This window comes from Novosphingobium sp. PY1 (assembly GCF_017312445.1).
In the GTDB taxonomy this organism is placed as follows: Bacteria; Pseudomonadota; Alphaproteobacteria; order Sphingomonadales; family Sphingomonadaceae; genus Novosphingobium.
The window spans coordinates 1-57,273 of the sequence record NZ_BLTI01000010.1; the positions used below are offsets into that span (position 1 = coordinate 1).

Annotated in this window: 51 protein-coding genes and 1 pseudogene (1 of these 52 only partly in view); 22 read left to right on the plus strand and 30 right to left on the minus strand. The window is 63.1% G+C overall.

All coding sequences use genetic code 11. From position 1 onward, the window contains the following. From J3474_RS22760 to J3474_RS17195, 8 genes and pseudogenes are all read right to left on the minus strand, one after another. Nucleotides 1–137, minus strand: a pseudogene (locus J3474_RS22760) (acyl-CoA dehydrogenase); the annotation flags it as partial. Nucleotides 138–166: 29 nt separating this feature from the next. Beyond that, a complete protein-coding gene (locus J3474_RS17165) occupies nt 167–712 on the minus strand; it encodes a VOC family protein (RefSeq protein ID WP_013832654.1) in 546 nt (181 codons plus the stop codon). An 11-nt stretch (nt 713–723) separates the two neighbouring features. Further along, nucleotides 724–2,166 carry a 2-oxo acid dehydrogenase subunit E2 gene (locus J3474_RS17170; protein WP_207094983.1) on the minus strand — a complete coding sequence of 481 codons (1,443 nt, stop codon included), beginning with the start codon at nt 2,164–2,166 and terminating at the stop codon, nt 724–726. A 13-nt stretch (nt 2,167–2,179) separates the two neighbouring features. Beyond that, entirely contained in the window at nt 2,180–3,193 is a 1,014-nt protein-coding gene (locus J3474_RS17175) for an alpha-ketoacid dehydrogenase subunit beta (RefSeq protein WP_013832652.1), read from the minus strand. A 17-nt stretch (nt 3,194–3,210) separates the two neighbouring features. After that, a complete protein-coding gene (locus J3474_RS17180; protein WP_013832651.1) occupies nt 3,211–4,200 on the minus strand; it encodes a thiamine pyrophosphate-dependent dehydrogenase E1 component subunit alpha in 990 nt (329 codons plus the stop codon). A gap of 49 nt (nt 4,201–4,249) precedes the next feature. Then, nucleotides 4,250–5,458, minus strand: coding sequence for an acyl-CoA dehydrogenase family protein (locus J3474_RS17185; RefSeq protein ID WP_207094984.1), 1,209 nt, complete (start codon nt 5,456–5,458; stop codon nt 4,250–4,252). Next, complete coding sequence (locus J3474_RS17190; protein WP_207094985.1) at nt 5,459–6,619, minus strand: thiolase family protein; 1,161 nt, start codon at nt 6,617–6,619, stop codon at nt 5,459–5,461. Beyond that, the gene (locus J3474_RS17195; protein ID WP_207095032.1) at nt 6,616–7,011 is read right to left on the minus strand and encodes a Zn-ribbon domain-containing OB-fold protein; all 396 of its coding nucleotides are present in this window, start codon (nt 7,009–7,011) and stop codon (nt 6,616–6,618) included. The genes J3474_RS17190 and J3474_RS17195 overlap by 4 nt, the downstream gene beginning before the upstream one ends. Before the next feature lie 135 nt (nt 7,012–7,146). Here J3474_RS17195 and J3474_RS17200 point away from each other — a divergent pair, with 135 nt between their 5' ends. Then, nucleotides 7,147–8,769 (plus strand): GMC family oxidoreductase, encoded by a 1,623-nt coding sequence (locus J3474_RS17200; RefSeq protein WP_207094986.1) that lies wholly within the window; start codon nt 7,147–7,149, stop codon nt 8,767–8,769. Nucleotides 8,770–8,794: 25 nt separating this feature from the next. Here J3474_RS17200 and J3474_RS17205 read toward each other — a convergent pair whose 3' ends face one another. Further along, complete coding sequence (locus J3474_RS17205) at nt 8,795–9,568, minus strand: helix-turn-helix transcriptional regulator (protein ID WP_013832646.1); 774 nt, start codon at nt 9,566–9,568, stop codon at nt 8,795–8,797. A gap of 151 nt (nt 9,569–9,719) precedes the next feature. On the opposite strand from J3474_RS17205, the gene J3474_RS17210 reads away from it, so the two are divergent. Next, nucleotides 9,720–10,829, plus strand: a complete 1,110-nt coding sequence (locus J3474_RS17210) for an acyl-CoA dehydrogenase family protein (RefSeq protein WP_207094987.1) — start codon at nt 9,720–9,722, stop codon at nt 10,827–10,829. Nucleotides 10,830–10,910: 81 nt separating this feature from the next. On the opposite strand, the gene J3474_RS17215 is transcribed toward J3474_RS17210, so the two are convergent. Together J3474_RS17215 and J3474_RS17220 are read right to left on the minus strand one after the other, a co-directional pair. Next, complete coding sequence (locus J3474_RS17215) at nt 10,911–11,705, minus strand: ThuA domain-containing protein (protein WP_207094988.1); 795 nt, start codon at nt 11,703–11,705, stop codon at nt 10,911–10,913. After that, the gene (locus tag J3474_RS17220; RefSeq protein WP_207094989.1) at nt 11,702–13,135 is read right to left on the minus strand and encodes an SRPBCC family protein; all 1,434 of its coding nucleotides are present in this window, start codon (nt 13,133–13,135) and stop codon (nt 11,702–11,704) included. The genes J3474_RS17215 and J3474_RS17220 overlap by 4 nt, the downstream gene beginning before the upstream one ends. Before the next feature lie 111 nt (nt 13,136–13,246). Between J3474_RS17220 and J3474_RS17225 the strand changes: the two genes are divergently transcribed. From J3474_RS17225 to J3474_RS17240, 4 genes are all read left to right on the plus strand, one after another. Continuing rightward, nucleotides 13,247–14,065, plus strand: a complete 819-nt coding sequence (locus tag J3474_RS17225; RefSeq protein WP_207094990.1) for an SDR family NAD(P)-dependent oxidoreductase — start codon at nt 13,247–13,249, stop codon at nt 14,063–14,065. After that, complete coding sequence (locus J3474_RS17230) at nt 14,062–14,880, plus strand: SDR family NAD(P)-dependent oxidoreductase (RefSeq protein WP_013832641.1); 819 nt, start codon at nt 14,062–14,064, stop codon at nt 14,878–14,880. The genes J3474_RS17225 and J3474_RS17230 overlap by 4 nt, the downstream gene beginning before the upstream one ends. A 61-nt stretch (nt 14,881–14,941) precedes the next feature. Further along, nucleotides 14,942–15,721: an SDR family oxidoreductase gene (locus J3474_RS17235; protein ID WP_207094991.1), complete on the plus strand. Its 780-nt coding sequence runs from the start codon at nt 14,942–14,944 to the stop codon at nt 15,719–15,721. 77 nt (nt 15,722–15,798) lie between these two features. Next, nucleotides 15,799–16,302, plus strand: coding sequence for a VOC family protein (locus J3474_RS17240; RefSeq protein WP_207094992.1), 504 nt, complete (start codon nt 15,799–15,801; stop codon nt 16,300–16,302). On the opposite strand, the gene J3474_RS17245 is transcribed toward J3474_RS17240, so the two are convergent. The 6 genes from J3474_RS17245 to J3474_RS17270 all read right to left on the minus strand — a co-directional run bounded on the left by J3474_RS17245 (nt 16,299) and on the right by J3474_RS17270 (nt 23,229). Beyond that, nucleotides 16,299–17,063, minus strand: coding sequence for a glucose 1-dehydrogenase (locus J3474_RS17245; protein ID WP_207094993.1), 765 nt, complete (start codon nt 17,061–17,063; stop codon nt 16,299–16,301). The genes J3474_RS17240 and J3474_RS17245 overlap by 4 nt on opposite strands. 2 nt (nt 17,064–17,065) lie before the next feature. Further along, the gene (locus J3474_RS17250; protein ID WP_207094994.1) at nt 17,066–17,485 is read right to left on the minus strand and encodes a nuclear transport factor 2 family protein; all 420 of its coding nucleotides are present in this window, start codon (nt 17,483–17,485) and stop codon (nt 17,066–17,068) included. A gap of 86 nt (nt 17,486–17,571) precedes the next feature. Further along, nucleotides 17,572–18,918 carry an SRPBCC family protein gene (locus tag J3474_RS17255; RefSeq protein ID WP_207094995.1) on the minus strand — a complete coding sequence of 449 codons (1,347 nt, stop codon included), beginning with the start codon at nt 18,916–18,918 and terminating at the stop codon, nt 17,572–17,574. A gap of 72 nt (nt 18,919–18,990) precedes the next feature. After that, entirely contained in the window at nt 18,991–19,548 is a 558-nt protein-coding gene (locus J3474_RS17260; protein ID WP_232512671.1) for a VOC family protein, read from the minus strand. Nucleotides 19,549–19,553: 5 nt separating this feature from the next. Then, complete coding sequence (locus tag J3474_RS17265; RefSeq protein ID WP_013832634.1) at nt 19,554–20,876, minus strand: SRPBCC family protein; 1,323 nt, start codon at nt 20,874–20,876, stop codon at nt 19,554–19,556. 148 nt (nt 20,877–21,024) lie between these two features. After that, nucleotides 21,025–23,229, minus strand: a complete 2,205-nt coding sequence (locus J3474_RS17270) for a TonB-dependent receptor (RefSeq protein WP_207094996.1) — start codon at nt 23,227–23,229, stop codon at nt 21,025–21,027. Nucleotides 23,230–23,425: 196 nt separating this feature from the next. On the opposite strand from J3474_RS17270, the gene J3474_RS17275 reads away from it, so the two are divergent. From J3474_RS17275 to J3474_RS17290, 4 genes are all read left to right on the plus strand, one after another. Then, nucleotides 23,426–24,097, plus strand: a complete 672-nt coding sequence (locus tag J3474_RS17275; protein ID WP_207094997.1) for a TetR/AcrR family transcriptional regulator — start codon at nt 23,426–23,428, stop codon at nt 24,095–24,097. A gap of 146 nt (nt 24,098–24,243) precedes the next feature. Then, on the plus strand, nt 24,244–25,590 hold the full coding sequence (locus J3474_RS17280; protein WP_013832631.1) for an SRPBCC family protein: 1,347 nt from the start codon (nt 24,244–24,246) through the stop codon (nt 25,588–25,590). Then, nucleotides 25,590–26,276 carry an SDR family oxidoreductase gene (locus tag J3474_RS17285; protein ID WP_013832630.1) on the plus strand — a complete coding sequence of 229 codons (687 nt, stop codon included), beginning with the start codon at nt 25,590–25,592 and terminating at the stop codon, nt 26,274–26,276. Before J3474_RS17280 ends, J3474_RS17285 begins: the two co-directional genes overlap by 1 nt. 14 nt (nt 26,277–26,290) lie before the next feature. After that, nucleotides 26,291–26,731 (plus strand): nuclear transport factor 2 family protein, encoded by a 441-nt coding sequence (locus J3474_RS17290; RefSeq protein ID WP_207094998.1) that lies wholly within the window; start codon nt 26,291–26,293, stop codon nt 26,729–26,731. 22 nt (nt 26,732–26,753) lie between these two features. On the opposite strand, the gene J3474_RS17295 is transcribed toward J3474_RS17290, so the two are convergent. The 3 genes from J3474_RS17295 to J3474_RS17305 are packed head-to-tail and all read right to left on the minus strand — an operon-like array spanning nt 26,754 to nt 29,115. Next, complete coding sequence (locus J3474_RS17295; protein WP_013832628.1) at nt 26,754–27,113, minus strand: EthD domain-containing protein; 360 nt, start codon at nt 27,111–27,113, stop codon at nt 26,754–26,756. Beyond that, nucleotides 27,110–27,901: a sugar phosphate isomerase/epimerase gene (locus tag J3474_RS17300; protein WP_207094999.1), complete on the minus strand. Its 792-nt coding sequence runs from the start codon at nt 27,899–27,901 to the stop codon at nt 27,110–27,112. The genes J3474_RS17295 and J3474_RS17300 overlap by 4 nt, the downstream gene beginning before the upstream one ends. Before the next feature lie 35 nt (nt 27,902–27,936). Beyond that, the gene (locus tag J3474_RS17305) at nt 27,937–29,115 is read right to left on the minus strand and encodes an aromatic ring-hydroxylating dioxygenase subunit alpha (protein ID WP_041558833.1); all 1,179 of its coding nucleotides are present in this window, start codon (nt 29,113–29,115) and stop codon (nt 27,937–27,939) included. Nucleotides 29,116–29,314: 199 nt separating this feature from the next. Here J3474_RS17305 and J3474_RS17310 point away from each other — a divergent pair, with 199 nt between their 5' ends. Further along, on the plus strand, nt 29,315–30,952 hold the full coding sequence (locus J3474_RS17310; RefSeq protein ID WP_207095000.1) for an AMP-binding protein: 1,638 nt from the start codon (nt 29,315–29,317) through the stop codon (nt 30,950–30,952). A 168-nt stretch (nt 30,953–31,120) separates the two neighbouring features. On the opposite strand, the gene J3474_RS17315 is transcribed toward J3474_RS17310, so the two are convergent. Together J3474_RS17315 and J3474_RS17320 are read right to left on the minus strand one after the other, a co-directional pair. Then, on the minus strand, nt 31,121–32,590 hold the full coding sequence (locus J3474_RS17315) for an FAD-dependent oxidoreductase (protein WP_207095001.1): 1,470 nt from the start codon (nt 32,588–32,590) through the stop codon (nt 31,121–31,123). Continuing rightward, nucleotides 32,587–33,396: an SDR family NAD(P)-dependent oxidoreductase gene (locus J3474_RS17320; protein ID WP_079731879.1), complete on the minus strand. Its 810-nt coding sequence runs from the start codon at nt 33,394–33,396 to the stop codon at nt 32,587–32,589. Before J3474_RS17320 ends, J3474_RS17315 begins: the two co-directional genes overlap by 4 nt. Before the next feature lie 162 nt (nt 33,397–33,558). On the opposite strand from J3474_RS17320, the gene J3474_RS17325 reads away from it, so the two are divergent. The 3 genes from J3474_RS17325 (at nt 33,559) to J3474_RS17335 (ending at nt 37,146) form a co-directional block, all read left to right on the plus strand. Beyond that, nucleotides 33,559–34,320, plus strand: coding sequence for an SDR family NAD(P)-dependent oxidoreductase (locus J3474_RS17325; protein ID WP_054948259.1), 762 nt, complete (start codon nt 33,559–33,561; stop codon nt 34,318–34,320). A 227-nt stretch (nt 34,321–34,547) separates the two neighbouring features. After that, a complete protein-coding gene (locus J3474_RS17330) occupies nt 34,548–35,948 on the plus strand; it encodes an SRPBCC family protein (RefSeq protein ID WP_207095002.1) in 1,401 nt (466 codons plus the stop codon). A gap of 13 nt (nt 35,949–35,961) precedes the next feature. After that, nucleotides 35,962–37,146 (plus strand): SRPBCC family protein, encoded by a 1,185-nt coding sequence (locus J3474_RS17335; protein WP_207095003.1) that lies wholly within the window; start codon nt 35,962–35,964, stop codon nt 37,144–37,146. 45 nt (nt 37,147–37,191) lie between these two features. Here J3474_RS17335 and J3474_RS17340 read toward each other — a convergent pair whose 3' ends face one another. Then, on the minus strand, nt 37,192–38,205 hold the full coding sequence (locus J3474_RS17340) for an NADP-dependent oxidoreductase (RefSeq protein WP_207095004.1): 1,014 nt from the start codon (nt 38,203–38,205) through the stop codon (nt 37,192–37,194). A gap of 151 nt (nt 38,206–38,356) precedes the next feature. Here J3474_RS17340 and J3474_RS17345 point away from each other — a divergent pair, with 151 nt between their 5' ends. Both J3474_RS17345 and J3474_RS17350 read left to right on the plus strand, forming a co-directional pair. After that, on the plus strand, nt 38,357–40,630 hold the full coding sequence (locus J3474_RS17345; protein WP_207095005.1) for a TonB-dependent receptor: 2,274 nt from the start codon (nt 38,357–38,359) through the stop codon (nt 40,628–40,630). Between the two features lie 110 nt (nt 40,631–40,740). Further along, entirely contained in the window at nt 40,741–41,505 is a 765-nt protein-coding gene (locus tag J3474_RS17350; RefSeq protein ID WP_207095006.1) for an SDR family NAD(P)-dependent oxidoreductase, read from the plus strand. Nucleotides 41,506–41,560: 55 nt separating this feature from the next. On the opposite strand, the gene J3474_RS17355 is transcribed toward J3474_RS17350, so the two are convergent. Continuing rightward, nucleotides 41,561–42,568, minus strand: coding sequence for an NADP-dependent oxidoreductase (locus J3474_RS17355; protein WP_013832616.1), 1,008 nt, complete (start codon nt 42,566–42,568; stop codon nt 41,561–41,563). Nucleotides 42,569–42,721: 153 nt separating this feature from the next. Between J3474_RS17355 and J3474_RS17360 the strand changes: the two genes are divergently transcribed. Further along, nucleotides 42,722–45,166 carry a TonB-dependent receptor gene (locus J3474_RS17360; RefSeq protein ID WP_207095007.1) on the plus strand — a complete coding sequence of 815 codons (2,445 nt, stop codon included), beginning with the start codon at nt 42,722–42,724 and terminating at the stop codon, nt 45,164–45,166. Between the two features lie 193 nt (nt 45,167–45,359). Next, the gene (locus tag J3474_RS17365) at nt 45,360–47,084 is read left to right on the plus strand and encodes a thiamine pyrophosphate-dependent enzyme (protein WP_207095008.1); all 1,725 of its coding nucleotides are present in this window, start codon (nt 45,360–45,362) and stop codon (nt 47,082–47,084) included. Between the two features lie 90 nt (nt 47,085–47,174). On the opposite strand, the gene J3474_RS17370 is transcribed toward J3474_RS17365, so the two are convergent. The 3 genes from J3474_RS17370 to J3474_RS17380 form a co-directional block, all read right to left on the minus strand. Further along, complete coding sequence (locus tag J3474_RS17370) at nt 47,175–47,603, minus strand: nuclear transport factor 2 family protein (protein ID WP_013832613.1); 429 nt, start codon at nt 47,601–47,603, stop codon at nt 47,175–47,177. Between the two features lie 98 nt (nt 47,604–47,701). Then, nucleotides 47,702–48,067, minus strand: a complete 366-nt coding sequence (locus J3474_RS17375) for a Rieske 2Fe-2S domain-containing protein (protein ID WP_013832612.1) — start codon at nt 48,065–48,067, stop codon at nt 47,702–47,704. Nucleotides 48,068–48,072: 5 nt separating this feature from the next. Beyond that, nucleotides 48,073–49,035 (minus strand): NADP-dependent oxidoreductase, encoded by a 963-nt coding sequence (locus J3474_RS17380; RefSeq protein WP_242528451.1) that lies wholly within the window; start codon nt 49,033–49,035, stop codon nt 48,073–48,075. A gap of 225 nt (nt 49,036–49,260) precedes the next feature. Between J3474_RS17380 and J3474_RS17385 the strand changes: the two genes are divergently transcribed. The 4 genes from J3474_RS17385 (at nt 49,261) to J3474_RS17400 (ending at nt 53,565) form a co-directional block, all read left to right on the plus strand. After that, the gene (locus tag J3474_RS17385) at nt 49,261–49,677 is read left to right on the plus strand and encodes a nuclear transport factor 2 family protein (protein ID WP_232512669.1); all 417 of its coding nucleotides are present in this window, start codon (nt 49,261–49,263) and stop codon (nt 49,675–49,677) included. Nucleotides 49,678–49,713: 36 nt separating this feature from the next. Next, nucleotides 49,714–50,682, plus strand: coding sequence for a zinc-binding alcohol dehydrogenase family protein (locus J3474_RS17390; RefSeq protein WP_207095010.1), 969 nt, complete (start codon nt 49,714–49,716; stop codon nt 50,680–50,682). A 208-nt stretch (nt 50,683–50,890) separates the two neighbouring features. Beyond that, nucleotides 50,891–52,135, plus strand: a complete 1,245-nt coding sequence (locus tag J3474_RS17395; protein ID WP_207095011.1) for a putative DNA modification/repair radical SAM protein — start codon at nt 50,891–50,893, stop codon at nt 52,133–52,135. Next, nucleotides 52,132–53,565 carry a UdgX family uracil-DNA binding protein gene (locus J3474_RS17400; RefSeq protein ID WP_207095012.1) on the plus strand — a complete coding sequence of 478 codons (1,434 nt, stop codon included), beginning with the start codon at nt 52,132–52,134 and terminating at the stop codon, nt 53,563–53,565. Before J3474_RS17395 ends, J3474_RS17400 begins: the two co-directional genes overlap by 4 nt. 27 nt (nt 53,566–53,592) lie before the next feature. Here the strand turns inward: J3474_RS17400 and pip are convergent, their stop codons facing one another. The 3 genes from pip to J3474_RS17415 all read right to left on the minus strand — a co-directional run. Beyond that, on the minus strand, nt 53,593–54,549 hold the full coding sequence (pip, locus tag J3474_RS17405) for a prolyl aminopeptidase (protein ID WP_207095013.1): 957 nt from the start codon (nt 54,547–54,549) through the stop codon (nt 53,593–53,595). A gap of 81 nt (nt 54,550–54,630) precedes the next feature. Beyond that, the gene (locus tag J3474_RS17410) at nt 54,631–55,980 is read right to left on the minus strand and encodes an MFS transporter (protein ID WP_207095014.1); all 1,350 of its coding nucleotides are present in this window, start codon (nt 55,978–55,980) and stop codon (nt 54,631–54,633) included. Nucleotides 55,981–56,052: 72 nt separating this feature from the next. Continuing rightward, nucleotides 56,053–57,273 carry the 3' portion of an aldehyde dehydrogenase gene (locus J3474_RS17415; protein WP_207095015.1) on the minus strand. The gene runs 177 nt beyond the window's last position, so only the last 1,221 of its 1,398 coding nucleotides appear in the window; its start codon lies beyond the right edge, outside the window — the gene reads right to left on this strand; the stop codon is at nt 56,053–56,055.

Sequence of the window (57,273 nt, forward strand, 5' to 3'; positions counted from 1 at the left end):
AGTACCCCGGCATCGCGGGCCTTCCCGCGCATCTCCATCACCAGTTCGTCGGTCGGCGCACCGTGGTGGTCGCGGCGCGGGTCCTTCTCGTAAGGTACCACAACTTCGCGCACAAAGGCTTCCACCCGCTCGGCCATGTCGAGGGCGTATCGGGAAATCTCGGTCATTACTGCAGCACCCTGATCGGATCGGAACCGTCCCAGTCCCGGGCGGCATCCTTCATCATCTGGAACAGGCCTTCCGTACCCGACATCGGTTGAAGATACTCGATCACGTGGCCCGGACCCTTGCCCGGATCGACATAGATCACTTCACCGTCCTCGCCGACCTTGCCTTCGACGATGACCTGCGCTCCCGCCTCGGCGCAAGCCCGGCGCGCTTCCTGGATGTCGTCGACGAAGACGCAGATATGGTGAAGCCGGTCGCGAACGGCATATTCGCCCGCGTAGAGCGAAGGCGCATCGCTATCCGTCTTGATCAGTTCGATCTGGATATCGCCCCAGTACCCGATCGCCATGGAGAAGACGGCATCGGTGGGCTCACCCTTGTACTTCATTTCGCCAAGGCGCACGTCATTGAGGACAAAGAACGGGCCGACGCCGACGGTCTCGATCCAGTATTTCATCGCCTCGTCCCAGTCTGTCGGGAAATAGGCGAGCTGGATCACTTCACCCAGCTTCTTCAGCGGTCCCGGAGTAGCGGAACTGGTCATTGTCTGTCCTTTCAGGCGAAGATGCCTTCCGGCTCCTCGATGAGGCTCTTGAGCGTCTGCAGGAACTGAGCCCCTGCCGCGCCGTCGATGGCGCGATGGTCGACCGAGAGCGTGAAGGAAATGCGGTTCTCAAATGCGACGCCGCCTGCCTCCGTCTCGACCGGCTGGCGCTTAGCGGCACCTACGGCGAGGATCGCGCCCTGCGGCGGATTGATGATCGCATCGAAGTTCTCGATCCCGAACATGCCCAGGTTGGAGACAGAGAAAGTCCCGCCTTCCATGTCCTCGATGCCAAGGCGACCCGCCTGCGCCTTGTCGATCAGGCGGCGGGTTTCGGCCGCGAGCTGGTCGATGCGCATGAGGTTCGCCTGGCGCACGACCGGAGTGACGAGGCCCTTGGGGCTCGCCACCGCCATCGAGACGTCAGCGTGCGGGAAACGGTAGATCTCGGTGCCATGCACCTGGACGTTGACATCCGGGTGCCGGGCGAGCGCCATGGCCGAAGCCTTGACGATCCAGTCGTTGACCGAGGCCTTGCAACCCAGCACGAGGTTGGCCGTCTTGCGCATCTCGATGAGCCTGTCGGCACGGGCCGACATGCGCAGGTAGAAGTGAGGGATATCCTGCTTCGCGGCGGTAAGTCGCTGGGCAACCACCTTGCGGATGCGATCGAAGGGTACAACTTCGGGGCGGTTCTCACCGGCCACGAACTCGGGCGTTCCCACGCCGGCACCGGCAGACGGCTTTGGCACCAGCGCCAGCACATCGGCCTTGGAGATGCGGCCGCGGGCACCCGAGCCGGACACGCCGGAAAGCGAAATGCCATGGAGCGCGGCAAGGCGGCGCGCAAGCGGCGAGGCGAAGACCTTGAGGTTGTCCTCCTGAACCGCCACCGGCCCCTTGAGCGTGGGCACCGCCGACCCGCGCAACGCCTTGACGACGTCCTGGTGGGTGATGCGTCCACCCCGGCCCGATCCTTCGATCACGGCTATGTCGACGCCTTCTTCCTCTGCGAGGCGCAAGGCCTCGGGGCTGATCGGCCGATTGGTGTCGATCTTGATCCGCTGCTTCTCCGGTTCCGCCGGAGCCGACGCGGCAGCGGCCGGTGCGCTTGCAGCGGACTTTGCCTTCGACGCGCCTTCGGCCACGCCGCCCTCGGCCGGCTTGAAACCGGCGATGAAAGCCTCGATGTCGGCATCGGAATTGCTGCCGTCGTCGAAAACGGCCAGAAGCGCGCCGACGGGCTCCGCCTCACCGCCGCCCTCGACGACGATGCGCCGCACGGTGGCATCGTATTCGGCATCGACCTCGTTGGTGATCTTGGCGGTTTCGATCAGGCACAGCGTCTGGCCGCGCTTGAAGCTCTCGCCTTCCTTCACCATCCACTCGGCGATGGTTCCTTCGGTCATCTCGATACCCCACTTGGGCATCGTGAAGGCGCGAATTCTACTCATGGGTGCGCCCTCCTCAGCGATATTCCAGGGTCTTGCGCACAGCCGCCGCGACCTTTGCGGGGCTCGGCAGGTAAGCGCTTTCCAGTTCGCGGGCGAACGGGACAGGCGTGTGCGGCGGGGTAACCATCTCGATCGGTGCCTTCAGGCTGGCGAAGGCCTTCTGCGCAACAAGCGCGGAAATGTCGGTTGCCAGCGAGCAGCGCGGCGGCGCTTCGTCGACGATGACGAGACGGCCGGTCACCTCGACGGAGTCGAGGATCGCCTCCTCGTCGAGCGGCGAAGTCGTTCGCAAGTCGACGACGTCGCAGCCGATCCCGTCCTGGGCCAGATCGTCGGCTGCCGTCTCGGCATAGCCGACCATCATGCCGGACGCGACGATCGTAACGTCCTCGCCCGCTCGGGCAAGGCGCGCGTGACCGAATGGCACGACATAGTCCGGATCGTCCGGTACTTCGCCCGACAAGCCGTAGAGGAACTTGTGCTCGAGGAAGACCACCGGATCGTCATCGCGGATCGCCTGGCGCAACAGGCCGCAAGCGTCGGCCGGGGTGGCCGGCATGACAACCTTGATGCCCGGCATGTTGGTGACGAACTGGCTGATCATCTGACTGTGCTGGGCCGCCGCGTTGTAACCGGCGCCGCACGGCATGCGGATCACTGCCGGACAGACCGACTTGCCGCCGAACATGTAGCGGAACTTGGCAATCTGGTTCCAGAGCTGGTCCATGCAAACGCCGATGAAGTCGGCGAACATGATTTCTGCCACCGGCCGCTTGCCGGCCAGAGCCAGGCCACCCGCCGCGCCCATGATGGCGCTTTCCGAAATCGGCGTGTCGATCACCCGGTCCGGACCGAAGGCGTCGTAAAGGCCGGTCGAGGTCGACCAGATGCCGCCGATGGCCTCGGGGCCGCCGGCCGTTCCCATGCCGCCCACGACGTCCTCGCCAAGGACGACGACGCGCTCGTCACGCTGCATTTCCTGGAAGATCGTGTTGCGAATGGCGTCGCGATACATCATTTTTGCCATGGTTTCGCTCCCGCCGTTCAGTAGCTGATGTAGACGTTGTCGAGGACGTTTTCGGGCTTGGGCCGCGCCGCATTGCGCGAGGCCTGGACCGCATTCTCGATGGCTTCGAGCGCCTCGGCATCGAGCTTGTCGATGTCTTCGTCGGTGAGCAGCTTGGCGCCGGTCACGCTGGCGCGGAACTTCTTGAGACAGTCGCGCGTCTCGCGCAGGCGATCGAGTTCGCCCTCACCGCGATAGCGCTGCGGATCGCCTTCGAAGTGGCCGAAGAAGCGCTCGGTATCGAATTCGACTGCGGCCGGGCCATTGCCGGGCGTGCGCACGTAGTCGAGAACTTCGCGCATCGTGTCGTGAACCGAAAAGAAGTCGGTGCCGTCCCCGCGCCAGACCTTCATGCCGAAGGCTTCCGCGCGGCTGGCGATGTCGTTGTTCGTGCCCACCGCATAGTCTACGCCGGTGTGCTCGGAATAGTGATTGTTCTCGAAGACGAAGATCGCCGGAGCCTTGGTGACGACAGCCAGGTTCATCGCCTCGAACGTGGTGCCCTGGTTGCAGGCACCGTCGCCCGAGAAGGTGATGGCGACGGCCAGCTTGCCGTCCTCGTCAGGCCCGTCGATCTTGTTGGAAAGCGCCGCGCCCACCGCGATCGGCGCACCGCCGCCGACGATGCCGTTTGCGCCGAGCATACCCTTGTCGATGTCGGCAATGTGCATCGAACCGCCCTTGCCGTTGCACAGACCTTCCTGGCTACCCCAGATTTCCTTCATCATCCCGTCGACATCGCAACCCTTGGCAAGGCAGTGGCCATGGCCGCGGTGGGTAGAGACGATCTTGTCGGCAGCTGTCAGATGCTCGCACACGCCCACGGCAACGGCTTCCTGACCGCAATAGAGGTGCGTGAAACCGGCGATTTCACCGGTCTGGATCTCCTCGTGGAGACGTTCCTCAAATTCGCGGATCAGCTTCATTTGCCGATAGGCGTGGGTCAACGCCTCGCGGTTCAGCTGCATGTGGGCTTCCTCTCTTGGTTCGAATTGCGGTGACCGGTTCCGTGATCGCTCACAGGCCCAGCACCGACTTGGCGATGATGGTACTTTGAACTTCGTTGGTGCCGCCGAAGATCGTCCAGGCGCGGCTGTTGAGATAGCGCGGCGAGGCGAGCTGGGCTTCCTTCGAATGAAGCGCAAGGGGGGCCTCGTTGCCGTAAAGCGGACGCGCCATGTCGAGTTGCAGCCCTGCCGGGCCGTAGAGGTCGACCGCCAGCAGATCGATCTCCTGCCGCAGGTTCGAGGCGAGCATCTTGGTCAGCGACGTCTGCGGTCCGGGCTTCTTGCCCTTGGCAATTTCCGAAATGATCTTCAGTTCGATCATCTCCAGCGCCTCGACGCTGAGGCGCGTCTGGGCAAGGCGGCGGCGCCAGTCCACCTGGTCGATCAGCTTGCCGCCCCGGCCGTCGCTTTCCTCGCGCGATGCGGTTTCGATCTGGTCTAGATCATAACCGAGCTTGGGTGCATGGCACGATCCGCCGCGCTCATTCTCGAGCAGGAACTTGGCGATGGTCCAGCCCTGCCCTTCCTCGCCGACAAGATTCTTGGCCGGGACGACGACATCCTCAAGGAAGACCTGGTTGACTTCATGGTCCCCGGCGACGGTCAGGATCGGGCGCACGGAGACGCCGGGCGTGTCGAGATCGATGAGCAGGAAGGAAATGCCGGCCTGCTTCTTCACCTCGGTATTCGTGCGGACCAGCGTGAACATGCGGTTCGCGTGATGGGCATGGGTCGTCCAGATCTTCGATCCGTTGACGATGTAGTTATCGCCATCGCGCACCGCGCGGGTCTTGAGGCTGGCAAGATCAGAGCCCGAACCGGGCTCGGAAAAACCCTGGCACCAATAATCCTCGCCCGACAGGACGCGCGGCAGATAATAGGCCTTCTGCTCTTCGGACCCGAAAGTCCAGACCACCGGAGCGAGCAGCTTGAGGCCGAGCACGGTGAGGTTCGGCGCACCAGCCAGAGCGCATTCCTTCTCGAAGAGATAGCGCTGCAGCGGCGTCCAGCCGGTGCCGCCATGTTCCTTGGGCCACTGGTAGCCGAGCCATCCCTGCTGGTGCAGGATCGCATTCCAGGCCTGCCCGATCTCGGGTTCCACGAAGACCGACGGCGTACCCGCCGCGCCGTCCTTTACGACATCCGGCAGGTTGTCACGCAGGAATGCGCGCACCTCGGCGCGGAATTCGGCGTCTTCAGGCGAAAGTTCGATATCCATTCAACGTTCCAGAATTGTCACGGCCGAGACACCGGGCGCACCGTAGACGTGGCTGTAAGCCGTCCTGGGATTGCCCGGGACCTGCCGTCCCCCACCGTCACCACGCAATTGGACGACGTTCTCATAAACCTGACGAAGCCCCGACGCGCCGATCGGCTCACCGCAGGCAAGGCAGCCGCCATCGGTATTGACCGGCAGCCTGCCGCCGATCTCGGTAAGGCCTTCGGCGAGCCACTTTTCCTGTTCGCCATCGGCGCAAAAGCCGTTCTCGGCCATGTGCATGATCTCGGCGCCAGCCTCGGTATCCTGGAGCTGCGCCACGGAAATGTCCTGAGGGCCGATCCCGGCCAGCTTGAAGGCATCCGCCGAGGCAATGCGCGAAGCGGTGCCGCGCGGCACGCTGTCGTTTTCGACAACATCGAGCGACGGCGCGAAGACTTCGAAGGAATGCGCCGGACGGGTGCGCATGGTTGCCGCCTTGAGGCGAACCAGCGGCTTGCCCAGTTCGCGCGCCTTCTTCTCGCTTGCGAGCAGCAGCGCCACACCGCCTTCGGCGGGCGAGCAGAACATGTACTTGGTGTAGGGATCGCTAACCAGCGGCGCTTCGAGGATTTCCTCGAGCGACACCGGCTGTCGCCGCCAGGCGTGGGGCGCGTGAACGGCATTGCGAAAGGCCTTCTCAGCCACGCGGCCCAGCGTTTCATGCGAAATTCCGAACATGTGCATGTAGCGCATGATCTTCGCCGCAAAGAACTGCGTGGTAACCATCTGCCCGACTTCGCCGTACCAGTCCGGCAGGTTGTACTCGCTGGGCAAGGCGTTGAAGGCACCGCGCGGGTGCTTGTCGAAACCGACGGCAAGGCCAAGGTCGAACTCACCCGACTTGATCGCCATCTGCGCCGAGAACAGCGCCGAACCGCCGGCCGCGCAGCCGTTGCGCACGTTAATGAACTGGACCCCGGTCAGGCCGAGGCGATCGACCATGGTGTCGGGATTGCCGGCGGCATCCGAGCTACCGTAAGCGAACTGAACCTGCGGCCAGTCGACACCGGCATCGCCCAGTGCCTGCCGAACGGCGTAGACGCCCTGGTCGACGCCCGAAACGCCATCGGTACGGCCGAACTTGTGGATGCCGATGCCGACGATGCAAACGTCGCTCATGCTGCCCCTCCTGCTGGTGCGAAGGCCGGGATCATGACCGGTTCGGCCGCATCGGGATCGAGCGGCGCCGGCGCCAAGCGCAGCGACATGCCGATCGTCACGTCTTCGAAATCGACATCGACCAGCCGCGCCTCGACAATCGTCTCACCCGGCAGCTCGACGTAGGCAACGATCCAGGGGAGGAATGCCTCGGGGCCGGCATAAGGCGGCGTCTTGGGACGAAAGCGCTGCACGGTGTAGGACCACAAGGTTCCGTCCCTGCCCAGGGGTACGGGCTCGTATCCGTCGCCTTCGGGGCACGGAAAAACGATGCGTCCCGTCACAAGGTCGCGTCCCCCCACCAGTCGTGGAGAGGTTTCGTCCGTGAAAAGGCCTTCGGCAATAGCGCGCATCATGCTCCCACCCCGGTATATATGAGTCCGGTCATGGTGTTGGTTTAAGCCTTCGCGGCGCGGCTTTCCGACTCACCAAAACGCTAGGGTAGTCATTACGCTAGTTCGTGCATCCCTACGTGCAGGGAGACGGACATGACCGAAACTTGGGACTACATCATCGTCGGCGCAGGATCTGCCGGCTGCGTCATGGCCGAGCGCCTGAGTGCCGACGGGCGTTCGCGCGTGCTAGTGTTGGAAGCCGGCGGCGAGAACGACAGCTTCTGGGTCACCCTGCCCAAGGGCGTCGCCAAACTGGTGCAGAAAAGCGAACACATGTGGGCCTATCCCGTCGCCCAGCCACGCGAGGAAGGCGGCCCCGGCGGCGAAGTGTGGATTCGCGGCAAGGGCCTGGGCGGTTCCTCCTCGATTAACGGAATGATCTGGAGCCGCGGCGAGCCGGCCGACTACGACGCCTGGGAAAGCGAGGCCGGGGCGACCGGGTGGAACGGTGCCTCGATGACCGAGGCTTTCCTCGAACTAGAAGACCACGCCGCGGGGCCATCGCCCATGCGCGGCTCAGGCGGCCTCGTTCACGTCGATCCCGCCTGCTACTCCTACCCACTCGCCGACCGCATGATCGAGGCGGGCGAAGCTATGGGACTGCAACATGTCGACGATCTCAATGCCGCCACCGGGCCGCGCGTAGGGTTGTTCAGCCACAACATCCGCAAGGGCAAGCGCGAATCCGCCGCGCGCACCTACCTCGCCGTCGCGAGAAAGCGCCCGAACGTCACGGTGATGACTGACGCGATGGCCGAGCGCATCGTCTTCGACGGCACCCGTGCCGTTGCCGTGGAGGCAACCGTCAAGGGCCAGCCGCACCGGCTCGACTGTTCCGGCGAGATCGTCGTGTCCTGCGGCGCGATGGAAAGCCCGCTCCTGCTTCAGCGTTCGGGAATCGGCGATGCCGACCGACTGGCGGCAGCCGGCATCCCGGTCATCGCCCATTCGCCCGATGTCGGCGAGCGGATGATCGAGCACCTCTCGATCTCCATTCCCTATCGCCTCGAAAAGGGACGCGGCACGAACAAAAGCTTTTTCGGCATCGGCGCGGCGCTGGCGATGCTGCGCTATCTTGTCAGGCATGACGGCATCCTTGCCACCGGGCCCTTCGAAGTGGGCGCCTTTCTCAATGTTGCGCATCCCGACGGACGGACCGACGCGCAGTTCTATCTGGGCGGCTACACCTTCAGGATCGGCGATGACAACGACCCTGTCCCGCTCGACAAGATCGACCCCAAGCCGGGCGTCACGATCTACGGCCAGCTGCTGCGCCTCACCAGCGAAAGTTCAGTACGCGCCACCGGTCCCTCACCCTCGGACGCCCCGGAAATCCTGCACAATTTCCTTTCTACCGAGCATGACCGCAAGTCCGCCATTGCGCTGGTAAGAGCCATGCGCCGGTTCATCGCCTCGCCGCCGCTGGGCGAGATGGTCGGCCCCGAACTCATCCCGGGCCCACAAGTGGAAAGCGACAATGACCTGCTGGCCGCCTTCCGGCGCCTGTCGACATGCGGACTGCACGCGATTCGTTCCTGCCGCATGGGCGGGGACCCGCGGGCGGTCGTCGATCCGCGCCTGCGCGTGAACGGAGTTCAGGGACTGCGCGTCGCGGATTGCTCTGTGATCCCGTGGCACGTCACCGGCAACACCAATGCTCCCGCGATGGCCCTCGGCCTGCGCGGCGCGAAGCTCATGCTGGAGGACAGCGGCTGACGCCCCCTTCCCTTTATCAGCGAATTCAGGTCTGGAGCGAGATGTAGCCGAGCTGGGCCGCCTTGAAGACGGTCTGGCTGCGGTTCACGGCGTTGAGCTTGGTCGCGGCATTGTGGATGTGAAAGCGCACGGTGGCGCGGCTGCGCGACATGATCATGCTGATCTCGAGGTCGGTCTTGCCGATCGCGGCCCATCGCAGGCATTCGACTTCGCGCTTGGATAGCCGGGATTCCGGTGGCAGCGCCTGAACCGAGCCCATGATCTGGACATAAGTCGAGATGAACGTGCGCGAATAAAGCCCCAATGCATCCGAGTAGAGCTTGAACTCCTCGGACAGGTCCGTCTTGGCCTTGTCCAGCGGGTTGAAGCTTACGGCGCCGATCTGGCCGAAGGGCAGATGCACGGGAACGCAGATCGCCGCCTGGGTCAGCGCGCGCTGCTCGAAATTGGCGATATTGATAGAATCCAGATAGGCATTGGGCTCGAAGGTGCGGAAACCTTCGGCATTTGCCCAGAACGGCTGACTCTCGAAACGGCAGGCCGACGTCAGCGGCGAATCCAGCGCAATGCGGGAATTGCGCCACCAGACCTTTTCGTCGTCGCTCCAGCCGAAAACTTCCGTTGCGAGAATATTGCCTTCCGCGTCAACCGGAGTTCGCTTGTCCGCGATATCGTGCGCGGGAGCAGCTCGAAACCCGCACTCAAGGGCAATGCGGTGCAATGCCTCAGCTGCGGGCTTGATGCCTTCCGGAGTCATGACCCGGACGGCATCGATATTTTCCTGTGACAACAAATTCATGAATTCCTCTCTCGCGAGCCCGTCTTACCCCGCCGTTCCCGCCGGCACAATCGTCCCAAGGCCGAATTTCCGCCCACAATGCCTAACCTTTTGCGCAGCGGAGGACCACCCATCGATAGTGGTAAAGCGGAACTACAGACGGGAGTGGAAAGTGAATTTCGAACTGAACGAAGACGAAGAAATGCTGAAGGCACTGACTGAGCGTTTCGTCGTCGACCATTATGACCATGACAGCCGCCGCGCCTTTCTGAGTGAACCCAATGGTTTTTCCCGGAAGAACTGGGACTTTCTGGGCGAACTCGGCCTGATCGCCGCACCCTTTCCCGAAGAACTGGGCGGCCTCGGCCTCGACGGCACCGCCATTGCCACGGTCTTCGAAGCGCTTGGCCACGGCCTCGTTGTCGAGCCCCTGGCGGAGAACGTGGTACTGGCCGGACGCCTCTTTGCACTCACCGCGCCGGAGGATCTCAAGGCCGAATGGATCGAGGACCTGCTGACCGGTACGCGCCGCCTTGCCCTCGCCCATGCCGAGGCAGGCACGCGCGATGGCCTGATCTGGGTTGAGACCAAGGCCAATGCCGATGGCGGCAGCTATCGCATCACCGGATCGAAGCCCTATTGCATCGCAGGCGGCGGGGCTGACGGCTACATAGTTTCGGCGCGCGTTTCCGGCGCGCCCGGCGACAGTGGCGGGGCCGAACTTTTCTTCGTCCCAGCTGACGCCGAAGGTCTCAAGACGCGGGACTGGCCGCTTGCCGATGGCAGCGTCGCCACCGACATCACGCTCGACGATGTGGTTGCCACCAGACTCGAAGGCGGGCTCGGTGCCCTGGCAGAGGCCGAGCAGGTTGCCACGCTTGCCCGCAGCGCCGAAGCGCTGGGCATCATGGCGCGCATTTTCGAGGAAACGATCGAGTACCTGCGCACCCGCGACCAGTTCGGCGTGCCGCTCGGTTCCTTCCAGGCCATCCAGCACCGCATGGTCGCGCAATATGCCGCTATCGAACGCAGCCGGGCCCTGCTCAACCTCGCGCTCGTTTCGTGGGGAACGGACGACTTTGCCCGCAACGTCCAGGGGGCCCGCGCCTTCATCGCCGATGCCTCGGTAACGCTGGGGCACGAAATGATCCAGTTCCACGGCGGCATGGGTGTGACCGACGAACTGGCGGTGGGCGGCGGGCACAAACGCCTGCTGGTTCTTTCGCGCTGGCCCGAACCGGCCCAGTCCGCGCTCGACCGCTTCGCCGGACTGCTGCACTGATCGGACAAGTTCCTGCAAACTGAAAAAGGGGCGGACCGGTTTTCCCGGTCCGCCCCTCTTCTTTTGGGCCCGCGGAGGAAGTCAGGCCCGCTCGCGATCCTTTATCCAGGCAATGCCGCGGCGCAGCAAGTCGTAGAAGACCGGCAGCTCCCAGGCGCAGCGATCCACTGACGGCCACCAGTCGAGCATTGGCTGAAGATCGTAGTGTCCGCGGCAATGCCCCAGCGTATTGTAGAGCACCGCGCCCTTGCCGTGGCGCTTGATATACATGACCGGATGGACTCCGGGCGCATCGGTCGCCTCGACGAACCCGGTGCCTTCCTCGGTGCACTCGGTCTCGAGAAGAACGTGCAGTTCGCCGTGCTGTTCGAGGTGATACAGCTCGTCGTTAGTCTCGAAAGCCTCGATCCCCTCGACCAGCGGGTGCGTGGGATCGGCTACCGTGACCTTGTATGGGGCAATCGGCGGATGGGAGACGAACTGGCTACCCAGCATGTCCATCATCAGCGGCGCCCAGCGCGGCGCATCCCACAGTCCGTTCTGCAGCAGGCGCAGTACCGAATTGGTACCGTGCAGCGCGTACCAGCGACCGCCGGCGGCCAGCCAGTCGCGCAGGACTTCCTGCGCTGCCAGCGAAGGCGTGACGTCGCAGGTATACGTGATGATGATGTCGGCCTTGCGGATCGCATCGAGGTTTTCATAATCCTCGAACACGCGCGTGCGCACGCTCTGGTCCTCGGCCAGAAGCTTGAGCAGTTCGAGCCGGGCAAAGTCCATGTCGTGCCAGACGCCGCCGCAGATGAAGACGCAGTCTATCCGGGGCGGATGCTGGTCGACATGCGCGCCTTGCCCGCCATACGCGCCTTCGCCGCTCATGCCGCATTCTCCTTGCTGCCACCCAATTCGCCGCTGATGTACTTCATCATCGTGTCCTGGAACTGGCGAATGCGGATTTCCTGGTAATTGCCCAGCTGGACTTCGCCGTTCTTGGAGGCGTGAAGGCCGTCCTGAACGAAGGGCAGGTTGTCCATATCCTGCTCGAACACATCGCCAAGGATGCCCAGTTCCGGCGCTTCGGTCCATTTCTGGTCGAGCGTGAGGAACTTCAGCGGCGCGCCATGCGGCATCGGCTGGCCCTTGGGAATGCGCGAGAGGATGCGCACTTCCATGATGCAGGTGTCGGGCGTCTTGCCGGGTCGCCAGTTGTAGACGATATTCGGCATGTAACCGCCCCAGGGCGCGAAGTTCGGGAAAACGTTGTAGACCAGCGCATCGAGTAGCTCGGCGTCGGTCGCATCCTCATGGTCGTAGCCGGTCTGTTCGGTATAGGCCTTGCGCATTGCCGCACCCAGCGCCGCGCGCGCCGTCATCCCTTCCGGCACAGCGATCGCCATCGGGTTTTCGGCGGCGCCTTCCTCATAGTTGTCGGCCGAGCGTCCGTTGTACTTGATGAACTGGTCGACGATCCACTGCTCGCCCTTACCTTCCTTGATGTGCGGGCTCATCACGCCGAAGGGGGTAAGGTTGACATTCACATTGTCGCCCCAGGTCCAGTAGGCGGCATTGGAATCGCCGGTGAAAGGCAGCAGCTGCGGGTGGGTAACGATCGTGTGCCAGGCCTCCATGAAGGCTTCCATCACGACCTTCCAGTTCGCCGGCACTTCCTTGGCCACGCGCATGACGGTCGCGCATTCTTCGTGCCGCCAGCGCTTGAAGTGCTCGGGCAGCGGCGCGAGGTATTCCTCAAGGCTCGGCCCGCCCTTTTCCTCGCGGATGAAGATGTAGCCCGCCCAGCGGCCGACCTCGGCTTCGGGAAGCCCCATCTCCTTTTCCTTGAGATGCGGGAAGTCCCACTGGCACGGCATCGAGTTGAACGATCCGTCCTTGTTCCAGGCAAAGCCATGGAAGGGGCAGACGAACTTGTCGGCGCTGCCGTCCTCGGTGCGCAGCTTGCGACCACGGTGGAGGCAGACGTTGTGCATCGCACGGATCGAGCCGTCGTCTTGACGCACGATCAGGTAAGTCCGCCCGACGTTCTCGTAGACGACATAGTCACCGGCTTCGAGCAGGTCCTCTTCGCGCGCAACGAACTGCCACACGTAAGGCCACATCTTCTCGCGCTCCAGCCGAGCGAATTCCTCGCTGGTGTAGCGCTCGGCGGGGATCGGGTCGGAGCCGCGATAGGTATAACTCTCCTCGGTCAGGATCTTCGGCGGCGTTCGCGAATCCGTGGCCATCAGTTCGGCCCAGGTGATACCTTCGCTGCGGTCTTCGCCCAGTTTCACTTCGGGGTCCCGGTCAGCCATCTCTCTGCATTCTCCCAAGAACGGAATTTCCTGTTTGGTCCATGTCTGGACCAGCGTGAAGTCATAGTCACCTTGCCGAAATCATAGGTTGTTCCGCCGCCCGGATCGGCCATGTTGCGGTTGGAAAGCAATTTTTGGGAGAATGCCGTGAGCAAACGGCTTGAAGGCAAGGTCGCGCTGGTCACCGGAGGCACTTCGGGCATCGGCGCGGGCACGGTCGAGCGGCTTGCCGCCGAAGGTGCAAAGGTCATTTTCACCGGTTCGAACGAGGCCGCCGCGCAGAAACTCTGCGCTGCCACCGGCGCACGGTTCGAAAAGCACAACGTGACCGACGCCACGGCCTGGGGACCTCTGATCGACCGCATCCTCGAAGAACATGGCAGACTGGATATCGCTTTTGCCAATGCCGGGATCGAGGCGGGCGACGGGAGCGTCGAGGACATCACCATCGAGGCATGGAACAACATCATGGGCGTGAACCTCACCGGGGTGATGCTCACGGTGCAGCACGCAATGCGCGCCATGGCCAGGAATCCCGATGGCCCGACCGGCTCGATCATCGTCAATTCCTCGATGAACGCGCACCGCGCGATGGGCAATTTCGTGGCCTATTCGGTTTCCAAGTCAGCAGTTCTCGCGCTGGTAAAGTCCTCTGCCGTTCACGCCGGCAACCAGAAATACAAGATCCGCGTCAACGCCGTCCTGCCGGGCGTGGTCGAAACCGCGATGATCAAGAACCTGATCGACAAGTCGGGCGACCCCGAGGCCACGCGTGCCGCCTACGAGGGTCTATCGCCGATGGGTCGCATGGCCACGGTCGAGGAAATTGCCGGGCTCGTCGCCTGGCTGGCTTCTGACGAGGCCCGCTTCTCCTCGGGCAGCGAATTCACCATGGACGGTGCCAGCACCGCGGGGATGAACGGCGTATGAGCGATCTGGGTTCACAACGCCTGCAGGGCCGCGTCGCCCTCGTTTCCGGCGGTCTGCGCGGCATCGGCCTCGCCTGTGTCGAACGCTTCCTGGCCGAGGGCGCCGAAGTCGTGCTGACCGACCTCGATGCGCCCGACAGCGAGCTTGCAAGCACGACCGTTGAGCGGCTCGGACAGGCAGCCAGCTACCTGCAGGCCAACGTCACGAAGAGCGAGGACTGGGAGCGTGCTCGCGCCTCCGTTGCGGAACGGCACGGCAAGTTGCACATCCTGGTCAACAATGCCGGCACCGATCTGACCGGCCCGGTCGAAAGCCTGACAGACGAAGGCTGGCGGCGGATCATGGCAATCAACGTTGACGGCGTCTTCATGGGCACCCGCGCTTTCGTCCCGATGATGGCCGAGAGCGGCAAGGACTTCAAAGGCGGCGCCTCGATCATCAACGTCAGTTCGATTATGGGCCTTGTCGGCATGAACGAGGTCTCTGCCTACAATGCCAGCAAGGGCGCGGTGCGCATGTTCACCAAGGGCATCGCCGTCGAATTCGCGGAAAAGAAGATGCCGATCCGCGCCAATTCGCTCCACCCCGGATTCGTAACTACACCCCTGCTCGCACAGGGTTTCCAGCGCTGGGTCGAAAGCGGCGTCGCTGAAAAGGCACAGGACCTGGTCGACATGGTCGCGGGCAAGACGCCGATCGGTCGCCTCGCGGACCCTTCGGAGCTGGCAAGCGCGGTGTTCTTCCTCGCCAGCGAGGACAGCTCGTACATGACCGGCGCGGAACTCGTCGTCGACGGCGGCTGGACGGCCCAGTAACCACTACAAGGCCAGTAACCACTACAAGGCCAGTAACCACAACAAGGGAAGACAAAAGACCATGACCATCGCCCTTCCCGGCGTCGTCGCCGTCGTCACCGGCGCGGCCGGTGGCATAGGCCGCGAAATCGTCAAGGCCATGAAGGCTGCCGGAGCCACCGTCATCGCCACCGACTTGCGCGACAGTGCAGACATCGAGGGCGCCGACCATTACCTCAGGCACGACGTAACCAGCGACGCCGACTGGCGCGCGGTGGAAGCACTGGTGCGCGAGAACTATGGCCGTCTCGACGCGCTGGTGAACAACGCGGGCTTCTCCATCGTGACGAAGTTCGAGGACACGCCGCTGGCCGAATTCCACAAGGTCAACGCGATCAACGTGGATTCCGCGATCATCGGCACGCAGATCATGCTCGACCTGCTCAAGGCTGGCGGCAAGGCCCGCAAGGCTGGCGCGTCGGTCATCAATTTCTCGAGCGTGGGCGGCCTGCGCGGCGCGCCGTTCAACGCCGCCTATTGCACCAGCAAGGCCGCGATCAAGATGCTGACCAAGTGCCTTGGCGCCGAGTTCGGCGCACTGGGCTACAACATCCGGGTCAACTCGGTGCACCCCGGCGGCATCGACACGCCGATGCTCGGTTCGATCATGGACCGCTACGTCGAAATGGGCGCCGTCCCCTCGCGCGAAGTCGCGATGCAGGGCATCCTCGCCAATCATCCGATCGGCAGGATGGGCCGGCCCGATGAAATGGCCGGCGGAGTGGTGTTCCTAGCCAGCGAGGCCTCCAGCTTCATGACCTGCGACGAACTCGTGATGGACGGAGGCTTCAGCCAGGTCTGATCCCGGATCGCGATACTACGGGAGCCGCCTGCACCATCGGCTCCCGCCCTGCAATGCCAAGTGAAGGAACCCGCGCAATGTCCCGCAAGCTGCCCGGTGTGATCGGCATGCACCATATCGGCGTGTCGGTTCCCGACCTCGACAAGGCGCGCGAATTCTATCTCGATATCCTTGGCGCGGTGGAAGAAGTCGAACCGCTGAGCTGGGCCGACAATCCCTTCATCGACAGGATCGTGGGCCTCGAAGGCAGCGCCGCAAGGCAGTTCTTCTGCCGCCTCGGCAACGTCCAGATCGAAGTCTTCGAATACAGTGCCCCCAGGCAGGCCCCGCTCGCCCCCGACCGCGGGGTCAACGAATATGGTTACACGCACTTCGCGATACAGGTGGAGGATTTGGAAGCCGTGCACGAACGCATCGTCGCGGCGGGCCTGCCGGTCCATGCGCCGCCCGACATGTCATCGATCACCGTCGATGCCGACGGGACCAAACACGGCTACTCCGGAACCTACTGCCGCGACTTCTTCGGCAACGTGTTCGAGATCCTGGAAATCCACGAGACCCCGGAAATCCTGCCGATCTAAAGCGACGAGCCCCCATCGATGACGAATTCCGCCCCCGTTGCAAAGGCGCTTTCGTCGCTGGCGAGATAGAGGCACAGGGCGGCCACTTCATCGGGCTGGCCGATACGGCCGATGGGATGGCCGGCCACCCACTCGGCGTAAAGGGCATCGGGATTGTCCGACTGAGCCAGAACCTTGTCGAGGATCGGAGTATGGATCACGCCCGGATGCACCGAATTGCACCGCATGCCGTACTTCTCGCGGGCATAGTGCAGCGCGATCGACTTGGTCATGTGCGTAACGCCCGCCTTCGCCGCATTGTAGGCGGCCAGATAATGCGCGGCACGAATGCTCGCCATCGACGCAATATTGATCACCGACCCGCCGGTGCGCTTCATCAGCGCGATGACGTGCTTGCAGCCCAGGAATACGCCGGCAAGATCCACGTCCAGCTCGTGCCGGAAGGCATCGAGCGCGAGGTCCTCGACCGAACCGATGGTGGTGATCCCCGCGCAATTGACCAGCACGTCGATCCGGCCATGAAGCGCCTCGACGCGTTCGAAGGCGTCGATCCACTGGGCTTCGCTGGTAACGTCGAGCCTCACGAACGCCGCCGCCTCGCCCAGTTCATCGGTCAGTACCTGCCCGCCTGCCTCGTCGATGTCGGCCAGCACGACATGCGCGCCTTCCTGAACGAAGCGGCGGACAATCGCCTCGCCAAGACCGGAGGCCGCCCCGGTGACCAGTGCGACCTTTCCCGCGATCCTGCCCGTCCCGGCCATGATCATGCCTCGATAGGAATGAGAAAATCCATCGTGTAGCGCGTGGCCTTCCAGCCCGCATCGGTGCGTTTGACGTCGAAGTAATAGCGACCGTTCACGGTAATCCCGCCGCCCGCCTTGTACTTGCCCAAGCCGATCACGTAGGCGCGGATCGATGCGGTATCGCCGTCATAGGCGGTGATTGCAAAGTTGGTCAGGTAATGGCCATGGGCCGACATCACCTCGAAAGTGTCCTCGAAGAACTTGCGGATCTCACCGTGTCCATTGAGGCTGGGGAAATTGATGCCCGAAAGGTCGAACACCGCGTCCTCCACAAAGACGTCGAGAATGCCGTCGATGTCGTGCAGACTGTCCACCGCGTGAGCGTAGGAGATCAACAGGTCCTGAATGGCGAGGCGATCCTCGATCGGGCAAGCGGTCATCTACGGTAATCCTCTCAGGTCTGGCATCTTGGGAAATGGGGCCGGCAACCTGCCCGGCTGCCGGCCCCGAGGGGAATATCAGGCGATCAGCGGCGCCCTTCGAGATAGTCGTTGATGACCTCGTGGAAGCGGCTGATGCGGGTTTCCTGTTCGGCCAGATAGGCGCGGTCGAAGCCCATCGATTGCAGGCCCTTCTGCTGGGTCACAGCCAGCGACAGGTCCTGCGACAGGAAGTCGCCCTGCGCGATCGCAGCCTTCTTCTCACCGAACAGCGCGGTCTCGTGCTCAGCCTCCTCGTAGGGACGCATGCCATAGAGCGTGGCGACTTCGTCGGCGCCCTCGATCTCGGGAACCATGTACCAGTAGTCGAAGGTCGACCAGTTGGGGTCTTCCGGATCGGGTTCGGTCCGGAACATGTGCAGGCCCTCGGGGGTGCCGGTCAGCGTCAGGTTCGGAAAGCAGGTTTGATGGAACTGGTCGGTCAGTTCATCGTCGCTCATCGTCGCAAAGTGATGATGGCCCCGCTCAGGGCCCAGCCGGCGCCGTGCTTCCTGCAGGGCCTTGCGCGCTTCCTGCGCCTTGCCTTCGAATTCGGACGGGTCGAGATCCCATTCCTTCAGCACGTCGGCCCACAGCGGCATGACGTTGACCGAACTTTCGTAGCGGCTGGAGGGCTGTAGTTTCTCGATCATGCGGTTGTGCCCCTGCGGGTACATCTCGAAGATCGTCGTCGAGTAGTGATCGTCGATCATCGGCTGGAACTGCGGGTGCACGGCCGGGATGTGATAGGACTCGTTGAAGTTGTCCGAGGCGAACTTCCAGTTGGTGTTCACGCGCAGGGTCAGCCAGACGACGCGCTTCCAGTTCGCCAGATCGCGGTTGCCAAGCAGTTGCGGTACCGGGTCGAGATATTCCTGCAGCGGCAGCGCATTGGGATCGAAGCTGTAGAAGACGAAGCCGCCCCATGTTTCGCAGGGCACTTCCTTCATGCGCAGCTTATCGCAAGGGTTACCTTGCGGAAAGTCCTCGGGGTCCTGCACTTCGTCGAGAGCGCCGTCAATGTTCCACTTCCAGTTGTGGTACGGGCAGGTCAGGTGCTTGGCGACGCCCCCCTCCTCGACGTTGACGAGGCGGTTGCCGCGATGCTGGCAGACATTGAAGAAGGCGCGGATCGAGCCGTCTTCCTGCCGGATCATGATCACCGATTCATGGCGGAAGTTGTGCGTGATGAAATCGCCCGGCTCTTCGAGCTGGCTTTCACGCCCGCCCACGTGCCACACGCGCTTCCACATGTGTTCCCATTCGCGCTCCGCGAATTCCCTGGAATAATAGCGGTCTCCGGTGATCGCATCACCGCGCGCCTTGGGAAACTGGGCCGAAGGGTGCGTGGGATAGGTCGCGGCTTTTTCTGGGACTTCGAGATATCTTGTCATGGCAGACTTTCCTTCTGTCCCGGCCTTCTCCGCGACGCACCGGGTCGGGTTTTTCTTGTATTTCCGTTCTGGTTATTGCGCCTCGGCAGGAAATCCGGGGCGGATAGGATCGGTCACGCCGTCCCAGCCCTCTGCGGCTGCGGCAACGCGCTCGAAGAAATCGGTCTGGATCGGATTTTCCTCGATCAGCTCGATCATGCAGCCGATCGATTTGCTGGTATCGATATAGCTGAAACGGAAGCCGCCGAACTCTCCATCGACCGCGGCGACGAAACCCTGATCGACATAGCTGGCGTAAACCGCATCGTAGTCGCCGGTATAGATGGCGAGGTGATGAAATCCCCCCTCACCCTTCGCGATGGTGTCGCGATAGGCGGAGGGGCTGTCGCAGTGCTGCTGCACGAGCTCGATCTGCACACCGCCCGACTGGGCGATGGCGACCGAGAAATCGAGGCCGGCAGCCTTCTTGCCGCGATAGGCGTATTCGGCGACCTCGATGTGCGGGACGACGAGGAACGGCCCGATCCCGGTGGTCTGGGTCCAGCGCGTGCAGGCGGTCTCGATATCGTCGACCATCAGCGCAACCTGCATGACATGGCGGCCCGGGACACCGGGAGCGGGAAGGTTCACCAAGATCAGTCCTTGCCCTGGACCATGTCATTCAGCAGTTCGTGGAAGCGCTGAACGCGCTTTTCCTGACCGGGCAGGATGCAGCCCTTGAAGCCGCGGGAGTTGAGGCCCTGCTGCTGGCTGGTACCGATCGAAAGGTCCTGGTCGGCAACGAAGCCCAGACTCACGCCGTCACCGTAGACCGAGTGGCGAGCCTCAGCGTCATGACGAAGCGGCAGGTTGCCGATCGGCGTGACGACTTCCTTCATGCCTTCCACCGGCGGGTAAAGGCACCAGTGCTGGAAAACGCACTTTTCCGGATCGGTGGGATGCGGTTCGGTGCGCAGGATCTGGCACTGCTCCGGGCTCATCGTGATCGTGAGGTTCGGGAACAGCGTGCAGTGGAAATAGTCCACCAGCTGCTGGTCGGTCATGTCGTCGTAGTTCTTGTAGCCGCGGCCCGGACCGAGCTTGCGCTTGGCCTCGATGATCGCCTGGCGCAGGTCGCCGGTATGACCGTTGTATTGCGCCGGATCGATGCCCCAGGCCGCCGCGATCTCGTCGAGCGGGGCGGGAACCTCGGTAGTGTGGAAGTCCTGGCGCGTGGTGGCCTGGTGGCCCTTCATCCACATCGAGTTGTGTCCCGACGGGTACATTTCGAACAGCGTGTCGGGCAGCCCGTCGTTGATGAAGGTCGACAGTTCCGGATGGATCGTCGGCAGGTGGTAGGATTCGTTGAAGTTGTCGCGGATGATCTTCCAGTTGAACTCGCAGTCCGCCGACAGGTTGAGCACGCGCACCCAGTTGTCGAGGCCATAGCCCTTCAGGCGTTCGGGGAACGGCGAGAGCCATTCCAGCAGCGGCGGGACATCATCGTCCATGCACCAGAACACGAACGGGCCCCACGTCTCGCAGCGCAGCTCGGACAGGTGCACCTTGCCGCAGGGGCTACCGCCCTCGAAGTCGTCGGGATCCTGTACCCTGGCCAGTGTCCCGTCGAGGTCGAAGGTCCAGTTGTGGTAGCCGCAGACGATGCGCGGAACGCTGGTCGCATCGCCAAGGACGAGGCGGTTGCCGCGGTGCGGACAGGAATTGTAGAAGGCGCGGACCGAGCCGTCCTCCTGCTTCACCATGATTACCGATTCCTTGGCGAAGTTGTGGCGGATGATGTCGCCTGGCTCCTCCAGTTCGGCAAGGACACCGCCCAGGTGCCAGACCTTGGGCCAGAGATGCTTCATCTCCTTGTCCATCCACTCCTTGGAGATGTAGCGATCGGCGGTGATCGTATCGCCGCGCACCGGCTGATCGAACTCCTTCGAATAACGTGAGATATTGGCCTGAACGTTCATGGTCTGGTTCCTTCTCGACTTCCGGGGGCTGGCCGCCAGCATTGCGGGCTGAAATCGAATTTGCGGCGAGCGGCAAGGTCGCGGATCTCCGCGACGGGGCCGAAACCCCGCGATTGCGTCCTATCGAGCAACCTTGCCTCTCCCATTGTCAGAAGCTGTAACGGAAGGTCGCGCCGTATTCGCGCGGCGCCCCGAGCGAGGCCAACGTACCGATGCCGGCCAGGCTCAGCTTCTGGTTGAAATACTTCTCGTCGAACAGGTTGCGGCCGTAAATGCCGATCTTCCAGCCGGCATCGTCAGGCCCCCAGTTCAGGCTGGCATTGACCAGCTCTACCGGCCCGACACGTTCCACCGGAAGGTTCGTATAGCTGGTGAACTTGGAGCTGGTGTAGCTGTACAGTCCGTTCGCGGTCAGTGTACCATTTCCAAGCGCCATCTGCCAGTTGGCGCCGAACGAGGCGTTCCACTTCGGCGAGTTCATGAGGCTGTTTCCGGCATAGGAAGCCGGAACCAGGCCGCCCGTTGCCGGGTCCAGGATCTGGGTGTCGTATTCCTTGTACTTGGCATCGAGGTAGGCCAGCGCGCCGGTCAGGGTCAGCCCATTCACCGGCGCGGCGGTGATCTCCAGTTCGAAGCCCTTCGTTTCAGCCTTGCCCGCATTGGCGATCGATGCCGAGTTCGCGCCCGAGGGATAGGTAATGTTCTGCACCACCTGCATGTTCTTGTAGAAATTGTAGAATGCGGCGAGGTTCACGCGCAGGTGGCGGTCGAGCAGGTCTGCCTTGAACCCGGCTTCGATAGTGTCGAGCTTTTCGGGATCGAACGGACCGATGTCCTCGGCCAAGACGATGCGCCCGGTAAAGCCGCCCGACTTGAAGCCGCGCGCATAGTAGCTGTACAACATGACGTCAGGCGTGACCTTGTAGTCGAGCCCGACCTTCCAGCCGACGTTGTTCCATGCCTTTTTGCCACTCGCGACGATCAGCGAGCCCGGGATCAGAGGATCGTCGAAAGTCGCGACCCCGTCCGGATTGATGGTGTTGGCCGTCGTGGAAACCGCGTCGGTCTTTTCATGGCTATAGCGAATGCCGGCCTGCAGGCGCAGGTCGGGCGTTATGTCCTGGTAAAGCTGCGCGAAGCCTGAGATCGACCAGTTGGTCTGCTCCTGCGTCTGCGGCTGGCCGAGACCCGGCAGGAAGCCGTCGAGCTTGCCCTGCTGGTCCAGCGTGTAGTGCTGGCGGAAGTAGTAGCCGCCGACGATCAGGCGGGTGCTGTCGGTGATGTCGACCAGGTCGCGCAGTTCCTGGCTGAACTGGTGATGCTTGATCCGGCGGTGCGTCTGCAGAAGCACCAGCGTGGTCGCATCGTCGTCCGAATAGAGGTCGTTGTCATAGTCGCGATAGCTGGTGATCGAGGTCCAGTCGCCGATGCCGGTCGACAGGTTCTGCGTCAGCGTTATCGAATAGGAATCGCGATCGTTCGCGTCGGGTTGGTCGTAGCTGAGACCGCGCTTGAAATCGAAGGCCTTTTCGGTCTCGCCGGGAACGTAGAACAGTTCGCCCGGGCCGGCGAGCAGGATGCCCGTCTGCGAACCGTTGCGGCTGCGCACATATTCGCCGATCACGGTCGCATCGTAGTTGCCCTGGGCATACTTGAGGTAACCGCGCAGCGAGGTGATGTTGCGCTCGCCGATGCGGCGATTGTCCGCGTAGTTGCGGAAGTAGCCGTCCATCGAATTGTGCAGGACGCTGATCTTCCCCGAAAGGCTGTCGGCGATCGGGAAGTTCAGCGCGGCATTGAGCTCGACATGGTTGTAGTTGCCGTAAACCGCTTCGAATTCGCCGCCCAGTTCGCCGGTCGGCTGCTTGGTCACGACGTTGATGACGCCGCCTGTCGTATTGGCGCCGAACAGGGTGCCCTGCGGTCCGCGCAGCACCTCGACCCGGTCGATGTCAAACAGCGAAAGCAGCGCTGCGGTGTTGACGCCGACGACGACGCCGTCGACGACCACCGAAACCGTCGTGCCGACATAGGGGTCGGCATCGTTGACACCGACGCCGCGAATGGTGAAAACGGCCGAATCCGGCGAGTTGGAGAACGTGTTGATCTGCACGTTCGGAATGGAGTTGGACAAGTCAGCGACATTGTTGACCTGCGCTGCGGCAAGACTTTCGCCAGTGACAGCGGTCACCGAAATCGGAACATCCTGCTGGCTCTGCGCCTGCTTCTGGGCGGTAACGACGATCTCTTTGAGTCCGCCGGTGGATTCCTCACTCTGCTGCGCATAGGCCGGCGCCTGCACGATGGCGGCGCAACAGGTCCCCAGCAACAGATACGATAGTGCCCTCTTCATGCCTCTCACTCCCCTCTTGTCGTTCCGTCCACATTTTTGATGCGTGGATTGGGAAAATCAGGGTGACCGAAAATAACCGGCTGCCCTGCCGGTTTTTATGCTATACCTTGCCGCGTCAGCCCACCTGCCACTTTGACTAGGTATTGCGCGCCAAGGAACCTCGGGCAATTTCTGGCGCATAACTCCGGGGGTATGAATGACGATCGAAGCACTGCAGGACCGTATGTTGAGCGCCCTGCGACCGGATCACGTGTCCGAGCCACCCGCGAAGTGGCAACAGCGCAAGAGCGCCAGGATGCGCGAGAAGCTGGTATCGACCGCCGTCGATTGCCTTCTCGAACAAGGCTATACCGGCCTCACCACCGCGGCCGTCGCCACACGCAGCGGCGTTTCGCGCGGGGCCATGCACCATCATTTCCCGACGCGCCTGGAGCTCGTCAGTGCGGTCGTCGAGCATGTCGTCTTCGAACGGATGCGCGCATACCTGTCGGACTATTTCGACATCCTCGCCAACCGGCAGGGCGAAGCGATCATCGAACTTGCCTGCGAGGCGCACTGGAGCTCGGCGCAGAGTCGGGAATATGCAGCCTATCTCGAACTGACGGTCGCCGCGCGCACCGACACCGAGCTGGCGGAGCTCTTCAATCCTGCTTCGCGCCGCCTCGACGAAGTCTGGACTGGCGAAATGATCGAGGCCTTTCCGCAATGGAAGGATCACTGGGACATGCTCAAGCTCTCGCATGACTTCATCAGCGCGATCCATATGGGCATGGTCCTGCACAAACCGATCTACGGCGGCACCGATCGCATGGAAGTGCTGCACCGTTTCGCGTCGCACACCATCCAGGAACTCTACGACCGGCGCTGAAATCCCGGGGGGGAAGCCCGGCTTTCAATCCACCCGCTTGAAAACCGGCACGTCGACCTGCTTTCTCTCACATATGACAGGTGTCGCAGGCCTTCCTCCTCCACCAGACTTGAAGCGATAACGAATCAATTTGGGAGAGAGGTCCCATGAACAAGCCGGCCGACTTCGAAGCCCCGCTCGACGGGCGCGATCCATCCAACCTGCGCGGCGATCCCATCACCGGCGATCGCTACTTTTCGCGCGAATTCATGCAGCGCGAATGGGACATGCTCTGGACCCGCATATGGCACATCGCCGGACGCACTGCAGACATTCCCGAGGCAGGCGATTTCGTCGTGCATGACTTCATGAAGGAATCGGTGATCGCCGTGCGGCAGGAAGACGGCTCGGTCCGCGCCTTCTTCAACTCCTGCGCCCATCGCGGCATGCGCATGGTCAAGGGCATGTCGTCGGTCGATGCGATCTCCTGCCCCTATCATGGCTGGCGTTACGGCATCGACGGCAAGCTGATCCATGCCCAGGATAGCGACATCGACTTCCCGCAGGGCAACCCATGCGGAAAGCTCGGCCTCCAGGAACTGCGCTGCGAAATCTGGGGCGGTTTCGTGTGGTACACGATGGCCAAGGAAGGTCCCTCGCTCCAGGAATACCTCGCGCCGATGCCGGCGGTGTACAAGAACTACCCGATGGACACCGCGGTGCGCGTCGCCTGGTACCGCATCGCGCTCAACGCGAACTGGAAGTTCGTGACCGACAATTTCTCCGAGAGCTACCACACCCGCACCGCGCATCCGCAAGTACCGCCATGGATCGACCAGGACGTCGACACCGCAAGGCATGAAATGTGGGCCAATGGCCATGGCCGCACGGTCCAGCCAATGCGCCCCTCCCTTTCCGACCGGCTGCCGCCGGACCAGCCGCATCCCTACAAGATGATCCTGCAGGCCTGGGGGATCGATCCCGAAGGCTACGCCTCCTACGAGGACATGGCGATGCAGGGCTGGCTCGACCTCAAGGCGGCCAAGCAACGCGACTGGAAGGAGCGCGGCTACGTCCACTACGAGAACATGAACGACGAGGAGATCACCGACAGTCCGCACACGGTGATCTTCCCCAATGTGACGATCAGCTTCCTGCCCGACAACCTCGTCTTTTTCCGAAGCGAACCGCATCCGGAAGACCCGGAGAAGTGCTACTTCGACCTGTGGTGCATGGCTTTCCCGGTCGAAGGGCAGGAAATGGTGGAATCGGTCATGGCCGGCCCCAAGCCGCTGCGCGAGGTTGCCGAGTGCGAGCATCGCGATTTCGACGACGGCAAGGGCATCCCCGAACTGGCGGGCCAGATCGTCTATCAGGACATGGAACTCGCCGAAGGCATGCAGGCCGGCATGCATTCTCGCGGCTATACCGACGCGTACCTGACAGCCCAGGAAACGCGCGTGCGCTTCTTTCACGAAGTGCTCAATGACTGGCTCGAAGGAAGGAAACCCTGATGGCAAATGTGGCAATTACCGGAGCGGGTCGAGGCATCGCCCTCGAACTCGTCAAGAAGCATCTTTCGCAAGGCGATCGTGTCTTCGCACTGGTGCGCAATCCGGGAGGCGCGAGCGAACTGAACGCACTTGCGGAAAGTTCCTCCGGCAAAGTGACCGTTCATGAAATGGACGTTGGCAATGACGCTTCGGTGGCAGCCGGCGCCGCCTCTACCGGGGACGCCCCCATCGATATCCTCTACAACGTCGCCGGCGTGATTGGCGAGACTGCCGCCCAGCTCGACAGCTTCGACTGGAAGGACTTCGACAATACCGTTGAAATCATGCTGAAGGGGCCGATGCGCGTCATGCTCGCCTTCCTGCCGCGCATGAGCGAAGGCTCGAAGGTCATGAACTTCTCGAGCCAGCTCGCTGCCTCTACCTGGCCTTATGGCGGCTACTATCCCTATGTCGCGACCAAGGCCGGGCTGAACCGGATGATGCGTTCGGTGGCCATCGACCTAAAGGACCGCGGCATCGTCATCGGCCTGATCCACCCCGGCTACGTCCAGACTGACATGGGCGGCCCCAATGCCGATATCAGCCCGGAAGAAAGCGCGCGCCAGATCGTCGCTCTCGCCGAAGGCTGGACGCTCGACAAGTCGGGTGACTTCTACAAGTGGAACGGCGAGGAACACGCCTGGTAAGGGAGATCGAAGCAATGGCCTTTACCGGCAATTTCGAAGACCGCGTGCTCATCCGCGAAACGATCGAGACATATGCCCACGGCGTGATGACCAAGAATGCAGAGACCTGGGCCGCGACCTGGGCCGAAGATGCCTTCTGGGCCTTGCCCGAGTATCCGGACCTAGGCGGTTTCACCGGCAAGGAAGCCATCGTTTCTGGCTGGGTCGAGTCCATGAAGCACTATGGCCTCGACAACTGCACCAAGCCGATGATCTACGTCGCCCATCCCGGCGAGATCAATGTTGACGGCAATCGCGCCACGTCGATCTCCTACACCTCGGAAATCTTCGAGGACCCCGCGACGAAGAAGACGCTTCGCGTTCGGGGCCGCTATGTCGACGAACTGGCAAAGATCGACGGAAAGTGGCTGTTCACCCGCCGCGAATACACGACGATGCACACCGCCGAGGACTGATCGGCATCGCCCATCCGGGCTTTCAGCCGACGGGAGGCAGGTCCGAAACCGCTTCCGTTACGCTGAAGGTCCGGATGCGCGAACGATCGAAGAGCTTTTTCTCATCCTCGACGATCATCGCGATCGTTTCCGGATCGCCCATCGCGGCAAAACACGCATCGCGCGTGGCCTCGTCGGGGAAATCGATCTCCATGACCACATCCGCATCGCAGGTCTGGTCCACCCCGTCCGTGGGCGTAAGGAAGCGGCGGACATACCGGGTGGCATAGCCCGACAGCACCTTCTCGCCGATATGGCGATGGCTGGTCTCGTAATAGTCGCGAAAATCCTCGCGGCTCATGCCCTCGCGGCGCTTGAGCAGGGTGATGACGGTCACGGTCATGCCAGCGTCTCCAGGAAACTGCGGGTCGCATCGGCCACGGCTTTCGCCCGCAGCGCCGGGTGGGAGAACGCCTCGCGCAAGGCAGCAGAGCGCAGTTCGATCGACAGCGGGATCTGCGGCGGCAGCGCCTCCAGCATCGCCGCAAGCGGCAGCACGCCCTCCCCGCACTGTTCACGCAAGTCGATGGCGTCGATGATCACGGCATCGAAATCGTCTGGCGCGGGCCGCTCGGCGCGGGCGTCGCAGAGCTGCGCATAGGGCAGCAAGGCCCGGTCGAGCGCAGCGATCTCGGCCACCGTGGTTCCCGAGCGATCGACGTGGATCGGGTCAATGAGCAAGGCCCGCAAGGGATGTGCAACCCGGTCGAGGACGCCCAGCGCCTGCGACAGATTCTTCACCTCGGTAAATATCCCGAATTCCAGCGCAACGCGCATTCCCGTGCCCTCGGCATGGCGGCACAGCGCTGCCAGCTGCTCTACCGTCACCCCCGCGTCGTGATGGGAAGAAACGCAAAGGACGTTCTTCGCACCCAGTTCCATACCAACATCCAGCACGCGCTTGTGAACGTCTAGCGAAGTCTCGGGCTTGATCCACACGACTTCGACATCGAGCACCGGTAGCCCCGTAGCCGCCAGCGCGGCCCGGGTTTCACGCGTGGTGCTCTCGGTCCATTCGCCCGGTTCGACCCAGATACCGACCTCGTCGAATCCGCCCGCGGCGGCGGCCTCGACGATGTCGACCGGACCGAACTCGGGAAGGACACCCGAGGCAAGTGAAATACGGTGCATGAAATCCTCTCCCCGGTGGCCTTGCGCCCGACTGTTTACATCTGCGGTTCGGGAAGCGTCTCGTCGTCCTCGAGATACCAGTTCAGCCATTCGTGGAAGAACTGGTTGCCGCGTTCGTTGCGACCGAACGTGATGTCGTCATGCGCCCCGCTCTCGAGTCCCTTCTGGATCTCGAGACCGATCACGTAGTCTTCCTCGTACGTCACATCGCGGAAGAAGTTCATCGCCGCCTCGACTTTCTCACGGTCGGCTTCGTCCTTCACCGGCTCGCGGCGCAGGTAATTGAGGACGGTGCGGTTGCGATCCGGCGTCGGCCCGGGGAACAGCTGGGCAATCTGGGTGATTTCCGGTGCGACGAAGATCGAGACGTTGGGGAAGAAGATGCGCACGAAGTCGTAGCCGTTGTTCTCGCACTCGCCCCACTTCTCGCGCGGGACGTCCTTGAGCTGATCGGCGATCGAATGCTGCGGGAAGCCGATGCGCATGTTCGGGCCGAAGCCTTCGTAATGCATCGTGTTCGACGGGGTGCGCGGGAAAATCGTTTCCGGGTGCAAAGACTGGAAGTGATAGCCTTCAAGGTATCCGTCGAATGCGATCTTCCAGTTCGCACCCTCGATCGTGCGATTGCCCAGGTAGGTCCAGTTGGCGAAGTCGAGCGCTTCGAAATCTTCGAGGTAGCCGCGGAAATACCTGTCGAGGTCCATCGGCGCATTGGGCGTCAGGCACACGAAAATCATCCCGGCGCGCTCTTCGCAGGGCAGGACGCGCAGGCCCATCTGCGACTTGTCGACCTCGCCGAAGGTGCTCGCTTCGGAAATGCCGAGCAGGCGGCCGTCGGCGCCGTAAGTCCAGGCGTGGTACTTGCAGGTGAAGCGCGAGCAGTTGCCCTTGCCCTGATCGGCGACCGGCGCCCCGCGGTGCGAACAGACATTGAGGAAGGCGCGCACCTGCCCCTGCTTGTCGCGATTGATCAGGACCGGCACACCCATGGCGTCCATGGCCTTGTAATCGCCGGGATTGGGCAGTTCGGCCGTGAATGCCAGCAGTAACGGTACGCGCTTGAAGATCAGCTCGATTTCCGCATCGAACTGATCCTTGTCTGTGTAGCTGTTCGATGGGACCTTCAGTGTCTTGTCGGTCATGAAGGTCTTCTTGTTCTCGACGTAATCGAGCATGATTTCGGCGACGTCGCCAAGGCGCTGGACGCGGTCCAAAGCTGTTCTCCCAATTTGATTCAACGCGATCCTGTGCGAGACGCCGATCCCGAACAAGCTGCTAGAGTTGCTAGGCCATGGGAAATAGCGGCCCGATCGCTTGTACAGCCCGGATCGCCGCTGCAGCAATCTTCTCTTGCTTCGTTCCCTTGCCTTTTGGACAGTTGGCCGCAAGGCGCAGCAAGGGCAGTCAGGTTTCATGGTTGAGAGGAAGAGCCCTCCCTGGGCATGGCTAGAGATCCCCCCACCCCACCTTGCCGCTTACGCCGGCACGGGGGCCTGGGACGAACGTACCATCGCGCAGCAGGCGACGGCGCTGGCCGAAGCAGAACCCGATTTCGTCGCACTGCTCGACGGCGACGTCTCGATGACGCGGGCAGAAGCAGTCGCCGAAGCCGAGGCGCTCTCGGCCGCCATGCACGCGCGGGGCCTGAGGCCCGGAGACGTGATCGCCTTCCAGGTGCCGAACTGGCGCGAAGCCATGGTCATCAACCTCGCTGCCGCGATGTCCGGCCTCGTCATCAATCCCATCGTGCCGATCTACCGCGATCACGAAGTGTCGATCATGCTGGGGGATTGCGGGGCGCGCGCGTTCTTCGTCGCTTCCTCGTTCCGCAAGTACGACTTTGCCGAAATGGCGCGCCGCATCAAGGGCAGCCTGCCCGAGCTGCAGCACATCTTTACCGTGCGCGGAGAAGGAACGGACGACTACGCCTCGCTGGTCGAGGAAGGCCGCGCCTTGCGCTTTGCCCGGCCGCAAGTCGATCCGCTCGGCGTCAAGATGGTGCTCTATACCTCGGGCACCACCGGCCGTCCCAAGGGCGTGCTGCACAGCCATGTATCGATCGCCCGGATCTTGCGGGAAAGCGCCGCATACTGGGGCCTCGTCGAAGGCGAAGCGACGCTTATGCCTTCGCCCGTCACCCATGTCTCGGGCTACGCCAACGGTCTCGAGGCGCCGTTCATCTGCGGCACGCGAACCGTGCTGATGGAAGCCTGGAACGCGCAGGAAGCGCTTGCGCTGATCGACCGCCACCAATTGGTCGGAACGGTCGCGGCAACACCCTTCCTCGTCGAATTGGCTGCCGCGGCACGGGCCAGCGGCGACCGCCTGCCCAGCTTCCGCTTCTTCGCGTGCGGCGGCGCTGCCGTACCGAACGACCTGATCCCGGCCGCCAATGCCGCCTTCGCCAATTGCCGCGCCTTCCGCGTCTTCGGCGCTTCCGAAGTGCCGCTCGTCACCTTCGGCTGGCCCAACGTGGAAAGCCTTGCGGCAACCACCGACGGCGCCATCGTCGATTACGAAGTGCGGATCGTCGATCATGAGGACAAGGACCTGCCGGACGGCAGCGAAGGCGAAATCCTTGCCCGCGGCCCCGCCATGATGCTGGGCTATGCCGACGAAACCCAGACCCGCGAAGCGATCACCACCGACGGCTATTTCCGCACCGGCGACCTCGGGGTGCGTTCCGATGAAGGGGCGATCACCATTACCGGGCGCAAGAAGGACCTGATCATCCGCGGCGGCGAGAACATCTCCGCCAAGGAGATCGAGGACGTGCTGCACGGCCATGCCCTTGTCCGCGAGGCCGCCGTGGTGGCGATGCCGCACGACCGGCTCGGCGAAGGCGTGTGCGCCTACATCATCGCCGAGGGCAGCGTTCCGACGTCCGACGATCTTGTGGCGCATGTGCTCGCCAGCGGGCTGGCCAAGCAGAAAATTCCCGAACGCTTCGAATTCCGCGAGGACTTCCCCCGCACCGCCTCGGGCAAAGTGCGCAAGGACATCCTGCGTGCCGACGTGAAGGAACGCATCGCGGCCCCTTCGGAAAGTTGAGCCGGGGGCCGACGCGCCCGAGCGTCTGGATCGCTCCGCCAGGGACCTTGGCGTTGAACGCAACCCTTCCGTCGTCCCGGCGCAGGCTGGAACCGCGCGTGTTGCCCACAACCACACGAAAAAGGCTGGCCCCGGATCAAGTCCGGGGCAACGGCAAGAGTCTCAGTATCAGCCCCAGTTCGCCCCCGCCGCGTGGCGTCCGGCGCGGCGGCCGAAGTAGCTGCCCGGACCGAGGCTCAGGCCGCTGGCATAGGCCTTGCCCGTGCGCGGAATGTGCGCCGCACTCGCGCCCACGACGTATAGCCCGGGGATGACGTTGGAGCGCAAGTCCAGCGCCCTTCCCTGCTCGTCGGTCTTGATCCCGCCCAGCGTGATGAACAGGTACGTCGACTTGTCGAAGCTGATATCGAACGCGGCATAGGGCCCGACATCGAGCGGCTTTAGCCAGTCGGCGTGCTTGTGGAAGCGAGGGTCTTCGCCCTTGGCAGCGCCTCCGTTGTATTCGCTCATGGTCCTGACCAGCGATCCGGTCGGCAGGTTCAGTCCCGCCTCCATCTCCTCGATCGTTTCCCAACCGTCGACCAGCTGATGCTTCGCGAAGGGGTTTTCAGGGTAAGCGAAGACCTCGCTGTCGAGGATCAGGTAGGCAGTCTGCCCCGGCTGCTCCATCACGAAGTTGCCGAGCCGGCCGTGATAAACGTCCTCGGCCACGAAGCGCTCGCCGTTGCGGTTGACGATGATGCCCTTGATCAGCTGGCCCGGCGGGTAGATCGAGCCGGTCGGGATCAGTCCGTCCATCGAAACCGCATAGCCGCCTGCCGACATGCCCAGCCTGACGCCCGCACCGTCATTGCTGGGGATAGCCAGCGGCTCGGAGGTCTCGGTCAGGAGCGGCAGGTGCTCGTCCAGCAGTTCCTTGCACAGGTTGTGGCTGCCGCAGGCGATGACCACTCCTCGCCGCGCCTTGACGAAGAACGTGCCGGTCGACTGCTTGACCTGCACGCCCATGACGCGCCTGTCCGCGTCCTGCACCAGCGCAATCACGGCGCTGTCGTAGATCGCCGGGATGGCCTCGTCGATGCAGCGCTGGAGCAGCGGCTTCATGCCTTCGGAGCCGGCATTCTCGCCCTGTCCTGCCACCTTGTGACCGCGAGGTGCGGGCTTGGCGACCTCTCGGTAGGGCCACGCCTTTTCATTGCCGGTCCACATCAGGCAGGTGGTGTCGAGCAGATAGACTGCCTTGCCCGGGAAATAGGTTCGCTCGAAGGGAACGCCCTGCTCCTCCAGCCAGTCGAAGTGATCCTTGCTGTCGCGGCAGAACGCCAGTGTCGCATTGGGATCGAGCGGATCGCAGCTTGCCATGAGGAAACGCGCCATGTCCTCGGCGCTGTCCTCGTAGCCGGCGGCATCCTGCACCGCCGTCCCACCGCCGAGATAGAAGATGCCCGAGGACATCGCACTGGCGCCCCCGCCACCCGAAGCGCGTTCGACGATCAGCACTTCGGCCCCGGCGCGATGCGCTTCCAGAGCCGCGCAAGTTCCCGCAACGCCCTGCCCGACGATGACGACGTCGACCTCGTGCTCCCAGGCGTCGACCGCATCGGGAGCGACCGTCGCGGGAATCTGCACTTCGCTCACTTGGCCGCCTGAGCCGCGGCCACCACCGCAGCCTCGATCTCGCTGTTCATCGGATTGCGCCGCAAGGTCAGGCCGCCGTTCACCTGCAGATTTTCGCCGGTCATGAAGCACTCGTCACTGGCGAGCCAAACGGCCGCGGCGGCAATATCGTCCGAAGTGCCGATCCGACCAAGCGGATATCCGGCTAGGAAGGCGTCGAACACGCCGGGGACTTCCTTGGCATGTGCGGTCATCGGCGTGTCGGTAAGTCCCGGCGAGATCGAATTGGCGCGCACGCCCTCGCTGCCGAATTCGTGGGCCACGCAGCGGATCACATGGTCCGTGCCCGCCTTGGTTCCCATGTAGGCGGCATGGTCGTTGAGCATGATCGTGGCAGTCGCCGAGCTGATCTGGATGATCGAGCCGCCCCCGCCGCCATTGCTGCGCATCATCTTGCGCAGCATCGCCTGACAGAAATGGAAAGGACCGATGTACTGAAGGTCAGTCATCGCCACCAGGTCCTCGTGCGTCGTGTCGAGGAACGGCTTGAGCAGGCCCCAGCCGGTCGCGTTGACGGCAATGTCGATACCGCCAAGCTTCGCCTGCGCGGCATCGGCCAGGGCATTGACGCTGGCCTCGTCGGTCAGGTCGCAAGGCACCCATTCGCAGCCGGTCTCTTCGGCAAACTGCTTGAGCACGTCTTCCTTGCGCCCGGAAACGAGCACGCTCGCACCTTCCTTCATGAAGCGGCGGGCAATGTGCTGACCCATGTTGTCGGGGCTGCTGGCGCCCAGGATGACCGCTCTCTTGCCTTGCAGTCGTGCCATGGCTCTCTCCTTGATCGTCTTGTCCAGCAGAGAGCTAGCACGCGCGCCGGACCTGCATTCCTGATCAAAAGTGTAGTGGCCCCCATGATCCCCAGCGGCGAAAGGAAGCATTCGCGAAGAAGCCGGGCACGCATGTCCGGCATTGGCAGAGGAGCTGATCACATGGATCTCGGACTGAAGGGCAAGAAGGCCATCCTGCTGGGCGCCAATGGCGGCATCGGCCGCGTCGTCGCCAGAACACTGGCTGCCGAAGGATGCGACGTCGCCATCTGCGGTCGTTCGCAGGGCAAGGTCGACAACGTGATCGGCGAGATCCAGTCGCATGGCGTCAATGCGTACGGCGAAGCGCTTGACGTGACCGATCCGGCCGCCGTGCCTGCTTTTGTCGAGAAGGCAGCCGACACCCTGGGCGGCTGCGACATCTTCATCAGCTTCACCTCGGCCAACCCCGGGCAGGACACCGACGAAGGCTGGCAGACCATCCTGAATGCCGACATCCTGCCGATGCGCCGCGGCATCGCTGCTGCACGTCCGTTCCTCGCCAAGTCCGAAGACGGCTCGATCGTGTGCATCAGCTCGACCGGCGCGGTCGAGGAATTCATGGGCGTGCAGCCCTATAACTCGATCAAGGCCGCTGTGATGAACTACTGCGCCGCCATGTCCCAGTCCTTCGCGGCAGAAGGCATCCGGGCAAACTGCATCACACCCGGCCCGGTCTGGACCGAAGACGGCCCCTGGGCGCACATCAAGGACGCCATGCCCGACTTCTACAACCAGATCGTCGGCGCCATTCCCGCTGGCCGCATGACGACCGGGGAAGAGCTCGCCAATGCAATCGTCTTCACCGCATCGCCTGCCTGCAAGGCGATGACCGGCGCCAACATCGTGATCGACGGCGGCTTCACCAAGCGCGTCCAGTTCTGATCGATAATCCTCCCTAACCGGATACTTTCGGCGGGCTCCCTTTCGGAGCCCGTTTTTTTGGTCCTGAAAAATCCGGCAGTCTTGCCGGTAAATCGATGAAATCGCCCGTTTTGAGCGACTCCCTAGCAAAAAGAACAGGCCTGTCCAGCGCCCGTTCTTGACCTGAATCAAGCGCGGCGGTGCCCGATTATGGGATCTGTCTCTCCAAGACATGCGGAGAGGCACCAATGGCAGATTTCGATTCTCGCGAAGGCTTCAACAAGGCGCGTTGCCCAGGCCCCGGCTGGGAGGACATCCTGGCCGCAGACGATGTGGCCCCGCCCGCCTTCGTCGCGCAGGACCAATACCGATACCTCGGCTCCGAAGCCATCGACGCATCGCGCTACTACGACCCGGAATTCTTCCGTGCGGAGACGGAAAGGATGTGGCCGCGCGTGTGGCAATTCGCCGCGCGCGAGGAAGACCTGCCCGAGCCGGGCGACTATGTGACCTACGAGAACGCCGGTCGTTCCTACCTGATCGTGCGTCAGGAAGACGGCAGCGTCAAAGCGTTCCACAACGTCTGCCTCCACCGGGGCCGCAAGCTCAAGACCGACAGCGGCAGCGTCGAACAGTTCGTCTGCCCGTTCCACGGCTTTTCATGGAACACCGACGGCAGTCTGCGCAACATTCCCTGCCGCTGGGACTTCGGCCATCTGACCGACGAGAAGATGCAACTGCCCGAGGCCCACATTGGCCAGTGGGGCGGCTACATCTTCGTGCGCGAAAGCGATGAAGGGCCCAGCCTCGAGGAGTTCCTCGAGCCGCTGCCCGAGTTCTTCAAGCGCTGGCGCCACGAGGAATGCGTGACGGTCGCCTGGGTGGGCAAGGTCGTGAAGGCGAACTGGAAGATCACCATGGAAGCCTTCATGGAAAGCTATCACGCCTACGTCACGCACCCCCAGCTCATGCCTTTCACAGGCGACGCCAACGCCGCCTACCATGTGCTCTCGCCTCACGTGAACGTGAACTACACGCCCTTCGGCGTGGTGAGCCCGCATGTGTCCGACATGAAGCTTTCCGAACAGTGGATCGTCGACGAGTTTCGCAAGTTCAACGGACGCTCGGCCGACAACTACGAGGAGAACAAGGACGGCCACGCGATCGACCTGCCCGAAGGCAGGACCGCCCGTCAGGCGCTGGGCGACGCGATGCGCCAGACTTCCGAGAAGATGTTCGGCGGCGACTACTCGCAGGTTTCCGAAAGCGAGCTGCTCGACGCCCTGGTCTACAACGTCTTCCCCAACTTCGCGCCCTGGGGCGGGTTCATGCCGAACATCGTCTACCGCTGGCGGCCCTGGCCCGATCAGGACCGCTGCCTGATGGAAGTGCGCGTGATCGCCCGCGTGCCCCAGGGCCAGCCGCGCCCGGCCGGGGTGCCGATGCACATGCTGGGTGAGGACGAAGACTGGTCGGATGCGCCTGAACTGGGCGTTCTGGGCGCGGTCGTCGATCAGGACATGACCAACATGGAGCTGACTCACGAGGGCCTCAAAGCCTCGAAGAACCAGCGCGTCGAACTGGGCGACTACCAGGAAGTGCGCATCCGCCACTTCCACCAGACGCTCGACTCCTATCTCAACGACTGAGGGAGCCCCCACGATGACCGACCTCATGGCCAAGTACGGCGATGCCGCAGAGCGCATGCTGCACTTCGTCGAAACCCGCACGACCGACCAGGCAAGCGATGTCTTCCACGTGCCCGTAGCCAACTACCTCGACGAGGATCGCTGGGAGCGCGAGAAGGAGCGGATCTTCAAGCGCCTGCCGCTGATGCTGGCGCTTTCTATCGAGCTGCCGCAAGTTAACGACTACAAGGCCATGGACGTCATGGGCCTGCCGGTCGTGATCACCCGCGCCCGGGACGGCAAGGCCCGCGCTTTCCTCAACGTATGCAAGCACCGCGCGGCCAACCTCGCGCCGGAAGGCAAGGGCAACTGCCGGGCCTTTTCCTGCCCCTATCACGGCTGGACTTATGCCAACGACGGCAAGCTCATCGGAATTGCCGAAGCCTCGACCTTCGGCGAGGTCGACCGCTCCACCCTCAACATGACGCAACTGCCCTGCGACGAGGTGGCCGGCATGATCTTCGTGATCCTGACGCCGGATCTGGAGATCGATGCGCGCGCATGGCTGGGCGACATGTACGAACACTTCGCCGCCCTCAAGCTGGAGACCTGGTACTATCACAAGTCCAAGGTCATGCGCGGCGCAAACTGGAAAGTCGCCTACGACGGCTATCTCGAGGGATACCACTTCCAGGCCGCGCATACGAATACCGTCGCCACCCGTTCACCCTCGAACCGCGCAATATACGCGGGGCACGGGCCGCACATCCTTATCGGCTTCCCGCAAAACACGATCACCGGCCTGCATGACCTGCCTCGCGACCAATGGGGCGCCCAGGAGAACAGGGGCTACGACTTCATTCGCATGCTCTTCCCCAATTTCGCACTCTTCCTCGCGCCCGAGATGTGCCAGTTCGCCCAGCTCTTCCCCGGCGCAAAGGCGAACGAAAACGTCACGGTGATGAACTACGTCTTCCCGATCCGGCCCGAAACCGAAGAAGGCATCAAGGCGCTGGACGAGATGTGCGACTTCTTCTTCGACGTGGTGGAAGAGGAGGACTACTTCCTCGGCCTGAAGGTCCAGAACGGGCTGGAGAGCGGCGCGATGACACATCAGGTCTTCGGTCGCAACGAACCGGGCAACCAGTTCTTCCACAAGTGGGTGGACTACTACCTCGACGAGACCGGTCAGACCCCCGCGCCGGTCATGAAAGCGTGAGGTAGGCTGGAGGGGCGGCCCGGAGGAGAGCCGCCCTTCCTTCGATCACGCGATCTTGAGGACCAGCTTGCCGGTGTTCGCACCGCTGAACAGCCGCATGAAGGCATCGAAGGCATTCTCCAGGCCTTCCTGGACGTCCTCGTCGATGCGCATTCTGCCCTCGGCCAACCACCGCGCCATCATCGCCCCGCCTTCGGCAAAGCGATCCGCATAGTCGGCGATCAGGAAACCGTGCACTACCGCCCGGCGGGCAAGCACCTGCCACAGGTTGCGCATCCCGATCCTCTCCTCAGAATTGTATTCGCTGATCAGGCCGCACAGGACGATGCGCGCATGAAGCGCGAGGTTGAACAGTTCGGCCTCCATGACCGTGCCGCCGACATTCTCGAACACGACGTTCGCGCCATCCGGCGCCGCCTTGGCGATTTCCGCCGCAAGCGTCTCGACGTCCTTGCCCTTGTAGTCGATCGCGGCATCGAACCCGTAGTCCTCGATCAGGCGGCGGCACTTGTCCGGACCACCGGCAATGCCGACGACCCTGCAGCCCACGATCTTGCCGATCTGGCCGACTGCCGAACCGACCGCACCGGCCGCACCCGAAACGAGGATCGTCTCGCCCGGCTGCGGCTTGCCCGCTTCGAGCAGACCGAAGTAGGCGGTCAGCCCCACAGCGCCCAGCGCCGAGAGAAAGTTCGAAGGCGATGCCACGGCATCGACGTCAACGGGCATGGTAAAGCCCCCGGGCATCGCGACAGAGTAGTCCTCGATCGCATTGAGACCCATGACCCATTGCCCCGGCGTGAAGTCGGGATTGTCGGACGCATGAACGACGCCCACGGTCGTCGCCCGAACCGGATCGCCAAGCGGGATCGGGGGCATGTAGCTGGGCGCATCGTCCATCCAGCCGCGCTGGGCCGGATCGAGCGAAATATAGTGGTTGCGTACCACGATCCCCCCCGGCGGCGGCGATGGAATTTCCGCGCTGACCAGCTCGAAATCCTCGGGAATGGGTGTTCCTTGCGGCCTGCGTACAAGCAGGAAGCGCCGATTGACTGCCATGGCATCGATCTCCTTCAATTGGCCAATGGGTCGGCCTTCGCACCCCTGCGCGCACCTGTGCAAATTGGCAGGTCGGCAAGCGCTTGATTATCCGACATAGTAAAGGGGAATTTACGGCCAAGAAGAGATTGGTCCAAGGGAGGAAGTACTGATGGCATCCGCAACAATTCGCGGAGCGTGGTTTGCTGCGCTTTCGACAACTGCCCTTACCTGTATTGCGACCCCCGCTTTTGCGCAGGAGAGCATCGACCAGGGCGTGGAGACGACGAACCCCAATGAAATCATCGTTTCTGCCCGTCGCCGCTCCGAAACGCTGCAGGATACCCCGATCGCGATTACCGCGGTCAACACGGCGATGCTCGAAAACAAGGCGGCTGTAAATATCGGCGATCTGCAGGGCGCGGCCCCGGGCCTGCTCATAACCCAGCAGAATTCGGGCGCGCAGGCAGCCAACATCTCGATCCGCGGCCTGACTTACGCCGACATCGAGAAGTCGCAGACCCCGACCGTCGGCGTCGTCGTAGACGGCGTGACGATCGGCACCAACACCGGCCAGTTGCAGGATGCCTTCGACATCGCCCAGATCGAAGTCCTGCGCGGCCCGCAGGGCACCCTGTTCGGCGCGAACACCATCGGCGGTGTCATCAACATCACCCGCACCAAGCCGACCATGGAACCCGGCGTGAAGGCCGAATTCACCTATGGTCGCTGGAATACCTGGGCAGCCAAGGCGATCGCCAACTACGGCGACGGCGAGACCTGGGGCGTCAAGGCGTGGTACTTCCACAACGAGACCGACGGCTTTTACCATAACGCCACCCGCGACACGAGCGACGGCTGGAGCAAGGGCGACAGCTACGGCGCCAGCGTGCTGTTCCAGCCCACCGGCTCGGGCTTCGATGGGCAGTTCACCATCGAAAACGTCGTCCAGAAATTCAACCCGGTCGTCAGCAACCTGACCAACAGCTCGGAACTGTTCTGCGGCCTCATTCCCGCCGAGGAATGCAACCGCAACAACACGACCGACCTGTACACCACCTTCGGCGAAGCCGCGGTGAGCACCTATCACGCTCCCGACGCGACGCTGCAGATGAACTACGACGCCGGTGCCGTGAAGCTGACCTCGATCACCGGCTGGCGCCACAGCCGCGAGGCGCAGACCCAGGACTTCGACGGTTCCTCGGTTGACCTCTATTATGCAGACCGCCGCCAGCACTACACCCAGTGGAGCCAGGAACTGCGCGCTGCAGGCAACCTGTTCGACGGCTTCGACTACGTCGTGGGCGGATACTACTTCCACTCGAAATACGACCTGACCCAGTACACCCGCTTCTTCGGCTTCGATTCCTCGGTGCCGGCGGACGAGTTCGACAGCAACCCGCAGTTCGTCAACGGCAAGACGACTAGCTACGCGTTCTTCGGCGACTTCAACTGGGCCTTCGCCGACAAGTGGCGCCTGTCCTTCGGTGGTCGCTGGTCGCACGATAACAAGAAGCTGACCAACGCCTTCGAACAGTCGGGCCTGATCGGATCGGGCGATGCCAACTTCACCAAGTTCACGCCCAAGATCGGCATCGACTATCGCCCCAACTCGGACACCATGCTCTACGCAAGCTGGTCGCGCGGCTACCGTTCAGGCGGCTTCAGCCCCCGCGCCGCCACTGCGGAAACGGCCAGCACGCCGTTCCAGCCGGAAACCGTCGATGCATATGAGGTTGGCGCCAAGCTCTCGCTGTTCGACCGCATGCTGGACATTAACCTCGCCGGCTACGTGTCCGACTACAAGAACATGCAGCAGAACCTGACCGTCCCCGGCGGCCCGACGGGCAACCAGACGATTACCGGCAACGTTCCTGGCGGCGCGATCATCAAGGGCATCGAGCTTGACGGTTCATTGCGCGTCACTCCGGAATTCCGGATCACCGCCTCGGGCGCCTACATGAAGTCGCACTTCCGCAACTTCATCACCGACGGCGTCCTTGGCACCGACATCGTACCCTTCGACTACTCGGCCAACCGCCTGATCTACGCGCCGAAGTTCACGATGTCGCTCAACGCCGACTACGAAGTGCCGACCAGCTTCGGCAAGATCGTCGCCACGGCCGGCTGGCGCCACATCAGCCCCTACGACGAACAGATCTCGGCTGCCTCGCTGACCCCGGTCACCGACGGTTCGGGCAACGTCACCCAGGTCATCGTCAACGGCAACGATCCACGCGTGCGCACCACGACGCAGGATCTCGTCGACAGCAGCCTGACCTTCAACTTCGATCTCGGCGATACGGAAGCCTATTTCCGCGTCTTCGGCCGCAACCTGACCAATGAGAAGACCACGACGCACGCCTTTACCGTCGCCGGCCTGTTCTCGTTCGGCATGGCTCTCGAACCGCGTACCTACGGCGCGACGATCGGCATCAGATATTGAGTCCGCGACTCGCCCTTACAGGCGCAAGCTCCTAGGGTAAGTACATAGGGGGGACGCGGGGAAGCCATGGGGTTTCTCCGCGTCCTACCACGATAGAGGAGAGTAGTACGATGGGCCGCCTTGAAGGAAAGATCACGCTGGTAACCGGAGCGGGCTCCGACCGCGGGCTCGGCGGGGCAACCGCCAAACGCTTCGCCGAGGAAGGGGCCTTCGTCTATCTTACCGACCTTGACATCGCAGGAGCCGAAGCCGTCGCCGCAGCCATCCGCGAAAGCGGTGGTCAGGCCGAGGCGCTCGCGCAGGATGTCACCAGCGAAGCGGACTGGGACCGCGTTTTCACGACGATCGAGAACGGCCACGGCCGCCTCGACGTACTCGTAAACAACGCCGGCATCGCCGTGCTCAAGCCGATCGCCGAACTGACGGCCGCGGACTGGGAAAAACAGAACCGGGTCAATCTCGACAGCGTCTTTTACGGCACCCAGCGCGCCGTGGCGCTGATGCGCAAGATCGGCCACGGCGGCTCGATCATCAACCTGTCGTCGATTGCCGGCCTGGTCGGCGTGCAGATGTGCGGCGCCTATGCTGCGGCCAAGGGCGGCGTGCGCTTGTTCTCTAAGGTCATCGCGCAGGAATGCGCGGCCCAGAACATCCGCTGCAATTCGGTGCACCCGGGCATGATCGAAACCGCCATGCAGGACGTTGCGCGCAAGGACAATCCGGAAGGCTTCAAGCAGATCGTCGCGGGCATTCCGATGCAGCGCATGGGCGAGCCGCTCGACATTGCCAACATGAACCTGTTCCTCGCTTCGGACGAGAGCCGCTATATCACCGGTTGCGAATTCGTGGTCGACGGCGGCGTTACCGCAATGTGACCGCACGGGTGCCCGGGGCCGGCCATTCGGCCCTGCCCCAGGCATCCAGTCTCCGTCAGAGCCTGACGATGGCCTTGCCGATGTTCTTTCCAGTCAACATCCGCTCATAGGCGACAAGGACGTTTTCCAGACCTTGCGTCTCGTCGAAGCGGGTCGACAGCTTGCCCTCGTCCATCCACTGGCGCAGTTGCGGCAGAAACTCGGCTCCTCGCTCCAAGAAATCGGGGATGAAGAAACCCTCGATGCGCAGGCGCCGCATGAGGATCTGGTCGAAGCGCGCAGGCCCCGGCATCGGCGCGTCATTGTCGTAGCCGGCCACCAGACCGCAAATCGCCACGCGCCCGTAATGGGCCATGTTCGGCAGGACCGCATCGAGGATCGGCCCGCCGACATTGTCGAAGAAGGCATTGATCCCGCCATCGACCGTCGCCAGCCGCGCCTCGACATCCTCGCCTCGATAGTCGATCGCCATGTCGCATCCCAGCTCTTCCAGCAGATAGCGGCACTTGTCCGGCCCGCCGGCTATGCCGACGACCTTGGCACCCAGGTTCTTGCCGACCTGGCAGGCAAGGCTCCCGGTCGCGCCGGCAGCAGCGGAAACCGCCAGCCACTCGCCAGATTTGACTGCAGCCACTTCCTTGACGCCGACATAGGCCGTCCAGGCATTCATCCCCAGAGCGCCGAAATGCTGACGTGGATCGGCAATCGTGTCGTCGACGATCTCCAGCCCGGCCAGCGCAGGCGTAAGCGTGGCATAGTCGGACCATTGTCCGAAGCCGCGCACCAGAGAGCCTGCGGGAAAGGCGGGGTCGCGCGTTTCGCTTACGCGGCCAAGGCAAAGTCCGACCATTTTCGAGCCCAGCGGCAGCGGCGGCTGATAGCCGTCCGTGCGCGGGCTCATCCACATGCGGGTGCCCGCGTCCATCGAGAGGTAATCGACGGCGATCCGCACTTCACCATCACCAATCGGAGAAAGCTCTTCTTCACAAAGTGTAAGATACTGGGAAAAATCAGTATTCCCTTGGGGATGGCGATCAAGACGCCAGTAATGGAAAGTTGTCATTCAGGTCTCCTCATGCCCCGCACGGTGACCGTTGCAAGAAAGGCACGGAACCTCACCAAATTAATAGGCCTATCCGTTTGCATAGGACCGCCCATCCGTTTCTAGGAGATACATACCCCTCAAACGATTTAAGAATAATGGGAGGTACCTGATATGCAATTCCCCAAGTCCATTCTGCTTGCGTCAACGGCATTTGCCGCCGTGTCCATTGCCGGGCCCGCCCTGGCCCAGGATACGACCGGCAGCGAAGAGGCGACCAGGAACACCGGCCTGAGCGAAATCGTCGTGACCGCCCGTAAGCGCGTTGAAAGTGCGCAGGACATTCCTGTCGTCGTCACTGCGATCTCGGCCCAGACGCTCGAGCAGCGCGACATCACCAGCATCGAAAAGATCGCAGCCGCTACGCCGAGCCTGACCGTCGGCCACGCCTCGAACGGCTCGGCCGCGCAAGTCACGCTGCGCGGAATTGGCTCGTCTTCGACCTCGATCGGCATCGAACAATCGGTCGCCACGGTCGTCGACGGCGTTTATTACGGCCAGGGCCGCATTCTGGAGGAAGGCTTCTTCGACCTTGCCGGCGTCGAAGTGCTCAAGGGCCCGCAGGTCCTGTTCTTCGGCAAGAACGCCACTGCCGGCGTTATCTCGATCAAGACGGCCGATCCCACCCCCGAATGGGAATTCAAGGCCCGCGCCAGCTACGAATTCAAGGCTCAGGAAGCCGAGCTCGAAGGCGTCGCTTCCGGCCCGCTGGCCGACGATCTGGGTATTCGCGTCGCCGTGCGCGGCAGCAAGGCCTGGGGCGGATATTACAAGAACGTCTCGCGCGACTATGACCTTGCGCTGCTGCCGTTCACCTCGACCCCGACCAGTTCGGACCAGCCGGGCAACCGCCAGTTCCTGGGCCGCGTTACGCTGAAGTACGAACCGACCAGCGAAATCACCAATACGCTCAAGGTCTCGTACAACTACAACAAGGCGAACAACTCGAGCTACAACTACGTCGCCTATAACTGCCCGACCGGCTTCACCGCGCTGTCGGGCGATGCCTGCGGCCTGAACTTCCAGACCCATCAGAACGACATGCCGGCAGAGGAAGCGACCAACTTCCCCTATGCGGGCGACGGCAGCCTCTACAACAAGTACCGTTCCGCAGCGATCACCAACACGTTCAACTACGAGCTTGGCACGGTCACGCTGACAAACGTCACCAATTACAACTGGAACAACAACCGCTGGCTGTGCGCCTGCGAATTCCAGGCCAATCCGTTCTCCGTGTGGGCCACCGAAAACTCGAGCTGGAAGGCCTTCTCGAACGAAGCGCGCGCACTTACGCACTTCGACGGTCCGCTCAACGTGATGGTCGGCCTGCTTTACCAGAAGACCAAGCGCGACTTCGAACAGTTCGTCAGCTTCAGCCTCTCGGACATTCCGGCCGCGGGCAGGTTCCAGTACATCGACGCCTACAAGACCAGCTACACCAAGGGTGAGACGATCTCGGGCTTCGGCCAGGTAACCTGGAAGCTGACCGACAATCTCGAACTCGACGGCGGCGTGCGCTACACCCACGAGACCAAGAAGAGCGCCTTCACCCAGCCTTACGTCAGCCCCGCCTTCACTGGCGCTTGGGTACAGGGCCGCACGACGCTGGGCGACCAGACCTTCACCAACTGGTCCCCGGAAGTCTCGCTGACCTACAAGCCGATTCAGGACGTCATGTTCTATGCGTCGTACAAGACCGGCTACAAGTCGGGCGGCTTCTCGAACGGCGGCATCGACTCCGCCTTCGGCAATCCGGCGGTCGACCTGCTGTTCGATCCGGAGACGGCAAAGGGCTTCGAAGCAGGTGTGAAGTCCACCATCTTCGACAACCAGCTGCGCCTGAACCTGGGTGCCTACAGCTACAAGTACAAGAACCTGCAGATCGACTTCTTCAACTCGTCGATCATCGCGTTCCAGACCCTGACCGCCGACGCGCGAACCAAGGGCGTAGAGCTCGATTTCGAATTTGCGCCTTACGCGGTTCCGGGCCTGAACGTGCACGGCAGCCTCAACTACAACGACGCCAAGTACGACAGCTTCCCCGACGCCCCCTGCTATGCGGGCCAGACGCCGGACGAAGGCTGTAACCTCACCGCTGACGGTGCAGGCGGCTATCGCGTCCTCACGGCGGCCGAGATCACGGGCGGCACGCCCGGCGTCCGCCAGAACCTGAATGGCATGGTGCTGGGCATGGCCCCGCACTGGACCGGTTCGCTGGGCGTCAACTACGACACCCCGGTGGGCGGCGGCTTGAAGGCAGGCGTTGGCGGCAACATGCGCTACAGCTCCTCCTACCTGGTCCAGGGCTTCGGCGTCCCCCATTCGCGCAACAGCTCCTATGCCACGCTCGATGCCGGCCTTCGCTTGGGCGCAGAGGATGACAGCTGGCAACTGGCGGTCATCGGCAAGAACCTGACCAACAAGCAGTACATCAACGGCGGCGTCGACGGTCCGAACACCGGTTCGGGCACTGGCACGCCCGGCGGCGTGCATGCCGACCAGCTCGGCTTCGGTGCCGAACCGCGCACGGTCACCGTCCAGGTCACCACGCGCTTCTGATCGCAGCGCCTGGGGCAAACCGGTTGCGGCCGGTCCTGCCGGCCGGAACAGTCAAGGAAGGCGGGGGCCATTGGCTCCCGCCTTTTTCGTTTCGTCACGGTCGCTTGCATGCGGAACAAGAAGAATTGTCCGCAATGCACGAAACCCGGCGGGGTCTGGCTGGTTGTCGAAGGGAAACACGGAGATTTCCCGCATGCCCAGCATCAAGTCCGCCAAGGTCGCCGACGTCATCGTCGAAACTCTCGAACAGGCCGGCGTCAGAAGATGGTATGGCGTGCCCGGCGACAGCCTGAACCACGTGACCGACGCGATCCGGCGCAGCGACATGCGCTGGATTCATGTCCGCCACGAGGAAGCCGGTGGCTTTGCCGCAGGCGCCGACGCCCTGCTGACGGGCGAACTGGCTGCCTGCGCGGGATCGTGCGGGCCCGGTAGCCTGCACTTCATCAATGGCCTGTTCGAAAGTCACCGCAACCGTGCGCCGGTCGTGCTCATCGCCAGCCAGATCGTACGCGACGAACTGGGCTTCGAGTTCCCGCAGGAGGTGGACTTCACGCAGATCTATGCCTCGTGCAGCGTCTTCTGCGATGAGATCCGCACGCCCGCGCAGGCCCGCCGCAAGACGGCCATGGCGGCTCAGGCCGCGCTCGCGAAGAAGGGCGTCGCCGTCCTTATCGTACCAGCCGACGTATCGCAGGCCGATGCTCCCGACGAGCCTCCCTTTCTGGTCCATCGATCCCAACCGCGGACCCTGCCCTCGCAGGCCGAGTTGCAGACCTTCGCCGATGCCCTCAACGACGGCGGACGCATCGCGATCTACGGAGGCTCCGGCTGCGAGGCGGCACATGCACAGGTCCTGGCCCTTGCTGCGAAACTCAAGGCCCCGGTGGCCCACACTTCGCGTGCCAAGGACTTCCTGGAACACGACAATCCCAACCTCGTGGGCATGACCGGCATATTCGGGTCCGAGGCCGGCTATCACGCGCTTATGGACTGCGACACGCTGCTGCTGCTCGGCTGCGATTTCGCCTGGCGCCAGTACTACCCGGACAAGGCTACGATCCTGCAGATCGATATCGACGGCACCCACCTCGGCAGGCGCCACCCGGTCGACCATGCCGCCGTAGGCGATGTGCGCGATACGCTGGAAGCACTGCTCCCGCTGGTCGACGAATGCACGGACCGCGAGTTTCTCGACGAATGCCTCAAGCATCGGGCGCGCGCGGTCAGGGAGCAGGAACGGCATGTGAAGGCCGACGACAATCACGCCATTCATCCCCAGTACCTGACCGAGACGATTGCCCGCCACGCCGACGCCGATGCGATCTGGACTGCCGACGGCGGATCACCAATGGTCTGGTGCCTGCGTCACGTCCCCTCCACAGGCCGCAACCGCACCGTCGTCTCGCTGACCCACGGCACGATGGCCAATGCCATGCCGCAGGCGCTGGGCGCGAAGGCGGCGTTTCCCGACCGGCAGGTCATCTCGTTGTCGGGAGACGGCGGATTGTCGATGCTGCTGGGAGACCTGCTAACGGCGATTCAGGAGGACCTGCCGATCAAGGTCTGCGTCTTCGACAATTCCTCGCTGGGGTTCGTAGAGCTGGAGCAGAAGGTCGAAGGCCTGCTCGATGCCTATACGAACCTCAAGAACCCGGACTTCGCCCGCCTTGCCGAGGTGATCGGCTTCTGGGGGCGCCGCGTCGAGAGGGCCAGCGACCTCGATACCGCGGTCGCGCAATGGCTCGCCCATCCGGGCCCTGCCCTGCTCGATGTCGTCACCGACCGCTACGAACTGGTCATGCCGCCCAAGGTCGAGGCAAATCAGGTCTTCGGCACGGCGCTCTATTCGGCCAAGGCGGTCCTGTCCGGGCGCACCGGCGATGTCGTCGATCTGGTCAAGGGCGCCCTATCCTGACTTGCGCAACGCACGCTCCCCATGCGTGCCGAAACGAAAAAGGCCCGGGATCATCCCGGGCCTTCTGCTTAATGCGATGGATCGTCCGCCTCAGCAGCCCTTGGGCGCGTGCTGGCGATGAATGTTGCGGAACGAGCGGCTCTTGAACAACCACTTGCCGTCGATCTTCACGCAGGTGTCTTCGTAGAGGCCGCGATCGCGCATGGTCGTGCCGTCCTGATCGTAGACCTCGGAAGTATAGCTGCGCATGACCGCCGTATCCCCGTCGATCTCGATCGAACCGGGCCATGCCTCGAACATGATGCCGGGGTAGGACTTCATCGCCTCCACCCACATTGCAACGATGGCCGGGCGCCCTTTGGTCGTGCCGAGTTCGGGATAGTCCGGCAAGGACCATTGCGCATCCTCGGCCCAGGTCGCCCCCCAGGCTTCGGCGTCGCAGCGCGTCACCGCATCGGCATACGTCTCCAGCAGTTCGCGAATGGCGAGGCGGTCCTCGAAGGGGCCTGTATAGGGCATATCCTGTTCTCCCGATTGATGCTCTGTTCGAAACGCGAGCCTAACGGGTCAGCCCCGCATTCCTACTATGGCTAATGCGAGGGCGCGGACAGGACCGATCAGGTCACGACCGGGCGTTCGTCCGGTCCCGGCGCGTGATCCGGCAGGGAGACCTCGATCATGCCATTCTCGACGCGCAGGGGAAAGCGGCGCAGGTCCGCATAGGCACCGCCGATGCAGCGGCCGGTAGCCACTTCAAAGCGCGCACCGTGCAGCGGACACATGATCGCCCCGCGCCGCACGCGGCCGGGCGAGAGCATCGCCGCCTGATGGGTGCAGCGGTCGTTGACGGCATTGAAGCCGTCGTCTGTCTTCACGACCAGGACGCTCCAGCCATCGACCTGTGCCGACAGCTTGCCTTCTTCGGGAAATTCAGCTTCGGCCACGATGCCGTGCCACAGTTCGTGTTCGCGGGTATCACTCATGCAATTCAAATCCTCACCATGGTCTTGCCGATCGTGCGGCCAGACATCAGGTCGATAAAGGCTTCCGGCAGCTTTTCAAATCCATCGCGTACATTGGCCAGCGGCTTGAGCTTGCCCTGGGCCACCCATTCATCGAGTTCGGCCTGAGCCTGCTCGATTACGTCGAGGTGGTCGTAAGTCAGAAAGCCCTGCATCCTGATGCGGTTCACCACAAGCTGCCAGAGGGTTTTGACGCCATAGGGATGGTCGGCATCGTTGTACTGACCGATCATCCCGCACACCGGCACGCGGCCGTGGGTGCGCATGAGCGGCAGCATGGCTTCCAGCGTCTCGCCGCCAACATTGTCGAAATAGACGTCCACGCCCTCGGGAACCGCCTTGCGCACTTCCCCGGCAATGTCGGGCCTCGCGCGGTAATTGATCGCGAAATCGAAGCCCAGGTCGCGGATGACCTGCGCCTTCTCGTCGGAGCCGACAAGACCCACGACCTTGCAGCCCTTGGCCTTTGCGATCTGGCCCACGGTCGACCCGGTGGCCCCCGCGGCCGCACTGATGACGACGGTCTCTCCCGGCTTGGCCTCGCCCACCGCGAACAGACCGATCCAGGCCGTCAGGCCTACGGGACCCAGCGCCCCCATGTAATGATGCAGTTCGGTCCCGGGCTTCTGGTGCACAACTTCCAGGCCCAGCGCATTATCGTCGAGCACGAAGTATTCCGACCACGTGCCTAGCGCCCGCACCATGGTGCCGACAGGATATTTCGGATTGTTGGATTGCACCACCTCGCCCAGCGACATGCCGTTGACCGGCGCGCCCAGCGCGACCGGCGGCAGATAGCTCGGCCGATCGTCGAGGAAACCGCGGATCGCCGGGTCGAGCGAGGCGACCCGCATGGCGACGAGGAACTGACCTTCCCCCGGAACCGGCATGTCGGTTTCCGCCATTTCGAAATCTTCAGGCGCCGGCATGCCTTCCGGCCGCCGCGCGAGCAATATGTGCCTAACCTTTCCCATTGCCCCTGCTTAGCCGCCCGAAGCCCCGCCGGAAGGCTAGCGGAATCGCTAGGTCGACCCGGTCTTCCATCTGCAGCAGATTTTCCGCCAGCCAGACCGGGACCCGTGGCTATTCCTAAGGCTAGGTTCGCAGCCCCAGGTTTCTACGCAGTCTGTCCCATGGAAGAGGAGACCAAGGCCATGAGCATGACCCCACAGGAAATGATCCAGTTCGTCGACGACCTTTACACGGCAACCGGCGCGGGCGACTGGGATAAAGCCGCCTCGATGCTGACCGACGACTTCGCGGTACATGAAGCCGACAGCCTGCCCATGGCCGGGACATATCGCGGCAAGAACGCCCTGCAGGAACTCTTCGTCAAGGTCATGGGGATGTGCGACGTCGCCAGCCTCGACCGGATCGAGACGACCGCAGGCAAAGACCACGCCGTGACCCTCCTTTCCTTTCGCTTTGCCGACCCGGACCTGGCACCGGCGGAGCTGTGCGAAGTATTCAAGTTTCGCGACGGCAAATGCTGCGAGATCAAACCCTACTACTTCGATCCGTCGGTCTTCCATGCCGCAACCAGGGCCAAGGCTGCCGCAAGCGCGGCCTGACCTGAAAGCCCCTGCAGTCGATCGGCGAGCGAGATCATGAAGGCAGTCTATTACTTCGAGAACGGCGGGCCGGAGGTCATGCAATATGGCGACCTGCCCGACCCGGAAGTCGGCCCGAAAACTGTGCTTGTCGCGGTCGAATGGATTTCGATCGAAGGCGGCGACCTGCTCAACAGGTTGGTTTCGCCGCCATCGAAGACGCCGTTCGTGCCCGGATACCAGGCCTCCGGAAAGGTTCTCGCGGTGGGCTCTGAGGTTACGCGCTTCAAGGAAGGCGACAAGGTCATCGGCTTTGACTGGCACGGCAGCCATGCCGAGCTATTCGCCGTGCCCGAACACTACGCCTATCCCGTGCCCGAAGGTCTCGACTTGCAGCAGGCGGCGACGATCCCTGTTGCTTTTGGAACCGCGCATGACTCGCTGTTCCATTTCGGCCAGGTGCAGCCGGGCGAATTCGTTCTTGTCCAGGGCGCGGCGGGCGGCGTCGGCCTTGCAGCCGTGCAACTTGCCAGTCAGGCAGGCGCGGTCGTGATCGGCACGGCATCCAGCCGCCAAAGGCTGGAGCGGATCGTGCCTTTTGGCCTTCACCATGGCATCGACTACCGCACGGAGGACATCGCTGCGCGGTGCAAGGAGATCACCGGAGGCAATGGCGTCGACCTCATTCTCGACCTTGCCGGCGGTCAGGGCAAGGACGCCCTGATCAGCGCGATCCGTCCGCACGGCCGCTACGCCGTCATCGGTGCTGCCACGGGCAACCTGCCCAGCTTCGGGTTCTTCGAACTGATCCGCAAGGCGATGCACGTCTATGGCATTTCCTTCGGCCGCGAGATGAATACCGAGCGAGCGCATGCGCTTCTGGCCGACATCGCCCGGCGCATGGCGTCGGGCAATCTACAGATGCCGATCGACGCCGAGTTCGACCTTTCCGATGCCGTCGCCGCGCATCGTCACGTCGCCGAGGGCCATCCCTTCGGGCGCGTTCTGATGAAAGTCAGCCGCTAGCGCCGGTCCATCGCTGTTTCCGGGCTTCCCGGCACAAGCGCCTGCCACGAAAGACGAAATGGCTGCCGCGGGCAGAACGCGGCTTCCTTGCTTGCCTTGAATCAAGCGAGGTCGCTTGAGCGGCAGCCACCTTCGTTTCGCCGCACGTCGACGGCGGCCTCAAGCATGCGGTATTGCCAAGTTCGCGATGAGAACATATTAAGAACATATGCAAAATGCCGCGATTCTCGAGCGTCTCGAAATCCTCGCCGATGCGGCCAAGTACGATGCCTCGTGTGCCTCGTCGGGAACAGTCGACCGGAGTAGCAGGAACGGACGCGGCGTGGGCTCGACGTCAGGGGGCATGGGCATCTGCCACGCCTATGCCCCGGACGGTCGCTGCATTTCCCTGCTCAAGCTGCTGCTGACCAACCACTGCATCTTCGATTGCCATTACTGCGTGAACCGCAAGAGCTCGAACGTTGCACGCGCACGCTTCACACCCGAGGAAGTGGTCGACCTCACCCTCACGTTCTATCGCCGCAACTACATTGAAGGCCTGTTCCTCAGTTCGGGTATCGTGCGCAGCCCGGATCACACAATGGAGCAGATCGTGCGCGTGGCGCGTACGCTTCGCGAGGTCCACGATTTTCGGGGCTACATCCACCTCAAGACGATCCCCGAGGCCGATCCCGAGATCGTCGCCGAGGCCGGCCTGTGGGCGGACCGCGTTTCGATCAACGTCGAACTGCCCACCGCGGCAAGCCTCGCCCGGCTGGCGCCCGACAAGAACGCGCCGCGTATCGAAGGTGCCATGGACGATTTGCACAGCCGCATCGTCGATGCCCGGGACGCCCGCCGCAAGTACCGCGCTGCCCCGCGGTTCGCCCCGGCCGGGCAGTCCACGCAGATGATCGTCGGCGCCGATGGCACTTCGGACACGCAGATCATCGACAAGGCGAGCAGGCTCTATGGCCGGTTCGGCCTGCGCCGCGTCTATTACTCGGCCTTCAGCCCCATTCCCGATGCGAGCGCGGTACTGCCCCTGCAGCGGCCGCCCCTGATGCGCGAACATCGCCTCTACCAGTCCGACTGGCTGACGCGCTTCTACGGTTTCGCACCGCACGAAGTCGGTCAGGCTGCCGATGCGAATGGAATGCTGCCTCTCGACATCGATCCCAAGCTCGCCTGGGCGCTTAAGTTCCGAGACCGTTTCCCCGTCGATCTCAACCGCGCGCCGCGCGAGGCGATGCTGCGGGTGCCGGGCTTGGGCGTAAAGGCGGTGGATGCGCTGCTTCGTGCGCGCCGCCATCGCTCGATCAGGCTCGAAGATCTGGCCCGCGTCACGAATTCCCTGCGCAAGCTGCGCCCCTTCGTGGTCACAAGCGACTGGCGCCCCGTCGCCATGCTCGACCTGGCGGACCTGCGCGCCCGCCTCGCGCCCCGGCCGCGCCAGATGGAACTCTTCGGATGATCGGCGCCAGGCTGGGCGATCCCGACGATTTCGACGCCTGGCGCGACATGGCCCGCTCCTTCATTACGCGCGGTATCCCCCCAGAGAAGATCGCCTGGAGCGAAGGCGAGGACAACGCCGACCTGTTTTCCTTCACCGAAGATACCGCGCCGCGTCCTTCCAGCCTTTCCGAACCGTCGCCAACTCCGGTGCGCGCATCGACTGCCTTTCTCAGCCTGGCGACCAGTGTCTTCATGCACAGCGATCCGGCGCGGCTCGATCTGCTCTATCGCACGCTATGGCGGTTGCAGAAGCACCCACGGCTGATCGAGGACACCACCGATGCCGACGTTGCGAACCTGCGCCGTCTTGCCCAGCAGGTCCGCCGTGACATCCACAAGATGCGCGCTTTCCTGCGTTTTCGCCAAATCGAGGGCAATGCGGGCACAGAGCGCTATATCGCGTGGTTCGAGCCGGAGTATCGCATCGAACTTGCCAACGCGCGCTTCTTCGTCGAGCGGTTCGCCAATCAGCGCTGGTCCATCCTCACCCCGCGACTGAGCTTGCATTGGGACGGTACGACACTGGCACGAGGCCCTGCAGCCTCGCGCGCGCAGGCTCCTGCCGACGATGCCGCGGAGGACCTATGGCGCGGTTACTACCGGTCGATCTTCAACCCGGCGCGCCTCAAGACCAAGGCCATGATCAAGGAGATGCCGCGCCGTTACTGGCACAACCTGCCCGAGGCCCGCGAAATTGCTGCACTGATCTCCAGTGCGCAAAGACGCGAGACTTCCATGCTTGCGCAAGGTCGCGAACTCTTTGCCGAATTGCGCCCCGTCGACCTCCCTTCGCTTGCCGAGGGGATCGCGCACTGTCGGCGTTGCCAGATCGGCTGCAACGGCACTGCGGCAGTTCCCGGCGAAGGCTTCACCGGCGCCCGACTGATGATCGTGGGCGAACAGCCCGGCGACAACGAGGAATTGGCCGGGCGCCCGTTCGTCGGTCCTGCCGGAGAGCTACTGACCGCCCATCTCGCCGCCGCCGGAATTGACAGGCAGGGGGCCTACGTCACCAATGCAGTCAAGCATTTCAAATTTGCCGCGCGGGGGAAACAGCGTCTGCACCAGAACCCGACCGCGCGGGAAATCGACACCTGCCGCTGGTGGCTGGATACGGAGCGCGCACTGGTTCAGCCGCGCATCGTCCTCGCGCTTGGTGCCAGTGCCGCCCGCGCCCTGACCGGACGCACGCCGTCGATCGGCCGCGAACGTGGGCGCATGCTGCAGATGCCCGACGGCGTCCCCCTCCTGCTGACGGTACACCCCAGCTACCTGCTGCGGCTCGACGGCCCAGCGCGCGAACGCGAGGAAGCACGCTTTGCATCGGACCTCGCAGCGCTAGCCATACACCTTCGCGATCCGGCAGTTCGCGACAGCCAATCGGCCTAGCGCGGACAAGCCGCCAGCATCTGCGGGCTAATTCGCCTGTTTGCCGGCGTACCGATCCGTCGCGCGGATGAGCTGGTCGAGTATCCCCGGTTCGGAATAGGCGTGTCCCGCCCCTTCGATGAGGTGAAAGTCGGCCTCCGGCCACGCCTTGTGCAGCGCCCATGCATAGTGGGCCGGACACGGCATGTCGTAGCGACCGTGGACGATGGTGCCCGGTGTGTGCCGGAGCTTGTGCGCATCGCGCAGCAACTGGCCAGGTTCGAGCCAGCACGCATTGACGAAGTAATGCGTCTCCAACCGGGCGAATGCCAGGGCGAAATGGCCGTCGTCGTGCTGCGCGGACATCGCGGAGTCGGGCAACAGCGTGATCGTTTCGCCTTCGAACATGCTCCAAGTCCGGGCGGCGGCGATCCGATCCTCCATCGGCCCCGTCGTCAGGCGACGATGATAGGCCCGCAGGATGTCGCCGCGCTCGGTTTCGGGGATGGGCGCGATCAGGCGCTCGTACTTGTCGGGAAACATCTGCGAGACACCGAACTGGTAGAACCAGTCGAGTTCCGGCTTCGAACACAGGTAAATGCCGCGCAAAACCAGTTCGCTTACCCGTTCCGGATGGGTCTGCGCATAGGCCAACCCGAGGGTCGATCCCCAGGACCCACCGAAGACCAGCCACTTCTCTGCGCCGACAAGCGTGCGCAGCCTCTCGATGTCGGCCACCAGGTGCCATGTCGTGTTGTCTTCAAGCCCGGCATGCGGAGTCGACCTGCCGCAGCCGCGCTGGTCGAAGAGCAGCACGTCATAAAGTTCGGGGTCGAACAGGCAGCGGTGCGCCGGAGCGATACCGCCACCTGGACCTCCGTGCACGAACACGGCGGGCTTGGCACCCGGTGTGCCGCATCTTTCATAATAGATGCCATGGCCTTCGCCCGTGTCGAGCATGCCGGTTTCGTAAGGTTCGATGGGGGCATAGAGAGTTCGTAGCATCGCCCGATCCTGCGCGATCGCAACCCAAAAGGATAGATCGCGAACCTTTCATTGCGCCCGCGGTCCACGACGTAAATGCGCCTACCCGGCCCGGCGTGCCGTCTTGCCTGCGGACCCGCGGTCGACCGGCCGCTCCAACGGCAGGCCGAGGATCGCAAGCGCCGCGATGACCGAACCAAGGCCCATGGCAGCCGCCACCAGCGCAAGGCCGAAACCGTTTGCGAACAGGAACCCGGCCACGACCGGCCCCATCGCCGCCCCGCCGCGGCCGATACCGATAACGAAGCCGGTTCCCCCTGCCCGCAGCTGCGCAGGATAGGCCGCCGCGATCAGTGCATAGAGACCGACGACAGCGGCGTTGGAGAAGAACCCCGCAATCGCCGCCGCCCGCTTCAGGGGATCGAGTCCGCCCGAGGTAAAGCCGAATGCCGCAATCATCAGGAAGCTGAGCACGAGGATCGCGATCATCAGCTTGCGCAGCGGCATGCGCGTTGCCAGCACGCTGAACAGGAGCGAACCGGTCATGCCGCCAACGTTTGCCCAGACGAGGACGCCGCCAGCAGCGGAAGGCTCGAAGCCCAGGTCCACCACGATCTTGGGAATCCATTTCAGGATGAAATAGAACGCGGTCATGTGAAAGAAATAGGCCACGGTCAGCAGGATCGTGACGCGGCGCATGTCTCCCTTGAAAAGCCCGGCCCGGTCCGCCTTGGCCACCACTTCGACCGGCGGCACCATCTCGACGACGCGGTGGCCAAGGCGCTGCAGCGACTTGTTCACCTTGCCAAGCGCTCCTTCCGGGCCGAACCGGCGCATGGAAAGATCGATCGATTCCGGCAGGACCAGCAGGACGATCGGCAGGAAGACGACGGTCATGCCCGCGCCCAGCCAGAAGATGTCGCGCCAGGTTCCGTCGACGAGCAGGCTTGAGGCAATGGCACCGCCCACGATCGCACCCAGGGGATAGCCCGCCGCCATGATCGCGACGGCAGCCGAACGATAGCGCGCATTCGACGCTTCAGCCACGATGGCATTGGTGCAAGCCAACATGCCCCCGATCCCCAGGCCGGTGATCAGACGGATCACCGCCAGTTCGACGATGCCGCCGGACAGTGCCGCGGCCGTCATCCCTGCAGCCATGACCAGCAGGCTGACGACCACGACGGGAATGCGGCCCACGCGGTCGGCCACCATGCCCAGCAGGATCGAGCCGACCGACATGCCGATCAGTTCCATCGAGAGGATGATCCCAAGGGCCGCCCGGTCCACTCCCCAGTCCGAAGCGATCCCGGGCGCGGCAAAACTGATCGAAAGGACGTCGAAGCCGTCCAGTCCGTTCAACAGCACGCACAGGGCCACAACGACGATCTGCCGCCATGTCATCCGCCCGGAATCGACGATCTCGCGCGGATCGATTACGCCTGATGCCATCTAAGTCTCTCTCCCGCCGGGGGGCTGGTCTTGTTCTTCGTCTCGATCGGCCGCCCCGTAAGGGGCAGAGGCTCAGATCGGGTAGTGGCCGTCCTGGGTATCCAGCGTGATCCAGCGGGTTTCGGTGAAACTGTCAATTCCCTGCCTGCCGCCAAACCGGCCGTAGCCCGATGCACCGACGCCGCCGAAGGGCATTTGCGGTTCGTCATGCACGGTCGGTCCGTTGACGTGGCAGATCCCTGCCCGGACCTGCCGTGCCAACTGTAATCCACGCGCGATATCGCGCGTGAATATCGCAGAGGACAGGCCATATTCGCTGTCATTGGCAAGCGCGACGGCATGTTCGGCATCACGTGCCCGCGCAATCCCGACGACCGGCCCGAAGCTCTCGTCGCGGAACAGCTTCATGTCAGTCGTGACCCCGTCGATCACGTGGGCCGGCATCAGCACGCCTTGGGCTTCGCCGCCGACGACCTGCCGGGCCCCCTTGGCTACGGCATCCTCGATCAGTCCGAGGCAATGGTCGACCGTCTTGCGATCGACCACGGCACCGAGCGGGGTCGTTCCCTCGCGCGGGTCGCCCACGGTCATCGAGGCGGCCTTGGCCGCGAAGCGCTGCGCGAATTCATCGGCCACGGCATCGACGACGATGATACGTTCGGTCGACATGCAGATCTGGCCCTGGTTCATGAATGCGCCGAAGGCCGCGGCCTTCACCGCCTCGTCAAGATCGGCATCCTCCAGCACGATGAAAGGGGCCTTCCCGCCCAGTTCCAGCAAACACGGTTTGAGGTGATCGGCCGCCCGCCTGGCGATGATCCGGCCAACCGCAGTCGATCCGGTGAAATTGATGCGCCGCACTTCGGGCGCATCGATGAGCGCACCCACGACATCTCCGGCATCGGCCGGCGCATTGGTCACGCACTGAACGAGGCCTTCGGGAAATCCGGCTTCGGCAAAGGCTTCGACGATCAACCGGTGCGTTTCCGGGCAGACCTCGCTCGCCTTCAGGATGACGGCATTGCCGCAGGCGAGCGGGACCGCAATTGCGCGCACACCGAGGATCACCGGGGCATTCCACGGGGCGATGCCGAGGATGACGCCGACCGGCTCCTTGACGGCCATGGCGAGGCATCCCGGCTTGTCCGACGGGATGATCTCGCCAGAGATCTGTGTGGTCAGTGCAGCGGCTTCGCGCACCATGCCCGCGGCCAGCATGACGTTGAACCGGGCCCAGCCCTCGGTCGCACCGATTTCGCCCATCATGGCGTCCACGAACCGGTCCGCCCGGGC

Coding starts and splice junctions, on each gene's coding strand:
- J3474_RS17185 (WP_207094984.1), bottom strand. CDS start 5,458: ATGGATATCGAACTTTCGCCTGAAGACGCCGAATTCCGCGCCGAGGTG.
- J3474_RS17340 (WP_207095004.1), bottom strand. CDS start 38,205: ATGGCAGTCAATCGGCGCTTCCTGCTTGTACGCAGGCCGCAAGGAACA.
- J3474_RS17390 (WP_207095010.1), top strand. CDS start 49,714: ATGAAGGCAGTCTATTACTTCGAGAACGGCGGGCCGGAGGTCATGCAA.
- J3474_RS17350 (WP_207095006.1), top strand. CDS start 40,741: ATGGGCCGCCTTGAAGGAAAGATCACGCTGGTAACCGGAGCGGGCTCC.
- J3474_RS17370 (WP_013832613.1), bottom strand. CDS start 47,603: ATGCCCTATACAGGCCCCTTCGAGGACCGCCTCGCCATTCGCGAACTG.
- J3474_RS17200 (WP_207094986.1), top strand. CDS start 7,147: ATGACCGAAACTTGGGACTACATCATCGTCGGCGCAGGATCTGCCGGC.
- pip (WP_207095013.1), bottom strand. CDS start 54,549: ATGCTACGAACTCTCTATGCCCCCATCGAACCTTACGAAACCGGCATG.
- J3474_RS17385 (WP_232512669.1), top strand. CDS start 49,261: ATGAGCATGACCCCACAGGAAATGATCCAGTTCGTCGACGACCTTTAC.
- J3474_RS17235 (WP_207094991.1), top strand. CDS start 14,942: ATGACCATCGCCCTTCCCGGCGTCGTCGCCGTCGTCACCGGCGCGGCC.
- J3474_RS17360 (WP_207095007.1), top strand. CDS start 42,722: ATGCAATTCCCCAAGTCCATTCTGCTTGCGTCAACGGCATTTGCCGCC.
- J3474_RS17245 (WP_207094993.1), bottom strand. CDS start 17,063: ATGGCCGGGACGGGCAGGATCGCGGGAAAGGTCGCACTGGTCACCGGG.
- J3474_RS17215 (WP_207094988.1), bottom strand. CDS start 11,705: ATGAGCGGCGAAGGCGCGTATGGCGGGCAAGGCGCGCATGTCGACCAG.
- J3474_RS17295 (WP_013832628.1), bottom strand. CDS start 27,113: ATGACCGTGACCGTCATCACCCTGCTCAAGCGCCGCGAGGGCATGAGC.
- J3474_RS17220 (WP_207094989.1), bottom strand. CDS start 13,135: ATGGCTGACCGGGACCCCGAAGTGAAACTGGGCGAAGACCGCAGCGAA.
- J3474_RS17170 (WP_207094983.1), bottom strand. CDS start 2,166: ATGAGTAGAATTCGCGCCTTCACGATGCCCAAGTGGGGTATCGAGATG.
- J3474_RS17240 (WP_207094992.1), top strand. CDS start 15,799: ATGTCCCGCAAGCTGCCCGGTGTGATCGGCATGCACCATATCGGCGTG.
- J3474_RS17165 (WP_013832654.1), bottom strand. CDS start 712: ATGACCAGTTCCGCTACTCCGGGACCGCTGAAGAAGCTGGGTGAAGTG.
- J3474_RS17395 (WP_207095011.1), top strand. CDS start 50,891: ATGCAAAATGCCGCGATTCTCGAGCGTCTCGAAATCCTCGCCGATGCG.
- J3474_RS17335 (WP_207095003.1), top strand. CDS start 35,962: ATGACCGACCTCATGGCCAAGTACGGCGATGCCGCAGAGCGCATGCTG.
- J3474_RS17320 (WP_079731879.1), bottom strand. CDS start 33,396: ATGGCACGACTGCAAGGCAAGAGAGCGGTCATCCTGGGCGCCAGCAGC.
- J3474_RS17330 (WP_207095002.1), top strand. CDS start 34,548: ATGGCAGATTTCGATTCTCGCGAAGGCTTCAACAAGGCGCGTTGCCCA.
- J3474_RS17230 (WP_013832641.1), top strand. CDS start 14,062: ATGAGCGATCTGGGTTCACAACGCCTGCAGGGCCGCGTCGCCCTCGTT.
- J3474_RS17280 (WP_013832631.1), top strand. CDS start 24,244: ATGAACAAGCCGGCCGACTTCGAAGCCCCGCTCGACGGGCGCGATCCA.
- J3474_RS17410 (WP_207095014.1), bottom strand. CDS start 55,980: ATGGCATCAGGCGTAATCGATCCGCGCGAGATCGTCGATTCCGGGCGG.
- J3474_RS17275 (WP_207094997.1), top strand. CDS start 23,426: ATGACGATCGAAGCACTGCAGGACCGTATGTTGAGCGCCCTGCGACCG.
- J3474_RS17180 (WP_013832651.1), bottom strand. CDS start 4,200: ATGCAGCTGAACCGCGAGGCGTTGACCCACGCCTATCGGCAAATGAAG.
- J3474_RS17380 (WP_242528451.1), bottom strand. CDS start 49,035: ATGCCGGCGCCTGAAGATTTCGAAATGGCGGAAACCGACATGCCGGTT.
- J3474_RS17255 (WP_207094995.1), bottom strand. CDS start 18,918: ATGACAAGATATCTCGAAGTCCCAGAAAAAGCCGCGACCTATCCCACG.
- J3474_RS17205 (WP_013832646.1), bottom strand. CDS start 9,568: ATGAATTTGTTGTCACAGGAAAATATCGATGCCGTCCGGGTCATGACT.
- J3474_RS17190 (WP_207094985.1), bottom strand. CDS start 6,619: ATGAGCGACGTTTGCATCGTCGGCATCGGCATCCACAAGTTCGGCCGT.
- J3474_RS17285 (WP_013832630.1), top strand. CDS start 25,590: ATGGCAAATGTGGCAATTACCGGAGCGGGTCGAGGCATCGCCCTCGAA.
- J3474_RS17290 (WP_207094998.1), top strand. CDS start 26,291: ATGGCCTTTACCGGCAATTTCGAAGACCGCGTGCTCATCCGCGAAACG.
- J3474_RS17270 (WP_207094996.1), bottom strand. CDS start 23,229: ATGAAGAGGGCACTATCGTATCTGTTGCTGGGGACCTGTTGCGCCGCC.
- J3474_RS17195 (WP_207095032.1), bottom strand. CDS start 7,011: ATGCGCGCTATTGCCGAAGGCCTTTTCACGGACGAAACCTCTCCACGA.
- J3474_RS17310 (WP_207095000.1), top strand. CDS start 29,315: ATGGTTGAGAGGAAGAGCCCTCCCTGGGCATGGCTAGAGATCCCCCCA.
- J3474_RS17365 (WP_207095008.1), top strand. CDS start 45,360: ATGCCCAGCATCAAGTCCGCCAAGGTCGCCGACGTCATCGTCGAAACT.
- J3474_RS17225 (WP_207094990.1), top strand. CDS start 13,247: ATGTTGCGGTTGGAAAGCAATTTTTGGGAGAATGCCGTGAGCAAACGG.
- J3474_RS17375 (WP_013832612.1), bottom strand. CDS start 48,067: ATGAGTGATACCCGCGAACACGAACTGTGGCACGGCATCGTGGCCGAA.
- J3474_RS17355 (WP_013832616.1), bottom strand. CDS start 42,568: ATGACAACTTTCCATTACTGGCGTCTTGATCGCCATCCCCAAGGGAAT.
- J3474_RS17400 (WP_207095012.1), top strand. CDS start 52,132: ATGATCGGCGCCAGGCTGGGCGATCCCGACGATTTCGACGCCTGGCGC.
- J3474_RS17175 (WP_013832652.1), bottom strand. CDS start 3,193: ATGGCAAAAATGATGTATCGCGACGCCATTCGCAACACGATCTTCCAG.
- J3474_RS17300 (WP_207094999.1), bottom strand. CDS start 27,901: ATGCACCGTATTTCACTTGCCTCGGGTGTCCTTCCCGAGTTCGGTCCG.
- J3474_RS17250 (WP_207094994.1), bottom strand. CDS start 17,485: ATGACCGCTTGCCCGATCGAGGATCGCCTCGCCATTCAGGACCTGTTG.
- J3474_RS17265 (WP_013832634.1), bottom strand. CDS start 20,876: ATGAACGTTCAGGCCAATATCTCACGTTATTCGAAGGAGTTCGATCAG.
- J3474_RS17345 (WP_207095005.1), top strand. CDS start 38,357: ATGGCATCCGCAACAATTCGCGGAGCGTGGTTTGCTGCGCTTTCGACA.
- J3474_RS17325 (WP_054948259.1), top strand. CDS start 33,559: ATGGATCTCGGACTGAAGGGCAAGAAGGCCATCCTGCTGGGCGCCAAT.